The organism is Pseudomonas sp. GW821-FHT02A08, from assembly GCF_059422045.1.
Genome location: NZ_JBWKWD010000006.1, coordinates 113,874 through 170,202, shown reverse-complemented (window position 1 = coordinate 170,202; position 56,329 = coordinate 113,874). Strand labels below are relative to the sequence as shown.

52 protein-coding genes (2 of these 52 only partly in view) are annotated in these 56,329 nt (G+C 59.9%); 25 read left to right on the top strand and 27 right to left on the bottom strand.

The genetic code is table 11. The features are described from left to right. Both AC07W4_RS06950 and AC07W4_RS06945 read left to right on the top strand, forming a co-directional pair. Positions 1-369: the 3' portion of a flagellar protein MotY gene (locus tag AC07W4_RS06950; RefSeq protein WP_495031941.1), read on the top strand. Its footprint begins 537 nt before the window's first position; 369 of the gene's 906 nt are visible here — the last part of the coding sequence; the start codon falls outside the window, past its left edge; the stop codon is at positions 367-369. A gap of 129 nt (positions 370-498) precedes the next feature. Further along, positions 499-1,716 carry an argininosuccinate synthase gene (locus AC07W4_RS06945; protein ID WP_007985864.1) on the top strand — a complete coding sequence of 406 codons (1,218 nt, stop codon included), beginning with the start codon at positions 499-501 and terminating at the stop codon, positions 1,714-1,716. Between the two features lie 144 nt (positions 1,717-1,860). Here the strand turns inward: AC07W4_RS06945 and AC07W4_RS06940 are convergent, their stop codons facing one another. Then, positions 1,861-2,559 (bottom strand): hypothetical protein, encoded by a 699-nt coding sequence (locus tag AC07W4_RS06940; protein WP_495031940.1) that lies wholly within the window; start codon positions 2,557-2,559, stop codon positions 1,861-1,863. Positions 2,560-3,101: 542 nt separating this feature from the next. Between AC07W4_RS06940 and AC07W4_RS06935 the strand changes: the two genes are divergently transcribed. Beyond that, the gene (locus tag AC07W4_RS06935) at positions 3,102-3,728 is read left to right on the top strand and encodes a response regulator transcription factor (protein WP_008053528.1); all 627 of its coding nucleotides are present in this window, start codon (positions 3,102-3,104) and stop codon (positions 3,726-3,728) included. A gap of 81 nt (positions 3,729-3,809) precedes the next feature. Here the strand turns inward: AC07W4_RS06935 and AC07W4_RS06930 are convergent, their stop codons facing one another. The 8 genes from AC07W4_RS06930 to metG form a co-directional block, all read right to left on the bottom strand. Next, complete coding sequence (locus tag AC07W4_RS06930; RefSeq protein ID WP_007972325.1) at positions 3,810-3,989, bottom strand: PA3496 family putative envelope integrity protein; 180 nt, start codon at positions 3,987-3,989, stop codon at positions 3,810-3,812. A gap of 106 nt (positions 3,990-4,095) precedes the next feature. Further along, on the bottom strand, positions 4,096-4,734 hold the full coding sequence (gene nth / locus AC07W4_RS06925; protein ID WP_007985859.1) for an endonuclease III: 639 nt from the start codon (positions 4,732-4,734) through the stop codon (positions 4,096-4,098). Positions 4,735-4,759: 25 nt separating this feature from the next. Further along, positions 4,760-5,344: an Rnf-Nqr domain containing protein gene (locus AC07W4_RS06920; RefSeq protein WP_495031939.1), complete on the bottom strand. Its 585-nt coding sequence runs from the start codon at positions 5,342-5,344 to the stop codon at positions 4,760-4,762. Continuing rightward, on the bottom strand, positions 5,337-5,948 hold the full coding sequence (locus AC07W4_RS06915) for an RnfABCDGE type electron transport complex subunit G (protein WP_495031938.1): 612 nt from the start codon (positions 5,946-5,948) through the stop codon (positions 5,337-5,339). Before AC07W4_RS06915 ends, AC07W4_RS06920 begins: the two co-directional genes overlap by 8 nt. Beyond that, the gene (locus AC07W4_RS06910) at positions 5,945-6,931 is read right to left on the bottom strand and encodes an RnfABCDGE type electron transport complex subunit D (RefSeq protein ID WP_495031937.1); all 987 of its coding nucleotides are present in this window, start codon (positions 6,929-6,931) and stop codon (positions 5,945-5,947) included. The genes AC07W4_RS06915 and AC07W4_RS06910 overlap by 4 nt, the downstream gene beginning before the upstream one ends. Beyond that, entirely contained in the window at positions 6,918-7,931 is a 1,014-nt protein-coding gene (gene rsxB / locus AC07W4_RS06905; protein WP_495031936.1) for an electron transport complex subunit RsxB, read from the bottom strand. Before rsxB ends, AC07W4_RS06910 begins: the two co-directional genes overlap by 14 nt. Next, entirely contained in the window at positions 7,928-8,497 is a 570-nt protein-coding gene (locus AC07W4_RS06900) for an electron transport complex protein RnfA (RefSeq protein WP_495031935.1), read from the bottom strand. The genes rsxB and AC07W4_RS06900 overlap by 4 nt, the downstream gene beginning before the upstream one ends. A gap of 142 nt (positions 8,498-8,639) precedes the next feature. Beyond that, entirely contained in the window at positions 8,640-10,691 is a 2,052-nt protein-coding gene (metG, locus tag AC07W4_RS06895) for a methionine--tRNA ligase (RefSeq protein ID WP_008053535.1), read from the bottom strand. A gap of 328 nt (positions 10,692-11,019) precedes the next feature. On the opposite strand from metG, the gene apbC reads away from it, so the two are divergent. Beyond that, positions 11,020-12,114, top strand: coding sequence for an iron-sulfur cluster carrier protein ApbC (gene apbC, locus AC07W4_RS06890; RefSeq protein WP_353742153.1), 1,095 nt, complete (start codon positions 11,020-11,022; stop codon positions 12,112-12,114). A gap of 123 nt (positions 12,115-12,237) precedes the next feature. Here apbC and AC07W4_RS06885 read toward each other — a convergent pair whose 3' ends face one another. Then, entirely contained in the window at positions 12,238-12,996 is a 759-nt protein-coding gene (locus AC07W4_RS06885) for an SDR family oxidoreductase (protein WP_495031934.1), read from the bottom strand. 162 nt (positions 12,997-13,158) lie between these two features. On the opposite strand from AC07W4_RS06885, the gene AC07W4_RS06880 reads away from it, so the two are divergent. From AC07W4_RS06880 to groL, 4 genes are all read left to right on the top strand, one after another. Then, a complete protein-coding gene (locus tag AC07W4_RS06880; RefSeq protein WP_495031933.1) occupies positions 13,159-13,890 on the top strand; it encodes a HugZ family pyridoxamine 5'-phosphate oxidase in 732 nt (243 codons plus the stop codon). A gap of 66 nt (positions 13,891-13,956) precedes the next feature. Then, positions 13,957-14,433 carry an FxsA family protein gene (locus AC07W4_RS06875; protein ID WP_495031932.1) on the top strand — a complete coding sequence of 159 codons (477 nt, stop codon included), beginning with the start codon at positions 13,957-13,959 and terminating at the stop codon, positions 14,431-14,433. Between the two features lie 248 nt (positions 14,434-14,681). Further along, complete coding sequence (locus AC07W4_RS06870) at positions 14,682-14,975, top strand: co-chaperone GroES (protein ID WP_007985847.1); 294 nt, start codon at positions 14,682-14,684, stop codon at positions 14,973-14,975. Between the two features lie 51 nt (positions 14,976-15,026). Further along, positions 15,027-16,673 (top strand): chaperonin GroEL, encoded by a 1,647-nt coding sequence (gene groL, locus AC07W4_RS06865; RefSeq protein ID WP_008053540.1) that lies wholly within the window; start codon positions 15,027-15,029, stop codon positions 16,671-16,673. Positions 16,674-16,931: 258 nt separating this feature from the next. Here groL and AC07W4_RS06860 read toward each other — a convergent pair whose 3' ends face one another. Both AC07W4_RS06860 and AC07W4_RS06855 read right to left on the bottom strand, forming a co-directional pair. Beyond that, positions 16,932-17,675 (bottom strand): phosphatase PAP2 family protein, encoded by a 744-nt coding sequence (locus AC07W4_RS06860; protein ID WP_495031931.1) that lies wholly within the window; start codon positions 17,673-17,675, stop codon positions 16,932-16,934. Positions 17,676-17,728: 53 nt separating this feature from the next. Beyond that, positions 17,729-19,678: an LTA synthase family protein gene (locus AC07W4_RS06855; protein WP_495031930.1), complete on the bottom strand. Its 1,950-nt coding sequence runs from the start codon at positions 19,676-19,678 to the stop codon at positions 17,729-17,731. A 202-nt stretch (positions 19,679-19,880) separates the two neighbouring features. Here AC07W4_RS06855 and colR point away from each other — a divergent pair, with 202 nt between their 5' ends. From colR to AC07W4_RS06830, 5 genes are all read left to right on the top strand, one after another. Beyond that, positions 19,881-20,564 carry a two-component system response regulator ColR gene (gene colR / locus AC07W4_RS06850; RefSeq protein WP_007985839.1) on the top strand — a complete coding sequence of 228 codons (684 nt, stop codon included), beginning with the start codon at positions 19,881-19,883 and terminating at the stop codon, positions 20,562-20,564. Next, positions 20,554-21,828 carry a sensor histidine kinase gene (locus AC07W4_RS06845; RefSeq protein ID WP_495031929.1) on the top strand — a complete coding sequence of 425 codons (1,275 nt, stop codon included), beginning with the start codon at positions 20,554-20,556 and terminating at the stop codon, positions 21,826-21,828. Before colR ends, AC07W4_RS06845 begins: the two co-directional genes overlap by 11 nt. Before the next feature lie 154 nt (positions 21,829-21,982). Beyond that, positions 21,983-22,651, top strand: a complete 669-nt coding sequence (locus AC07W4_RS06840; protein WP_495031961.1) for a class I SAM-dependent methyltransferase — start codon at positions 21,983-21,985, stop codon at positions 22,649-22,651. A 4-nt stretch (positions 22,652-22,655) separates the two neighbouring features. Next, complete coding sequence (locus AC07W4_RS06835; RefSeq protein WP_495031928.1) at positions 22,656-23,369, top strand: lipopolysaccharide kinase InaA family protein; 714 nt, start codon at positions 22,656-22,658, stop codon at positions 23,367-23,369. A 2-nt stretch (positions 23,370-23,371) separates the two neighbouring features. Beyond that, a complete protein-coding gene (locus tag AC07W4_RS06830; protein WP_495031927.1) occupies positions 23,372-23,599 on the top strand; it encodes a hypothetical protein in 228 nt (75 codons plus the stop codon). A gap of 180 nt (positions 23,600-23,779) precedes the next feature. Here AC07W4_RS06830 and AC07W4_RS06825 read toward each other — a convergent pair whose 3' ends face one another. The 7 genes from AC07W4_RS06825 to AC07W4_RS06795 form a co-directional block, all read right to left on the bottom strand. Next, positions 23,780-26,806: a multidrug efflux RND transporter permease subunit gene (locus AC07W4_RS06825; protein WP_495031926.1), complete on the bottom strand. Its 3,027-nt coding sequence runs from the start codon at positions 26,804-26,806 to the stop codon at positions 23,780-23,782. Positions 26,807-26,819: 13 nt separating this feature from the next. Beyond that, positions 26,820-27,968: an efflux RND transporter periplasmic adaptor subunit gene (locus AC07W4_RS06820; RefSeq protein ID WP_495031925.1), complete on the bottom strand. Its 1,149-nt coding sequence runs from the start codon at positions 27,966-27,968 to the stop codon at positions 26,820-26,822. A gap of 201 nt (positions 27,969-28,169) precedes the next feature. Next, positions 28,170-29,270 carry a DUF1513 domain-containing protein gene (locus AC07W4_RS06815; RefSeq protein WP_495031924.1) on the bottom strand — a complete coding sequence of 367 codons (1,101 nt, stop codon included), beginning with the start codon at positions 29,268-29,270 and terminating at the stop codon, positions 28,170-28,172. A 14-nt stretch (positions 29,271-29,284) separates the two neighbouring features. After that, the gene (locus AC07W4_RS06810; RefSeq protein WP_495031923.1) at positions 29,285-30,349 is read right to left on the bottom strand and encodes an imelysin family protein; all 1,065 of its coding nucleotides are present in this window, start codon (positions 30,347-30,349) and stop codon (positions 29,285-29,287) included. Between the two features lie 27 nt (positions 30,350-30,376). After that, on the bottom strand, positions 30,377-31,804 hold the full coding sequence (locus AC07W4_RS06805) for a di-heme oxidoreductase family protein (protein WP_495031922.1): 1,428 nt from the start codon (positions 31,802-31,804) through the stop codon (positions 30,377-30,379). Between the two features lie 402 nt (positions 31,805-32,206). Further along, on the bottom strand, positions 32,207-33,556 hold the full coding sequence (locus tag AC07W4_RS06800) for an imelysin family protein (protein ID WP_495031921.1): 1,350 nt from the start codon (positions 33,554-33,556) through the stop codon (positions 32,207-32,209). Between the two features lie 298 nt (positions 33,557-33,854). Further along, on the bottom strand, positions 33,855-35,906 hold the full coding sequence (locus tag AC07W4_RS06795; protein WP_495031920.1) for a putative bifunctional diguanylate cyclase/phosphodiesterase: 2,052 nt from the start codon (positions 35,904-35,906) through the stop codon (positions 33,855-33,857). Between the two features lie 1,253 nt (positions 35,907-37,159). Between AC07W4_RS06795 and AC07W4_RS06790 the strand changes: the two genes are divergently transcribed. Next, positions 37,160-37,366 (top strand): DUF6124 family protein, encoded by a 207-nt coding sequence (locus AC07W4_RS06790; RefSeq protein WP_495031919.1) that lies wholly within the window; start codon positions 37,160-37,162, stop codon positions 37,364-37,366. Positions 37,367-37,579: 213 nt separating this feature from the next. Here AC07W4_RS06790 and AC07W4_RS06785 read toward each other — a convergent pair whose 3' ends face one another. The 3 genes from AC07W4_RS06785 to AC07W4_RS06775 form a co-directional block, all read right to left on the bottom strand. Further along, on the bottom strand, positions 37,580-38,176 hold the full coding sequence (locus tag AC07W4_RS06785; protein ID WP_008052532.1) for a superoxide dismutase: 597 nt from the start codon (positions 38,174-38,176) through the stop codon (positions 37,580-37,582). Between the two features lie 164 nt (positions 38,177-38,340). Further along, positions 38,341-38,943 (bottom strand): LysE/ArgO family amino acid transporter, encoded by a 603-nt coding sequence (locus AC07W4_RS06780; RefSeq protein ID WP_414875032.1) that lies wholly within the window; start codon positions 38,941-38,943, stop codon positions 38,341-38,343. A gap of 6 nt (positions 38,944-38,949) precedes the next feature. Continuing rightward, positions 38,950-39,351 (bottom strand): ACT domain-containing protein, encoded by a 402-nt coding sequence (locus AC07W4_RS06775; RefSeq protein WP_008052529.1) that lies wholly within the window; start codon positions 39,349-39,351, stop codon positions 38,950-38,952. Between the two features lie 96 nt (positions 39,352-39,447). Between AC07W4_RS06775 and AC07W4_RS06770 the strand changes: the two genes are divergently transcribed. The 4 genes from AC07W4_RS06770 to AC07W4_RS06755 all read left to right on the top strand — a co-directional run bounded on the left by AC07W4_RS06770 (position 39,448) and on the right by AC07W4_RS06755 (position 43,371). After that, complete coding sequence (locus tag AC07W4_RS06770) at positions 39,448-40,347, top strand: LysR family transcriptional regulator ArgP (RefSeq protein ID WP_495031918.1); 900 nt, start codon at positions 39,448-39,450, stop codon at positions 40,345-40,347. 96 nt (positions 40,348-40,443) lie between these two features. Next, positions 40,444-41,436: an NAD-dependent epimerase/dehydratase family protein gene (locus tag AC07W4_RS06765; protein ID WP_008052525.1), complete on the top strand. Its 993-nt coding sequence runs from the start codon at positions 40,444-40,446 to the stop codon at positions 41,434-41,436. 116 nt (positions 41,437-41,552) lie between these two features. Continuing rightward, the gene (locus tag AC07W4_RS06760; RefSeq protein ID WP_495031917.1) at positions 41,553-42,425 is read left to right on the top strand and encodes an ATPase; all 873 of its coding nucleotides are present in this window, start codon (positions 41,553-41,555) and stop codon (positions 42,423-42,425) included. 97 nt (positions 42,426-42,522) lie between these two features. Continuing rightward, positions 42,523-43,371 carry a cache domain-containing protein gene (locus tag AC07W4_RS06755; RefSeq protein WP_495031916.1) on the top strand — a complete coding sequence of 283 codons (849 nt, stop codon included), beginning with the start codon at positions 42,523-42,525 and terminating at the stop codon, positions 43,369-43,371. Positions 43,372-43,495: 124 nt separating this feature from the next. On the opposite strand, the gene AC07W4_RS06750 is transcribed toward AC07W4_RS06755, so the two are convergent. Then, complete coding sequence (locus AC07W4_RS06750) at positions 43,496-45,013, bottom strand: MDR family MFS transporter (protein ID WP_495031915.1); 1,518 nt, start codon at positions 45,011-45,013, stop codon at positions 43,496-43,498. Positions 45,014-45,091: 78 nt separating this feature from the next. Then, positions 45,092-46,276 carry a 4-hydroxybenzoate 3-monooxygenase gene (gene pobA / locus AC07W4_RS06745; protein WP_495031960.1) on the bottom strand — a complete coding sequence of 395 codons (1,185 nt, stop codon included), beginning with the start codon at positions 46,274-46,276 and terminating at the stop codon, positions 45,092-45,094. A gap of 190 nt (positions 46,277-46,466) precedes the next feature. On the opposite strand from pobA, the gene AC07W4_RS06740 reads away from it, so the two are divergent. Next, positions 46,467-47,363, top strand: a complete 897-nt coding sequence (locus AC07W4_RS06740) for a helix-turn-helix domain-containing protein (protein WP_495031914.1) — start codon at positions 46,467-46,469, stop codon at positions 47,361-47,363. 9 nt (positions 47,364-47,372) lie between these two features. On the opposite strand, the gene AC07W4_RS06735 is transcribed toward AC07W4_RS06740, so the two are convergent. Together AC07W4_RS06735 and AC07W4_RS06730 are read right to left on the bottom strand one after the other, a co-directional pair. After that, positions 47,373-47,594, bottom strand: a complete 222-nt coding sequence (locus AC07W4_RS06735; RefSeq protein WP_090457495.1) for a hypothetical protein — start codon at positions 47,592-47,594, stop codon at positions 47,373-47,375. Between the two features lie 160 nt (positions 47,595-47,754). Further along, positions 47,755-48,660: a LysR family transcriptional regulator gene (locus AC07W4_RS06730; RefSeq protein WP_495031913.1), complete on the bottom strand. Its 906-nt coding sequence runs from the start codon at positions 48,658-48,660 to the stop codon at positions 47,755-47,757. A gap of 216 nt (positions 48,661-48,876) precedes the next feature. Here AC07W4_RS06730 and AC07W4_RS06725 point away from each other — a divergent pair, with 216 nt between their 5' ends. Together AC07W4_RS06725 and AC07W4_RS06720 are read left to right on the top strand one after the other, a co-directional pair. Then, a complete protein-coding gene (locus AC07W4_RS06725; protein WP_495031912.1) occupies positions 48,877-49,755 on the top strand; it encodes an MBL fold metallo-hydrolase in 879 nt (292 codons plus the stop codon). Between the two features lie 46 nt (positions 49,756-49,801). Then, complete coding sequence (locus AC07W4_RS06720; RefSeq protein WP_495031911.1) at positions 49,802-50,416, top strand: NAD(P)-dependent oxidoreductase; 615 nt, start codon at positions 49,802-49,804, stop codon at positions 50,414-50,416. A gap of 107 nt (positions 50,417-50,523) precedes the next feature. Here the strand turns inward: AC07W4_RS06720 and AC07W4_RS06715 are convergent, their stop codons facing one another. Next, entirely contained in the window at positions 50,524-51,405 is an 882-nt protein-coding gene (locus AC07W4_RS06715; protein WP_495031910.1) for a LysR substrate-binding domain-containing protein, read from the bottom strand. Positions 51,406-51,633: 228 nt separating this feature from the next. Here AC07W4_RS06715 and AC07W4_RS06710 point away from each other — a divergent pair, with 228 nt between their 5' ends. The 4 genes from AC07W4_RS06710 to AC07W4_RS06695 form a co-directional block, all read left to right on the top strand. Then, a complete protein-coding gene (locus AC07W4_RS06710) occupies positions 51,634-53,271 on the top strand; it encodes a 5-guanidino-2-oxopentanoate decarboxylase (protein ID WP_495031909.1) in 1,638 nt (545 codons plus the stop codon). Then, positions 53,268-54,716 carry an aldehyde dehydrogenase family protein gene (locus AC07W4_RS06705; protein WP_495031908.1) on the top strand — a complete coding sequence of 483 codons (1,449 nt, stop codon included), beginning with the start codon at positions 53,268-53,270 and terminating at the stop codon, positions 54,714-54,716. Before AC07W4_RS06710 ends, AC07W4_RS06705 begins: the two co-directional genes overlap by 4 nt. A 297-nt stretch (positions 54,717-55,013) precedes the next feature. Further along, entirely contained in the window at positions 55,014-56,117 is a 1,104-nt protein-coding gene (locus AC07W4_RS06700; RefSeq protein WP_007978499.1) for an extracellular solute-binding protein, read from the top strand. Between the two features lie 195 nt (positions 56,118-56,312). Further along, positions 56,313-56,329: the start of an ABC transporter permease gene (locus AC07W4_RS06695; RefSeq protein ID WP_495031907.1), read on the top strand. Its footprint extends 892 nt past the window's final position; 17 of the gene's 909 nt are visible here — the first part of the coding sequence; its start codon is at positions 56,313-56,315; its stop codon lies beyond the right edge, outside the window.

Here is a 56,329-nt window from a genome sequence, read left to right as displayed (position 1 = left end):
GGCGGCGGAATCGAACTCGACAGCGCCGCAAAAGCCAAACTGCAGGTGATGCTGGAGTACATGAAGGCCGATCCGACGGTCAATCACATCGAACTCGACGGTCACTCCGACAACAGCGGCAACCGCCTGACCAACCGCGACCTGTCGCGGCGCCGAGCCTTGGCAGTGATGGAGTTCTTCAAGGCCAATGGCATCCAGGAGTCGCAAATCACCCTGCGTTTCCATGGCGAGCGTTATCCGGTGGCGCCTAACACCAACAACACCAACCGCGCGAAGAACCGTCGAGTGGCGGTACGCCTGGAGCGCGGAGCACCCGCGGAACAAGTCGCCCCGCAAGCGACAAAGGCGGCCGTTTCGGCAACTTCCTGACTATTTGGTCATCGTCGCTACCTCGACATAATCTGTCGCTTCGTCGTCATAAGCTGTCGCGCCACTGTAAATTATTCTGCATGAGCGGTAGACTTCCCGGCTTTCCGTAGAACCCCGTGGAGTGATGGCATGGCGGACGTAAACAAGGTCGTTCTGGCGTATTCCGGCGGCCTGGACACTTCGGTGATCCTCAAGTGGCTGCAGGATACTTATAACTGTGAAGTGGTGACCTTCACCGCTGACCTGGGTCAGGGCGAAGAGGTCGAACCTGCACGCGCCAAGGCTCAGGCCATGGGCGTCAAAGAGATCTACATCGACGACTTGCGCGAAGAGTTCGTGCGCGATTTCGTTTTCCCGATGTTCCGCGCCAACACCGTTTACGAAGGCGAGTACCTGCTGGGTACTTCCATCGCTCGTCCGCTGATCGCCAAGCGCCTGATCGAAATCGCCAACGAAACCGGCGCTGACGCCATTTCCCATGGCGCCACCGGCAAGGGTAACGACCAGGTTCGTTTCGAACTCGGTGCGTACGCCTTGAAGCCAGGTGTGAAAGTGATCGCTCCGTGGCGCGAGTGGGACCTGCTGTCCCGTGAAAAGCTGATGGACTACGCCGATAAGCACGCAATCCCGATCGAGCGCCACGGCAAGAAGAAGTCCCCGTACTCCATGGATGCCAACCTGCTGCACATCTCCTATGAAGGCGGCGTGCTGGAAGACACCTGGACCGAGCACGAAGAAGACATGTGGCGCTGGACCGTATCCCCGGAAAACGCTCCAGACAAGCCGCAGTACCTGGAACTGACCTACCGCAACGGCGACATCGTCGCGCTGGACGGCGTCGAAATGACTCCGGCCACCGTACTGGCGACCTTGAACCGTATCGGTGGCGAGCACGGTATCGGCCGTCTCGACATCGTCGAGAACCGTTACGTGGGCATGAAGTCCCGTGGCTGCTACGAAACCCCTGGTGGCACCATCATGCTACGCGCCCACCGTGCGATCGAATCGATCACCCTGGACCGCGAAGTGGCTCACCTCAAGGACGAGCTGATGCCCAAGTACGCCAGCCTGATCTACACCGGCTACTGGTGGAGCCCTGAGCGTCTGATGCTGCAACAGATGATCGATGCGTCCCAGGTCAACGTGAACGGCGTTGTGCGCCTGAAGCTGTACAAGGGCAATGTGATCGTCACTGGCCGCAAGTCCGACGACTCGCTGTTCGACGCCAACATCGCTACCTTCGAAGAAGATGGCGGCGCGTACAACCAGGCGGATGCAGCGGGCTTCATCAAGCTCAACGCCCTGCGCATGCGCATTGCGGCGAACAAAGGCCGGAAGCTGTTCTGAGACCTTTGAAATCGTGATGGATACCTGACCTCGTCCTCGACGGGGTCAGGTACCTGAAAACGGGGTGTGACATCAGTTACTGCGTGGTCGGGTGTTTTCGTTTGCGCTGATGACTTCCTGTTTTTATCCTTCCAATGGCCTGTTCTATGGGTTGTTGTTTGCCGGAAGCCCGGCCTGATCAATGACCGACAACCTGTGCGAGTCCGGATTGTAGGTCACATAAAAGGCGGCACTGTGCTTGCTGACCTGCTTTGAATGTACAAGCGCACTGGCTTTCAGTAATTTCTCCGAAACGGCACAAGTGACGAACAGAATCACGTACGCCGTCTTTTCCCGTGGCCTCTGGATTTTCTCCAGCAGCGCTCCAAACTCGACCTCTTTGCTCATCCAGCGTACATCAACGATGTACAGGTCTTTTACCGGTTCCGGTAACTGAAGGTGATGCTGAGCGGAGACAGTGGTTTGCAGACCGATCCCGGTTGGCGGGGCCTGTGCGCCACAAGGCGTGCGAGCGGGCTGCCAGTCATTCGCTGACGTTTCCAGAGCGGGGTTTTCAGTCGGCTTGGCGCACGCTTTTTTTTCCGCCCGCCCAACATCATCCATGACCTTCATGAAGTGCTTTCCCTTTTCAAAATCTGAGGGTGCATAAAGTGATTTATAGTTGAAGTTGAGTGTCGCGAAAAAAAGTAAAAGCAGATAGAACGGAAAACTGATCAGGAACCAGACGTAGAGTTCTTTTTCCTCCTGATCAAGGAAGGGTAGAGAGACGGCTGCCGAAGTTTCAGAAAGCGCTGCGAATATCGCGATAATTGTCATTGGGTTGGTGATTCGTTTTTTTATCATGTTCTGTACTCATGCCGGGTTGTCTGTTCTCAAGGGGTTTATGGGGTTGGTCTGATGTGGTGGTTATTGTAGTGATTTTTATTGTCTGTTGGTTTTTGACAGGTTTTTATTTGTTTACTGTATTGCTCTTCGAATTCTTGAGTGTGGGGTGTGCTTTAATGATTGCTCAAAAAATATAATTTGCTGTAAGAGTAATTGGATGCCTGGTGTGTGATATTTCTGGTGTGAATGTTGAGTGCGTAAATATCAGTTACGTTTAACGGGGAGATAGCGGCTAGTGCTTGTCGGGCGCGACCGATCAAACTGGTACTCGGAAAATTTTGGTCGTAAATCGACAGGGGGGCTGCTGGAAAGTGCGGCACACTGACGCTGATACAGTTTTTAATTCATTCTGTTCGAGGGATTTTTGTAGGAGAAATCCGTGTTGTTTGTAGGGTATGTCTCTTGGTGTGGGTGGCCGGGAGGGGCGACATGCCATGGGTGAAACGACTAGGCTATTGTGCGGGCTCTAAAAATTCGAACAGCGAAAATTGGACTTGCCCATGAATAAAGTGCTGATCGTGGATGATCACCCCGTCATTCGTCTTGCGGTACGTATGCTAATGGAACGTCATGGCTACGAAGTTATTGCGGAAACCGATAATGGTGTGGATGCACTGCAACTAGCCCGTGAACTTATGCCGGACATTGTCATTCTGGATATCGGGATTCCGAAGCTGGACGGGTTGGAAGTCATCGCGCGCTTGTCTTCGACCTCAATGCCAATGAAAGTGCTGATTTTGACTTCCCAGGCGCCGGGACATTTTTCGATGCGTTGCATGCAATCCGGTGCAGCCGGTTATGTCTGCAAACAACAAGACCTCACGGAGTTGCTCAGCGCAATAAAGGCCGTGTTGTCAGGCTACAGTTACTTTCCTAATCAAGCCTTGCATACCGTGCGTTGCAGTTTGGGGAACGCCAGTGAGGCCGATATGGTTGATCGATTGTCGGGACGGGAAATGATGGTCCTGCAACAGTTGGCTCGAGGAAAGACTAATAAAGAGATTGCCGATGGAATGTTTCTCAGCAATAAAACAGTCAGTACTTACAAGACCCGCCTGTTGCTCAAGCTGAATGCGCGGTCTCTGGTCGATCTGATCGAGCTGGCACAACGAAATGGTCTGGTGTGATGGCGTAACAGCGCGACAAGGGGCGCTTGGTGGGGGATGGCACTTAGAAAAAAAGCCTCCGTTTCGGGAGGCTTTCAGGTGTCATAAGTCAAAATCGTAATCGGCCAATTGCTTTTGCAGTCGGCGCTCCTCCAGCAGGTTGTCGATGGTGCGGCGTTTGCTCAGATTAGTTTTCGCTACTTCAACCACCGGCTCAGCGTCATCGGTTTCGGCGGTGGTGAAATCGTCTTCTACGTCCAATTGCTCTTTGCCAGTACTCATTTAGTTGCTCCAGGCTAAGAAGGCCTTTGGCGCTCCTTATATCGACAATCTCCCGGCGGGTAAAAAAGATTTTTTCAATCGACAAATCAATAAACCTAATAGCGGCTCAATCGTCGGAGGTTTTGTGCTTGTATTCGCACAAGTCCTCGATCCGGCAGCTCCCGCATCGGGGCTTGCGGGCCAGGCAAACATAGCGGCCGTGAAGGATCAGCCAGTGATGGGAGTCGAGCAGGTACTCCTTGGGCACGAATTTCATCAGTTTTTTCTCGACTTCCACCACATTCTTGCCGGGGGCAATGCCCGTCCGGTTGCTGACCCTGAAAATATGCGTGTCGACGGCCATGGTCAGCTGACGGAATGCCGTATTGAGTACCACATTGGCGGTCTTGCGGCCGACGCCGGGCAGCGCTTCCAGCTCTTCGCGGGTTTGTGGGACTTCGCCGGCGTGACGCTCGACCAGCAAGCGGCAGGTTTCGATCACGTTTTTCGCTTTGCTGTTGTATAGGCCGATGGTCTTGATGTACTCCGACAGCCCCTCTACACCCAGTGCATGGATCGCTGCCGGGGTATTGGCGACCGGGAACAGCCTGGCTGTGGCCTTGTTGACGCCGACATCGGTCGATTGCGCCGAGAGAATCACGGCAATCAGCAGTTCGAAGGGTGAGGAATAGGCCAGCTCGGTCTTTGGTTCCGGGTTGTCCTCATGCAGTCTGCGGAAGATTTCCAGACGTTTTGCGGCATTCATGGGCAGTGCGTTTCCTCGAGGGCAATCAATGTGTGGGCGTGGGGCGCCAGGCCTGCCAGGCGGCGATCAGCAGCCCGAGCAGGATGAACCCGCCAGGGACCAATGTGGCCAGGCGCAGGCCACCGTCAGCCATCAGTATCCAGCCTTGCCAGTCAGTTTGTATTGCGTCGAAAAGCCACGATAGATGGTTTCCAAGTGTTCCATTGCCGATGAGTTCGCGCAGCAGGCCCAACGCGATCATCAACGTGGCAAACAGGCCGTTGAGTCGCAGGCGTTGACGCCAATCGTTCTGAAAGAACCCGGTGTGTTCCAGTACGACGCATTGCAAGGCGATCAAGGCGCCATAGAACCCCAGATGCTGCTGCCATTGTAGCGACCAGGCTTGTGCCATGAGTTCCGCGCAAGTGGTGAGCGTGGCCGCCAACAGGATGCTGGTCAGCAAGCGGGTCGCCGGGACCAGTCGGGATCGCAAGGCGCCCATGGCCAGGCTGAAGAACTGGGTGACCACCATGAACATCAGGCACAGGCCAACCGCGGCCGTCAATGAGTGGGTGGCGCCGATCAGCGGCGTTAGCATCAAGGCGTTGCGCAGAGTCGGTGAGTTATCCATGGGCAGGGATTCCGAGCAGTTGTTGCCGGTGTTCATCGAAGTAGCGCAAGGCGTCGTGGACGGCATTGATCACCGCTCTTGAAGTGATGGTTGCGCCTGCGATCTGATCGAATTGCCCCTGATCCTTTTTCAGCGCCCAGCCGCTGTCACCGGGTTCTGTTCGAGATTTTCCGGAAAAGGCCTGGAGCCAGGTATTGGGCCAGTCGGCGATCCGTGCGCCCAGCCCTTGTGTTTCCGACTGTTTGAGGGTTTTGACGCCCAGCAACCTGCCATTGCCGTCGACAGCGATCAACAGGTCGATGGCGCCGGCGTAGCCAAGGGTTTGACTGCGCAGCAACACCGCGACGGGTTGATCGGCCCGGGTCGCCAGATAACCACCCAGCAAGGAGCTGTTGGTCAGTGCGGCTGCTTCAATCTTTATCGGGTGTTCAAGTGGTTGATTGTCGTAGCTGTCCGGCGCGATCAGGTCCAGCAGATGACGGCTGTCGATCAGGCGCTGTTGGGCTGCAATGCGTGGCGCGCTGCCAAGTTGCACGAAGTAGGTCATGCCAAGGCCCAGTGCGGCCAACAGCACCACAAGCGCGATGCTTGATGTCCGGTTCATGGCGCCTCCGGCTGTTGCCTGGCCGCCACGAACCGCTCCAGCGCCGGCACGCACAGGTTCATCAACAGCACGGCGAAGGCGATGCCGTCCGGGTAGCCACCCCAGGTACGAATCAGATAAGTCAGAAGCCCCACGCCGACGCCGAACAGCAATTTCGCGCGTGGGTTTCTGGCGCCGGACACCGGTTCGGTAATGATGAAGAACGCCCCCAGCATGGTCGCGCCAGTCAGCAGATGAAACAACGGCGAGCCATGGGAGTCGGAGCCCGAACCGTTCCAGCACAGCAGGCTGACGATGAACAGGCTGGCCAGCATTCCGACCGGTGCATGCCAACTGATCACCCTTCGTTGCAGGAGAAACATTCCACCCGCCACAAAGGCCAGGTTCAGCCATTCCACCCCTCGGCCGCCAAAGTGGCCGAATGCCGGGTTGTCGGCAAACAGTTCATCCATGGTCAGGCTTTTGTTGATCCGCAGACTGTCCAGTGCCGTGGCCTGTACCCATGCATCCGGCGCCTGGCCGACACCGAACACGTGCCGTAAACCGCTCAGCAGATCCATGCCATGGGGGGATGGCCAAAGGGTCATTGGTTGGGGAAAGGTCACCAGCACCAGGGCAAGACCGAGCATCGCCGGGTTGAAGGGATTCGAAGCGACGCCGCCATACAAGTGCTTGCCGAACACCATCGCAAAAACGGCAGCACTGAGGGGCAGCCACCATGGGCAGTAAGGCGGCAGCGCCAGAGCCAGCAATGTGGCACTGACCAGCGCGCTGCCGTCACTCAAGGTTGGCCCCGGCGGTCGCTTGCGCAAATGCACGACGACGGCCTCGACGGCCAACGCGGCAGTGGCCGCCAGAACCAGATTGATCAAAACGCCCCAGCCATACAGCCAGAACGCTGCCAGAATTCCCGGCAGCGTGGCCAACAACACCAGTTTCATCGCCTGTTGCAGGCGATCATCAACTGCGTCAAGGGCTGGCATGGGCGTCCACCAGGCGTTCGGCTTCATCGAGTGCGCGCTCCAGGGCTTCGATGTGTTCCGCCGGTGCTTCGTTGGCCTGAGCCTTCTTGAGTTCGGCGCGGCGCATGGCCAACTGAATCTTGGCCCGTTTCAGATCGGCATCATTTGACGACACGGCTGCGACCGTCGGTGCGGGAGCGGGTGGGGCGGCGCTTTCCAGTTGCGCCAGGTTTTGTTCGGCGGCTTCGAACTGTTGTTGCAGGGCGATCAACTGCGATTGCTGTTCGAAGGTCGGCGGATGCCCGAAGGCTTTCAGCGATTTGTGCAGTTGCGCGCGACTCATCGCCACATCGATTTTGGCCTTTTTCAGCACGGCATCGGCATTGGCGGTTTTCTGTGCGCGGACGCGCTCGAGGGCGGCCTGCACCGGGTCGGCTGTCGTCTCGGCAGGTTGCGCCGCTCGCTGCCTTGCCTGGCGTTCGGCGATTTTCTGTTGCTCCTCACGCTGCAAGCGAGCATTGCGTTGTTCGAAGCGTCGTCGTGCGTGATCGCGCTTGACGGTACGGGCCTGCCGCGCCTGCGGTGTGAGGGCCAGGCCCCCGACCACCGGCAATACAGTGTCCAGCGGCAGCGGGCGCATTTCGATGCAGTCCACCGGGCAGGGTGCTACGCAGAGGTCGCAACCGGTGCACTCATCGATGATCACCGTGTGCATCAGTTTGGCCGCCCCGACGATGGCATCGACCGGGCAGGCCTGAATGCACTTGGTGCAACCAATGCACTCGGCCTCGCGGATGTAGGCGATCTGCGCCGGGGCAGAGCCACGGCTGACATCCAGCTCCAGCACCGGCACCTTCAGCAGTTCGGCCAGGGCCGCGATGGTTTCGTTGCCGCCGGGCGGACACTTGTTGATCGGCTCGCCATTGGCGATGCCTTCGGCGTACGGCTTGCACCCGGGGTGGCCGCACTTGCCGCATTGGGTTTGCGGCAAGAGGGCGTCGATGTTTTGAATCAGACTCATGTTTTGATCAGTCCGCTGAATCCGAGAAAGGCCACTGCGATCAGACCGGCACCGATCAGGTCGATCGGCAAGCCGCGCAAGGGCAGGGGAACATCGTTGTCGGCCGTGCGTTCACGCAAATCAGTGAACAGGCTCAACACCAGCCAGAAGCCCAGCCCTGCACCGAGGCTCATGGTCGTGGCGTGAAAGAAACCCTTGTCTTCCTGAGCGTTCAGCAAGGTCACGCCGAGCACGCCGGCATTGCCCAGCAGCAACGGCCAGAGGCCTTCGAACGGCAGTGTCGAAAACACCTGTGCCAGCAACTTCAGCAACGGGCTGATCAGCAACACGCTCAATGGCAGAAACACAAACAGACGCAGCGGTGTCAATTGCAGTGGCACCAGCAGCCATTGATAGAGCGTGTAGCCGAGCATGCCCACGACCAGCATCAGGCAGGTCGTCGCAATACCCAAGGCATGGACCTGACGGCGCTGGCCGGCCAGCAGCGGATCGACGGCCAACGGCCAGTGCAACACGATGTTGTTGATCAGGGCGGCGCTGATAAGCGTAAGCAGGATTTCGGTCATTGTTCGTGCCGGCAGGAACAGGGCTTTTTAGCGTGGTTATCTAAAAAGAGTAGGCATTATCCGGCAAGGCGGGAGGGGGGGCCAGACATGAAAATCCCGCAGCCGCGCCAGGCACGACTGCGGGATCGATTTGCCGCAGACCTTACTTGATGCGCTGGCCCGGCTTGGCGCCGCTGTCAGGGCTGAGCAGGTAGATCTCTTCACCGCCAGGGCCGGCCGCCATCACCATGCCTTCGGAGATGCCGAACTTCATTTTCCGTGGCTTGAGGTTGGCGATCATCATGGTCAGGCGGCCATCGAGCTTGGACGGATCCGGGTAAGCGCTCTTGATCCCGGAGAACACGTTGCGTTGCTCGTCACCGATGTCCAGGGTCAGGCGCAGCAGCTTGTCGGCGCCTTCCACGTGTTCGGCCTTGACGATCAGGGCAACACGCAGGTCGACGGCGGCAAAGGTGTCGAACTCGATTTCCGGCGACAGCGGATCCCTGGCCAGTTCGCCATTGCCGGCAGGTGCGGCTGCGCCGGTGTCGGTCTGGCTGGCGGTCAGGTCTTCTTTCGAGGCGTCGGTCATGGCTTGTACCTTGACCGGGTCGATGCGGGTCATCAACGGCTTGAACTCGTTCAACTGGTGATTGCCGAGCAAGGTCGCGTGGTCGCTCCAGGTCAGCGGCGCGACGTTGAGGAACGCCTCGGCATCGGCGGCCAGCAGCGGCAGCACCGGCTTGAGGAAGATCACCAGTTGGCGGAACAGGTTGACACCGGTGGCGCAGATGGCCTGCACTTCATCCTGTTTGCCTTCCTGTTTGTTCAACGACCACGGTGCCTTGTCGGCGATCCAGGCGTTGGCGCGGTCGGCCAGGCCCATGATCTCGCGCATGGCGCGGGCGAAGTCGCGGGCTTCATAGGCGTCGGCGATGCCTGGCGCGGCGGCCAGGAAGGCGTCGGTCAGTTCAGGCGCGGCGTTGGTGTCGACCATCACGCCGGCATTACCCTTGTTGATGAAGCCGGCGCAACGGCTGGCGATGTTGACGACCTTGCCCACAAGGTCGGAGTTGACCTTCTGCACGAAGTCTTCGAGGTTCAGGTCGAGATCGTCGACGCCACGGCCCAGCTTGGCCGCGTAGTAATAGCGCAGGTATTCCGGCGACAGGTGGTCCAGGTAGGTCCGGGCCTTGATGAAGGTGCCGCGGGACTTGGACATCTTCTGGCCGTTGACGGTCAGGTAGCCGTGCACGTTGATCCCGGTCGGCTTGCGGTAGCCCGCGCCTTCGAGCATGGCTGGCCAGAACAGGGCGTGGAAGTTGACGATGTCCTTGCCGATGAAGTGGTACAGCTCGGCCGTGGAGTCCTTGCCCCAGAACGCGTCGAAGTCCAGCTCCGGCGTGCGGTTGCACAGGTTCTTGAAGCTGGCCATGTAGCCGATCGGCGCATCCAGCCACACGTAGAAGTATTTGCCCGGCTCGTCGGGGATTTCAAAACCGAAGTACGGCGCATCGCGGGAGATGTCCCACTGTTGCAGTCCGGCATCCAGCCATTCGGCGATCTTGTTGGCCACGGCATCCTGCAGGGTGCCGCTGCGGGTCCAGGTCTGCAGCATTTGCTGGAAGTCTGGCAGCTTGAAGAAGAAGTGCTGGGAATCCTTGAGCACCGGGGTGGCGCCGGAGATTGCCGACTTCGGATCCTTCAGGTCGGTCGGTGCGTAGGTCGCGCCGCATTTTTCGCAGTTGTCGCCGTACTGGTCTTCGGTGCCGCATTTCGGGCAGGTGCCCTTGATGAAGCGGTCGGCCAGGAACATTTTCTTTTCCGGGTCGAAATACTGGGTGATCGAGCGCGTGGCGATGTGCCCGGCGTCACGCAGCTTCAGGTAGATCTGACTCGACAGCTCACGGTTTTCTTCGGCGTGAGTGGAGTGGAAGTTATCGAAGTCCACCAGGAAGTCGGCAAAGTCGGCGCTGTGTTCAGCCTGGACGTTGGCGATCAGTTGTTCCGGGGTGATGCCTTCCTTTTCCGCGCGCAGCATGATCGCCGATCCGTGGGCGTCGTCGGCGCAGACATAAATGCATTGGTTGCCGCGGTGCTTCTGGAAGCGCACCCACATATCGGTCTGGATGTACTCCAGCATATGGCCAAGGTGGATCGAACCATTGGCATAGGGCAGGGCGCTGGTGACGAGGATCTTGCGTGGCTCGGACATGGGGCTCGGCTACTTGATGAAACGGAGGTCGGCCACTATAAAGCGCCGGCGCATATTTTTCACCCCCGCGACCCGTACCCACGGTCCCCGTAGCAGCTGGCGAAGCCTGCGTTCGGCTACGCAGCAGTCGCCAACCCGGACAACCCGGATTACCTGAAACACCGTGGCGCCTGGTTTTACGACTGCTACGCAGCCGAACGCAGGCTTCGCCAGCTGCTACGGGGCGTCTCGCCACAGGACATTTGTGACATTCTGAAAGCGTGCCGCCCAGGCTTTAGAACAGGTACGATACCCACCATCTTTTCCAGTCCTGTTTTCGGAGTTGCCCATGAGCGCCGTCAATCGCGCAGCGGTGGAAGCCGTCCTTCGCCAATACACCGACCCTTACCTGAACCAGGACCCGGTCAGCGCCGGGTGCGTGCGCAACATCGAGATCCAGGGCGAGCGCGTCAGCGTTCAGCTAGAACTGGGTTATGCCGCCGGTCTGTTCAAGAGTGGCTGGGCGCAGATGCTGGAAATGGCCATTCAGGGACTGGATGGCGTGGCAAGCGCCAAGGTCGAAATCACCAGTGTGATCGCTGCGCACAAGGCTCAGGCGCAGATTCCGGGCCTGGCGAACGTGAAAAACGTGGTGGCCGTGGCATCCGGCAAGGGCGGCGTGGGCAAATCCACCACGGCGGCCAACCTGGCCCTGGCCCTGGCCCGTGAAGGCGCCAAGGTCGGGATTCTCGATGCGGACATCTACGGCCCGAGCCAGGGCATCATGTTCGGCATCCCCGAGCGCACCCGTCCCGAGGTCAAGGACCAGAAGTGGTTCGTTCCGCTCAAGTCCCATGGCGTCGAAGTGATGTCCATGGCCTTCCTGACCGACGACAACACGCCGATGGTCTGGCGCGGGCCGATGGTTTCCGGCGCCCTGTTGCAACTGGTGACCCAAACCGCGTGGGGCGATCTGGATTACCTGGTCATCGACATGCCGCCAGGCACCGGTGACATCCAGCTGACCCTGGCGCAGAAAGTGCCGGTGGCCGGTGCGGTCATCGTGACCACCCCGCAGGACCTGGCATTGCTGGACGCGCGCAAGGGCGTGGAAATGTTCCGCAAGGTCAACATTCCGGTGCTGGGCGTGGTGGAAAACATGGCCGTGCACATCTGCTCCAACTGCGGACATGCCGAGCATCTGTTCGGTGAGGGCGGGGGCGTGAAGCTGGCCAACCAATATGGCGTCGAGCTGCTGGCCTCGTTGCCGCTGGCGATGGCCATCCGCGAACAGGCCGATGGCGGCAAGCCAACAGTGATCGCCGAACCGGACAGCCCGATTGCACTGGTTTACCAGGAACTGGCCCGTCACGTTGGCGCGCGGATCGTGTTGCAGGAAGCTTTGACGCCGGCGATGCCGAATATAAGCGTCAGCGACGATTAAGACCTGTAGCAGCTGCCGAGGCACGAGGCTGCGTTGCGTGTCCGCAGGACCGCCTTCGGGGCCGCTGCGCAGCCCGACGCAGCCTCGTGCCTCGGCAGCTGCTACAAGGGTTTTGGGTTGGGTTTAGAGGCGCAACCCGCCATCCATCTCCAGAATCCGGCCGGTGTAGTAGTCGTTCTCGAAGATGTAAGCCGCCGAATGGGCGATTTCCTCAGGTTTGCCCATGCGCTTGAGCGGGATCCCGGCAGTCATCTTCTCCAGCGCTTCAGGCTTCATGCCCAGGGTCATTTCGGTTTCGATGAAGCCCGGTGCAATGCCGGCGACACGAATGCCGTAGCGTGCCAGTTCCTTGGCCCAGGTCACGGTCGCCGCGGCGACACCGGCCTTGGCGGCGGAGTAGTTGGTCTGACCGACGTTGCCGGCGCGGGAAATCGACGAGATATTGATGATCGCGCCACTGTTGTTCAGTTCGACCATTTTCGCCGCGACTTCACGGGTGCACAGGAACACGCCGGTCAGGTTGACGTCGATGACGGCCTGCCACTGGGCCAGGCTCATCTTGGTCATTTCGCCATCCTTGACCTTGAGCAACAGGCCGTCGCGCAGGATCCCGGCGTTGTTGATCAAGCCATGGATCGCGCCGAAGTCTTCAGCGACCTGGGCAACCATGTGGGTGACTTGCTCTTCGTTGGCCACGTTGCACAGGTAGGCGCGGGCCTCGACACCCCGGGCCTTGCAGGCCGCGACGGCGTCGTCGAGTTTTTCCTGGTTCAGGTCCACCAGTGCGAGCTTCGCACCCTTGCCTGCGAAATACTCGGCCATGGAGCGGCCTAAACCCTGGCAACCGCCAGTGATAATGATTACTTTGTCAGTGAGTTGCATTCGCATGCCCCGGTAGCAGGTCTGAGTGGTTTCCTTTAGAGAGCCTCTCGATCTGCGCCAGACCTGGCTTGGCTGCACATGAGAACTGCCCCGATGGCATGCTGGAACTTACACCAGCAGCTCGTCCGTTTTTCTGACGGATTCTATTTAAGGAGTCATAAATTGAGCGTTGAAGCGGCTAAGCATGCACGAGAATTGCTCCTCAAGGAATACCGTGGGGTGCTCTCGACGCACTCAAAATCGATGCCCGGTTTTCCGTTCGGCTCCGTGGTTCCGTACTGCCTGGATGAGCAGGGCCGGCCGCTGATCCTGATCAGTCGCATCGCCCAGCACACGCATAATCTGCAAAAAGATCCGAAATGCTCGCTCTTTGTCGGCGAACGTGGTGCCGAAGATGTTCAGGCCGTTGGTCGACTGACTTACCTGGCCGAGGCCCGGCAGCTCGAAGACGAATCCGCCATCGAAGCCGCCTGCGAGCGTTACTACCGCTATTTCCCGGAGTCGCAGGGTTATCACAAGGCCCACGATTTCGATTTTTGGGTGCTCGAGCCTGTACGCCACCGTTACATCGGCGGTTTTGGCGCGATTCATTGGGTCAACGACCTGACCCTGGCCAACCCGTTCGCCGGCAAGGCCGAAGTGAGCATGGTCGAGCACATGAACGCCGATCACGCCAAGGCCATCGCCCATTACATCGATCTGGCCGGGTTGCCGAAAAACGTGCCGGCGCAAATGGTCGGTATCGATACCGAAGGCATGCACCTGCGTATCGGTCAAAGTCTGTACTGGTTGCCGTTTCAAGCGCCTTGTAATACGCCGACACAAGTCCGCGAAGCCTTGGTTTCTCTGGCTCACGCCGAGCATTGGCCGAAAAATGAAGTGGCCGATGCTTGAATTCACGAAACGGCGACGTCATCTAAGGTGAACTGGCAAGGCATTCTTGCGTTGAGGAACCATTTGATGCGCCCTTTTTTGTTGCTCTTTCTGCTGTTCCCGGTGTTGGAGCTGTTCGTATTCGTCAAGGTGGCAGGATCCATCGGGTTTTTCCCGGCCCTGCTGCTGATCATTCTCGGCTCGATGTTCGGCATGTTCGTGCTGCGCATCGCCGGCCTGGCCACGGCCCTGCGTGCCCGTGAAAGCCTGAGCCGCGGCGAACTGCCGGCCCAGACCATGCTCGAAGGCCTGATGCTGGCATTGGCCGGTGGCCTGCTGATTCTTCCGGGTTTCATCAGCGATGTGATCGGCCTGTTCATGCTGCTGCCGTTCAGTCGTCGCCTGCTGGCCAATAAAATGCGCCAGCGCGCCGAGGAGCAGGCGATGCGTCAGCGAGCGTTCGCCGATGACCTCCAGGCCCGTGGCGGCCCGGCGCCTCGCGAGCCGCTGGGCCGTGAGCCCAACGTGATCGAAGGCGAGTTCGAACACCGCGATACCAAGTAATTCACACGTTGACACGGCACCTTCGGGTGCCGTGTTCGTTTGCGGGGCAGTGAACTGAAAATTTTTCGCTCCCCGCCCTTGTAATAAGCTTATGCGCCCTTATGTAACGGTCACCGCAAGGTTTCTGGCGAACACGCCAGACAGACTTCCGCGGTTCGCTTGACGAACCGCACCCGGCACCGCCGGACTTTGTTAAACCCGCCGGGACTACACCGGCCGATGAAAACCACAATTAGGAGAGATCGACAATGAAGCTTCGTCCTCTGCATGACCGCGTCGTCATCCGTCGCAGCGAAGAAGAAAAGAAAACCGCTGGCGGTATCGTCCTGCCAGGTTCGGCTGCTGAAAAAGCCAACAGCGGCGAAATCCTCGCTGTAGGCACCGGCCGCGTACTGGAAAACGGTGAAGTGCGTGCACTGTCCGTGAAAGTGGGCGACAAGGTTGTGTTCGGTCCTTACTCCGGCAGCAACACTGTGAAAGTCGACGGCGAAGACCTGCTGGTAATGAGCGAGAACGAAATTCTCGCCGTTATCGAAGGCTGATACCCCCCGTTCATTTTCCCGCTACTACAAAGTATTTAAGGAATATCGATCATGGCTGCTAAAGAAGTTCTGTTTGGCGATTCCGCCCGCAAGAAAATGCTCAAAGGCGTCAACGTCCTGGCTGACGCGGTAAAAGCGACCCTGGGCCCGAAAGGCCGTAACGTGATCATCGAGAAGAGCTTCGGCGCTCCGACCATCACCAAGGACGGCGTTTCCGTCGCCAAAGAAATCGAACTCGAAGACCGTTTCGAAAACATGGGCGCGCAGCTGGTCAAAGACGTTGCCTCCCGTGCCAACGATGACGCTGGTGACGGTACTACCACCGCTACCGTTCTGGCTCAGTCGATCGTCAACGAAGGCCTGAAAGCCGTCGCTGCCGGCATGAACCCGATGGATCTGAAGCGCGGCATCGACAAGGCGACCATCGCCATCGTCAAAGAGCTGAAAAACCTGTCCAAGCCATGCGCTGACACCAAGGCCATCGCTCAGGTTGGTACCATCTCCGCCAACTCCGACAACTCCATCGGCGACATCATTGCCGAAGCCATGGAAAAAGTCGGTAAAGAAGGCGTGATCACCGTTGAAGAAGGCACTGGCCTGGAAAACGAACTGTCGGTTGTAGAAGGCATGCAGTTCGACCGTGGCTACCTGTCCCCGTACTTCGTCAACAAGCCGGAAACCATGGTTGCCGAGCTGGACAACCCGCTGGTTCTGCTGGTCGACAAAAAGATCTCGAACATCCGCGAAATGCTGCCAGTGCTGGAAGCCGTTGCCAAAGCCGGCCGTCCACTGCTGATCGTTTCCGAAGACGTTGAAGGCGAAGCCCTGGCGACTCTGGTCGTGAACAACATGCGTGGCATCGTCAAAGTCGCAGCCGTCAAGGCTCCAGGCTTCGGCGACCGCCGCAAGGCCATGCTGCAGGACATCGCCGTTCTGACCGGCGGTACCGTTATCTCCGAAGAGATCGGCCTGAGCCTGGAAGCAGCCACCCTGGAAAACCTGGGCAGCGCCAAGCGCGTGACCATCTCCAAGGAAAACACCATCATCGTTGACGGTGCTGGCGTAGCAGGCGACATCGAGTCCCGCATTGCTCAGATCCGTGCTCAGGTTGCCGAAACTTCCTCGGACTACGACCGTGAAAAACTGCAAGAGCGTCTGGCCAAGCTGTCCGGCGGCGTTGCAGTGATCAAGGTTGGCGCTGGTTCCGAAGTAGAAATGAAAGAGAAGAAAGCCCGCGTTGAAGACGCCCTGCACGCTACCCGTGCAGCCGTTGAAGAAGGCGTGGTACCTGGCGGTGGCGTTGCGCTGATCCGCGCTCTGCAAACCCTGAACGATCTGAAAGGCGACAACGCTGATCAGGACGTGGGTATCGCTGTTCTGCGCCGTGCCGTTGAAGCACCGCTGCGTCAGATCGCTGCCAACAGCGGTGACGAGCCAAGCGTTGTGGTCAACGAAGTCAAGAACGGCAAAGGTAACTTCGGTTACAACGCTGCGACTGGCGAATACGGCGACATGATCGAAATGGGCATCCTGGACCCAACCAAGGTTACCCGTTCCGCGCTGCAAGCTGCATCGTCGATCGGCGGTCTGATCCTGACCACCGAAGCTGCTGTTGCTGACGCACCGAAGAAAGACGGCGGTGCTGGCGGCGGTATGCCAGACATGGGCGGCATGGGCGGCATGGGCGGCATGATGTAAGCCAGCCTTACCCCTGTACGAAAAAACCCCGCCTGCGAAAGCAGGCGGGGTTTTTTATTGCCCGGACTTCAATGTTCACATCGATCCATTGTGGGAGCGGGCTTGGTCCGGGCGGCGTTCCGACGAAGACGGGGTGTCAGTCACCCATTAAGTTGTCTGAACCACCGCCTTCGTCGGAACGCCGCCCGGACCAAGCCCGCTCCCACAGGGAGTTGCGTAAATCCTGTGGGAGCGTGGTTTGCCCGCGAAGGCGTCAGGTCAGGCGCCGACAGGTTCTGCAGTGGCCCCGCGTTCAGCCCTCAAAGCCGGTCGATACAGGACGTAGTAATACGACCCCAAACAAATCAGCCAGCAGAAAACCGCCGTCCACACGTTGTGCGAGAAGAAGTGGGCGCCCTGCATCATCCGCCCGATGGAGAACACCGAACCGAGGGCGAAGGCGAAGACAAACGCTGCGCGAGCCATGCGCGGGCGACGGTCACGCAATACGAAAAACAGGGCAAACAGTGTGAAGCCGGTCGCCGCATGGCCACCAGGCCAGCAACGGCCGGGTTTCTCGGTAGCCGGGCGATGGCTCAACAACTCGCTGTAAGTCTCGTGACCGCCAAACTGCTCAAGGCTCCATGGGCATTGCACCGCCGTCACCGCTTTCATCGGCGTGACAAAGGAAGTCGCCAGGCCCAGGGACAACACCAGGCAACCCAGTTCCCGCTTGAACGGTTTGAGCCTGGCCATGAAGAACGAAGCGATGTAGCCGAAGATGGCAAACACCGAGAAGGCGATGACCACTTGCTTGGCGCGATCGTGCAGGATGTTTTCCAGGAAGTAACTGTGCCGTCCGATGAAGTCACCCGCGACGGGGTCGTAGAACAGCTTGGCGAGGTCCATGTCCAGTGAGGTCAGTTCGAGCAACACCAGAACGATCGCCGTAATGGCGGGAACCCCCAGGCACACCCGGAAGTTGAGCGGGCGAGGGGCAGGGCGGACAGCGGTTGATGACATGGTGGATCCTGAACAAATGAAAAACCACGGGGCATCAGCCCGGGGTGATTCGGTTAACGTTCGCCGACTTGACCAGCACCCTCCTTGGGCGCCTTCCAGCCAAGCAGCTGTTGCTTGAAGCCATAACTGGCGGTTTGGTAATAGGTGATTGCGCGGGTAATCAGCGGGTCATCGGCGGTCGACCGGGACTCGCGGCTTTCGGTCAGCGCGTCATCGTGACGACGCAATCCCTGGCGGGGGCTCAAAATCGCCAGGTCCTTGCCGTCGAACAACCCAAGGTGCTGGTAGTTACCGACCAACACCCGCGCTGGCAGCGGATTATCCTGCAACAGGTTACGTCCAAAGAATGTCGATTCATAATCCAGATTGAGCAGGCCCAGCAAGGTCGGCGCCAGATCGATCTGGCTGGCCAGTTGTGCCGTTTCCCGAGCTTCGATCAACTTGGGCGCATAGATGAACAATGGAATCTGATAGTTGTCGATCGGCAAGTCTTCCTTGCCGGCGCTGCCTGCGGTGTGGTCGGCGACAAAGATGAAGATTGTATTGTCGAACCAGGGTTTCTGGCGCGCCTGATCAAGGAATTGACCGATGGCGTAGTCAGTGTATTTCACCGCACCGTCACGGCCGTTGCCGGACTTGATGTCGATCCGGTTGTCCGGATAGGTGTAAGGGCGATGGTTGGACGTCGTCATCAGCTGCAGCAGGAATGGCTGTTGCCTGGCATAGTCGGCATCGGCCAGTTTCAGTGTCTGGTTGTAGAGATCTTCGTCTGCCATGCCCCAGGCATTCTTGAAGTGAATCTCCGACTCTTCGACGCTGCTCTGGTCCACGACGCGGTAGCCATTGCCGCTGAAGAACGCATTCATGTTGTCGAAATAACCGCGGCCGCCGTAGACAAACACACTGTCGTAACCCACGGCATTGAGTTGCTGGCCAAGGCTGGCAAAGCCGCTTTCACGACCCACGCGCTTGACGATCGAGCGACCGGGCGTCGGCGGGATCGCCAGGGTAATGGCTTCCAGGCCGCGATCGGTGCGGGTGCCGGTGGCGTAGAAATTATTGAAATACAGGCTCTGCTTGCGCAAGGCATCAAGGTTGGGGGTCAGGTTGCGGGTGTCGCCGTTGCTGCCCATGTACTTGGCGCTGAAGCTTTCAATGGTGACCAGCACGATATTGGGCTTGCGCGGGGTGCCTGGGTTATCGATTTGTCGGCGAATGTCCTGCGGGTCCTCACCTACGAAGCGGGCATTGGGTTCTGCCAGTTCGGCGCGAATCTGTTGGGCAACCACGGCCGCCGGCAGTGTGCTGTAGAACTGCGGGTAGTCCAGTTCGTTGTTACGGAATGCCGCGAAGAATTGATACGGACCATTGCTCGCCAGTTCGTTCTGATAGGCGTTGCCGCCCTGGGCGCGCGGGGCGTCCTGGCTGAGCAACTGCAGGCTCAGGCCGGCGACGATCAGCAAGCCGAGTGCATTCAGCAGGCGCCCACGCAACGGCGGCAATGGCGCATCGAGTGCGGCGTTGAACGCTTTACGCAATACAAGGCTCAGGACCACGGCCAGCACGGCGAGGATGCTCAGCAGCGTGCCGATCGGGTACGACTCAAGCAGGTTGTTCAGTACTTCGTCGGAATACACCAGGTAGTCGACGGCGATGAAGTTGAAGCGCACGCCGAACTCATCCCAGAACAGCCACTCGGCCACCGAGGTGAACAACATCGCGAACAGACTGACAGTCAGCAGACCTTGAAGAAACCAGCGATGGCCACGGGTGCGCCAAAGGGCCGGCGGGCACAGCAACAGGTAGAGCCCCATGGGCAGTGCCGCGTAGGCAATGAAACCCAGGTCGTAGAGCAGCCCGATACCGAACACCGACAGGAAGCCGCTACCGGCCTCATCCAGATGCGTGAGGAGCAGGACTGTTCGAGTCAGAAAAAATATCGCCAGCCAGATCCCGGTGACCAGCAGCAAAAAGCGCATGGGGGCTGTCTTCAAATAGTCCATTTTCTATATTCCTTGTTATCAATCGCGTGACAGTCTCCACTGGCCGCTGTTGTCAGCGTGTGAATCGATAGTGAAAAACTTGTCAATCTTACCTTTTGGTTGAGCAAATTGATTCACCCACGGCCTTCCCCTAGCCGTGAGCCACACTTGGCCTTAAGCTGCGCGGGCCACGACGGCCGTTACTGTGGACGGAGAGATACCCATGCGAATTCTATTGGTTGAAGACAACCGCGATATCCTGGCCAACCTGGCCGATTACCTGGGGCTCAAAGGCTATACCGTGGATTGCGCTCAGGATGGTCTGTCGGGCCTGCATCTGGCGGCCACCGAGCACTACGATTTGATCGTGCTCGATATCATGTTGCCCGGCATCGATGGCTACACCTTGTGCAAGCGCCTGCGCGAGGATGCTCGCCGCGAAACGCCGGTGATCATGCTCACGGCCCGCGATCAATTGGATGACCGTCTGCAAGGCTTCAAGTCCGGCGCCGATGACTACCTGATCAAACCGTTTGCCCTGTCAGAGCTGGCAGCGCGTATCGAAGCGGTCATGCGCCGTACCCAGGGCGGCGGGCGACGGACCTTGCAGGTCGGCGACCTGAGCTACGACCTGGACACCCTGGAAGTCACTCGCGAAGGCCGGTTGCTGAAACTCAACCCGGTCGGCCTGAAGTTGCTGGCCGTGCTGATGCAGAAAAGCCCTCATGTGCTGCGCCGTGAAATTCTTGAAGAGGCGCTCTGGGGCGACGACTGCCCGGACAGCGACAGCCTGCGCAGCCATGTCCACCAACTGCGCCAGGTGATCGACAAGCCTTTCGCCAAGCCATTGCTGCAAACCGTGCACGGTGTGGGGTATCGCCTGGCTGAGGGCCGTGATGGAGTTTAAGCAGAGCCTTGCTCAACGCATCATCATTGCCTTTGCGCTGATGAGCGCACTGGTGGCGGGCGCCTTTGCCATGGGCATCGTGGCGACCGTGCACCTGGTGGAGGAAAAGCTGATTTCGGCCGGTCTGGGCGGCGATTTGCAGCGTCTGTTGTTGATGGACAATGTCACGGACTGGAGCCACCGCCCCGAACCGGACCAATTGTTCTACTTCAGCAACGGGCCGGGCGATTTCAGGTTGCCCAAGGATTTGCGGCACCTGGAGCCGGGTTTCCACGAAGTGTTCCGTGAAAACCTGTCGTACCACGCCATGGTCGAAATCGTCGACGGCCGACGTTACGTGCTGTTACAGGACCAGAGCGACTTCGAAGAGCGTGAACGGGTGCTGTTTGCCGTGGTGCTGGTGGGTTTCGTGCTGAGTCTGGCACTGGCGGTGTTTCTTGGCTGGGTGCTGGCACGCAGGGTCATGGCGCCGGTGGTGCGGCTGGCCCGCCAGGTGCGCCATCGCGATCAACTGCTGGGCTTGGCTCCCCCCTTGGCGCCGGATTACGCCGCTGACGAAGTGGGCGAACTGGCCGTGGCCTTCGACGCCACCCTCGGACGCTTGCGTCAGGCCCTGAACCGAGAGCGTTTGTTCACCAGCGACGTCAGCCACGAATTGCGTACCCCCCTGATGATCCTGGCCAGTTCCTGCGAGTTGCTGCTGGAAAACCCAGGTATCGATCAGCGCGGTCGCGCTCAGGTCGAGCGTATTGCCCGGGCATGTGAAGAAATGCGTGAGCTGGTGCAAACCTTCCTGATGCTGGCCCGTGCCCAGCGCGAAGACGCCAGCATGTCGCCGCAGCAGTCCCTGGGCCAGGTGGCCGAGGACCTGGTCGGTCTGTGGCGCGAACCTATCGAAAGCAAAGGGTTGGAACTGATCTTCGAACCGGGCGTCCCCGAGGCCAAGGGTTACAACGCGACGTTCCTGCATGCGGTAATGGGGAACTTGCTGCGCAACGCCTTGCACTACACCGAACGGGGCTTCATTCGCTTGAGCCTGACGGGCACGGGATTTCTGGTCGAAGACAGCGGTGTGGGCATTCCCGAGGAAAAACGCGAGGCGATGTTCGAACCCTTCGTTCGGGGCACTGAAAAGCGCGGGGAAGGTTTGGGCCTGGGGCTTTCACTGGTGCAGCGGATCTGTGAAAACCAGGGCTGGAGCGTCAGCCTGACTACGATGGAGCCCAGTGGCTGCCGTTTTCAGGTGGAGCTGTCCCGAACTTGATCTGTTGTGTCAGGCGCCCGGCAAACCCTATCAATTCTGAAAAACCCTGTAATACTTCCGGGTTTCGCCTAACGATATTTTCACAAATGGATGACCAGTCGTCGACACCGCAAAATCTAAGGTAGTTGCTATCAGAAGTTCAGGAGACCTGATGATGGACGGCCCGATCAAACTCGATTTTTCGGAAAAGTACGACGATCAACACGCGCAACGCTATTTGCGCAAACACAAGGAAGGTCTCGGCCGTCAATTGTCCCATTGGCGTGACGAGCAAATGGCGCGTAAGGCGCTGGCCCGAGTTGGCGAACCTGGTCTGGTCCTCGATTTACCTTGTGGTGCAGGACGTTTCTGGCCCTTGTTGGCGGAAAAATCCAACCGTGTGATCATCGGTGCCGATAATTCGGAGTCCATGCTGAAGATCGCAATCCAGGCGCAACCTGTCGATGTGGTGAAACGGGTACAACCCTTGCACACATCCGCATTCGACATCGCCTTGCCGGACAACTCCGTCGACAGCATTTTTTGCATGCGATTGCTCCACCACATTGGTGAAGCCGAGCATCGCATGGCTATTTTGCGTGAATTCGAGCGGGTTTCCCGTGATAGCGTGATCCTTTCGCTGTGGGTCGATGGCAACTTCAAGGCCTGGAAACGCAAGCGTTCGGAGAAAACCCGTGGGCAGGAAGGTTACCAAAACCGCTTTGTGTTACCGGCCGCTACCGTAGAAAAGGAATTTGAGCAGGCGGGTTTCCGCATCCAGGAACAACTGGACTTTTTGCCGCTCTATGCCATGTGGCGAGTTTATGTATTACGCAAGAGGTAACAGGATGGCAGTGCAGTGTGCAGCAGAAACGGAAGTCGTTCCCCAGGACCGCTTCGATTACTTCTGGAATCAGCGCGGTGAATGGGTTGAAGAACCCAACGTCCGTCGCGGCGGGGAAAGCGGCGTTCAACGCCTGATGGGCAGTGATGGTCAATTGCTCTACGTCAAGCGCCAGACCGGGCATATCCATCGTAGCTTGCAGCACCCTTTCGGGCGGCCTACGGTAATGCGCGAGCATGCTGCGCTCATAGGCGTGACCGCGCTTGGCGTACGGGTTCCGGACATCGTTTTCTGTGGCGCACAGCGCGATCCTGTACACAAGTGGCGTGCCTTGCTGGTCACCAAGTCGCTGGACGGCTACGAGGAAATCGATCGCTGGTACGCCGGTGGCGGTCGCGAGCGTCATGGTGAAGCCATAAACGATCGAGTGCTCAAGGACCTGGCTGAAAACCTGGCTCGCATGCACAAGGGCCACTGGCAGCACGGTTGTCTTTACGACAAGCATGTTTTCGTTCGCGTGACCGGTGAGGGCGAGACGGCCAAGGTCGAGGTTGCCCTGATTGATCTGGAGAAATGCCGACAGCGTTTGACCGCCAATCGCGCGGCTGTCCATGACTTGAAGCAGTTGCGTCGCCACTCGTCGTTCAGCGATGCAGACTGGAAAAAGCTCATCTACTTTTATGAGACGGCGTTTGGCAGCGCTATCAAGGGTTTATAGCGATGAAACTCGAAATTGCACGAGGTTTGTTTCTGGTAGGAGCCTTGGCAGTTGCATCGATCGCGATGGCAACCTGGGAGCAACCACGCCCCCAGGTTCTCAGCTCGATAAACGCAGAAGAACATTGTCCGTTGCCACGGGTTGCCAAGGCATCCGTGTCCACTCGACCCGATCATGACTTGTTGCTGTTCATGTTCGGTCTTTCTCAGGGATTGAGGCCGCAGAATTGAACCGATTGAAGCCAAAATGAAAGGCCTCGCTGATGCGAGGCCTTTTTTTGCCCTGACGTCCAAACATGCACGATTCAATGTGGGAGCGGGCTTGCTCGCGAAAGCGGTGTGTCATTCAACCAGTAAGTCGACTGATCAATCGCTTTCGCGGGCAAGCCCGCTCCCACAGGTTTTTCTACATCAGGGCTTATCCGGTTTGGCCAGCACCGTGTAGACGCACGGCAACACAAACAGGGTGAACAGCGTCCCGATCGACATGCCCGTCGCGATGACCGTGCCGATGTCGAACCGGCTGACCGCACCAGCACCGCTGGCGATGATCAATGGCACCATGCCAAACACCATCGCCGCGGTGGTCATCAACACCGGACGCAGCCGGATGGCCGCCGCTTCCTCCACCGCTTCCCGTGCGGTCAGGCCCTTGTCCTTGCGTAGCTGATTGGCAAACTCGACGATCAGGATGCCGTGCTTGCTGATCAGTCCGATCAAGGTCACCAGCCCGACCTGGGTATAGATGTTCATGCTCGACCACCCCAGGAACAGCGGAATCAATGCGCCGCAGATAGACAGGGGTACGGTGACCAGGATCACCAGCGGGTCGCGGAAGCTTTCGAACTGGGCCGCCAGCACCAGGAAAATGATCGCCAGTGCCAGGGCAAAGGTGACCCACAGGGCACTGCCTTCCTGTACGTACTGCCTCGATGCGCCGGCGTAGTCGAAAGCAAAGCCGGCGGGGGCCTCTTCCCGGGCGATCTGGCGCACGAGGTCGATGGCTTCCCCCATGCTCACCAGCGGCACGCCGGACAGGATGGCCGAGTTGAGTTGCTGGAACTGGTTCAGCTGCCTCGGTCGAGCGCGGTCGGTGACGGTGATCAGGGTCGACAACGCCAACAGTTCACCCTTGGTGTTTTTCACGTAGTAATTGTTGAGCCAGTCCGGATTGTCACGGAACGGCCGCTCGACCTGGGCAATGACCTTGTAGCTGCGACCTTCAATGGTGAATCGGTTGATCTCGCCTTCACCCAGCAGGGTCGCCAGGGTTCCCCCCAGGTCCTGCATGGAAACTCCCATCTGCGCAGCCTTGGCGCGGTCGATATCCACCACTACCTCCGGCTTGTCGAAGGCCAGGTCAACGTGGACAAACGCAAACTTGCCGGATTCCTTCGCACGTTTTTTGACCCGGTCGACCACCTGCAGCAGCAATTCGTAATCGTTGGCGGAGTTGATGACGAACTGGAACGGCACGCCTTCGCCGGTGCCCGGCAGTGACGGCAAGTTGAAGCCGAAGATCTGCAGCCCCGGGATCTTTTCCAGTTTGGCCTGTACCTCGGGCAGGATCGCCATTTGCGTTCGACTGCGATCGTCCCATGGCTTGAGCAGGAAACCGCCGATGCCCGATTGCACGCCGTTGAAGCCGTTGATCTGGAACGACGAGTAGTACTCGGGAAACGCCTTGAAGATCGAGACGAATTCGTCGGTGTAGGTGTTCAGGTAGTCGAGGTTGGTTGGTTGCGGGGCGTTGGCAATCATGAAAATGATGCCCTGGTCCTCATCCGGCGCCAGTTCCGATTTGGTGAAATTGAGAAGGACCGGGATCAGGCACAACACGATCACGGCGAACACCAGCACCACCGGGCGGGTGTTGAGGGTGCCGTGAAGCAGGCTCTGGTAGCGGCGCTTGAGGCGTTCGAAAATCATGTCCAGGCGATGGGACAGACCGCTGGGATTCTCGTCGTGACGCAGCAGAAACGCACACATCATCGGCGACAGGGTCAGGGCGACGATACCGGAAATCACCACCGCGCCGGCCAGGGTCAGGGCGAACTCCTTGAACAGCGCCCCCGTCAGGCCGGTCAGGAAGCCGATCGGTGCGTACACCGCCGCCAGGGTGATGGTCATCGAAACCACCGGCATGGCGATTTCCCGGGCGCCTTCAATGGCGGCCTCGAGCGGTGTCTTGCCTTCCTCGATGTGACGGTGAATGTTTTCCACCACCACGATGGCGTCATCCACCACCAGGCCGATGGCCAAAACCATCGCCAGCAGGGTGAGCAGGTTGATCGAGTACCCCATCATCTGCATGAAGAACATGACGCCGATCATCGACAGCGGGATGGTCACCACCGGGATCACCACCGAGCGCAGGGCCCCGAGGAACAGGAACACCACCACGATCACGATCAGCACCGCTTCGAACAGGGTCTTTACCACTTCGTCGATCGAAGCCTGGATGAACAGGGTGGCGTCGTAGGCGATTTCACCTTTCAGGTTCGGCGGTAGCTGGGCCTCCAGGTCCGGCATGATCTTGCGCACTTCCTTGATCACTTCCAGCGGGTTGGCGCCGGGCGTCGCCTTGATGCCGATGTACACCGAAGGGGTGCCGCCGAACGAGCTGATGGAGTCGTAGTTTTCCGCCCCCATTTCCACACGTGCCACATCCCGCAGCAGCACACGGCTGTCGCCATCGACCTTGAGCGGAATTGTCCCGAAGGCTTCGGCGGACTTGAGTTCGGTATTGGCGTTGATGCTGGTGACTACGTATTCGCCCTTCACCTCGCCGGCGGCAGAGAGGAAGTTGTACTGGCGCACCGCGTTGGTCACATCGCTGGCACTGAGGCCGAATCCCGCCATTTTCATCGGGTCCAGCCACAGGCGCATGGCAAATACCTGGTTACCGAGGATCTCGGCTTCGGCCATGCCGGGCAAGGTCGCCAGCTTGGGCTGGATCACCCGTGACAGATAATCGGTAATCTGCGGGTTGCTCAACTCCTTGCTGAAGTAGCTGATGTACATCAGCACTGACGCATCGGCAGACTCTTTGCTCAGCACCGGGTCTTCAGCGTCCTGGGGCAGCTGGTTCTTGACCTCGTTGGCCTTGGCCAGCAGCTCGGTAAACAGACGGTCGCTGTTGGAGCCGACGCGCGCGTAGATCGAGATCACCGAGAAATTCTGGCGACTGACCGAGGTCATGTAGTCGATGCCCTCAGCGCTGGCCAGGCTTTGCTGCATCGGTTGGGTGATGTAGCCCTGGATGGTCTCGGCGTTGGCCCCGGGGTAGGCGGTGGTCACCGTGATCAGGGCGTTTTCCATTTGCGGGTACTGGCGTAGCGGCAGCTTGCTCCAGGCCTGGAAGCCCAGCAGCACGATCAACAGGCTGACCACGGTAGCGAGAACCGGACGGCGGATGAACGGGTCGGTAAAAGCCATGGGAATTCCTTGATCAGTCCGCGCGTGGCGGGCTGTTCTGCCCGGCCAGGGTCTTGTCGTCGCTGATGGCAACGCGTGAGCCGTTATCCAGTTTGAGCTGGCCGGCGGTCACCACTTTCTCGCCGCTCTGCACACCTTTGGTGATCATCACTTGCCCGTCGCGGCGTTCACCGGTCTCGACAAAACGCCGTTCGGCGATCAGCACCGGCTGGCCCTTGTCGTCCTTTACCAGGCTGCCATCCTCGGCCTTCTTTGGTGTGGCCACATACACCGAGTTGCCGTAGAGCGTGTAGGTAATCGCGCTTTCCGGTACCACGATGCGCGGCTGCGGGTCGGGCAGGAGCACCTGGAGGCTGGCGAACATGCCTGGCATCAACTTGCCATCGGGGTTGGCCAGGGTGGCGCGCACCTGCACGTTACGGGTGCTGTTCTCGACTTTAGGGTTGATTGCACTGATGGTGCCGGGGTACTCCAGGGTCGGATACGCCGCGACAATGACCTGCACCGGCTGGCCGAGCGCAATCTTCGGCACCGACTGCTCGGGCACGAAAAAGTCGACGTACAGACTACTGAGGTCTTGCAGGGTGGCGATCATGGTGCCGCTGGCCACATAGTCGCCGACGTCCACCTGACGAATGCCGATGGTGCCGCTGAACGGCGCGATGATGCGTTTTTTCTCGAGCGCGGCCTTGAGCTGATTGACCGTGGCCCTGCTTTTTTTCAGGACCGCCGAGAGTCGGTCGAACTCACCTTTGGAAATCGCCTGGCTGCCCACTAGCTGGCTGCCACGGTTGTAGTCCAGCTGGGCCAGCCCGAGGTCGGCCAAGGCGGTTTCGAGCAAGGCGCTTTCCACGGCGCTGTCGAGCCGGACAATGGGCTGACCGGCCTTGACCTTCTGCCCTGACTCGAACTGGACGTCGATGACGGTGCCATCGGTCTCCAGGCTCAGGTCCACGCCCTGCAATGCCTTGAGCGTGCCAACGGTGGGCAGACGGGCTTGCCACGGGCGCTCGGTGGCGGTGGCCACGGCAACGCTGATGGCCGGCCGGGGCACAGAGAAGCCTTGAACCATCGTGTAGATCGAGAAGGCTTTGTATGCAGCCAGGACCAGCACAATCAGTAGAACCACACCCAACATGATCAGCATGCGGCGACGCAGCATATTCCAGTTCCTTGGAGAGAATCAGGTGAGACAGCGGGGCACATTACCGGGAGTGTAGAGGGTAATCCAACTGCCGTTTTTACAGGTTATGAGGTATTAGAGGGGTGAAAGCCTGAAAAGATTCGCCGCTTCGGGTCGCGCCTGCGGGGTATACGTCATCCCGATGCAGGCGTGGCCCAGGGGGGCGATCTTTTCAATGATTCAGGCCATCAGGTGCAGATGGTTGTCCCAGAGCCCTGCGGGTAGCTCCAGTGGTTTCGCGACCAGGTTTGTCTGGCGGCAGTCGTAGTAGCGGCAGCGCCCCTGGCCCGAGGTCACGACAAAACCATCGGCCACGGCACCGACCCCGGCGCAATCGGGCAGTGGCGCGTCAAGGCGTACCTCACCGCTGTCCAGGTCCCAGATGAAAAAGCGGTTGCCCCGCGGTGCGGTCAACGCCACCAGGCGCAAGTCGCTGTGTACCGCGACGCTGGCGGTGTAGTGCCCCATGGACTGCAACTGGTGCTCGGGCACCGGGAACGCGACGAAGGGCTGACCGGGCCGCTTGATCGCCAGCAACTCCGACGACTCGTGAGCCGCGCCCATGAACTGCTGGCTGGCGACGATGGTGCCGTCGCTGGCGATGGCCAGATGACGCACGCTGTTCATCTGCTGGGCGAGGGTTTCCTTGCTCAGCAGGGTGCCGTCACGGTGCATCAGGACCAGGCTCGGTTCCATGGCGTTGAGATTCATCTCCACCCGGCTTTCGGCCTCGGTGCGAATCCCGCCGTTGGCCACCACCAGGGTTTCGCCATCGGGCATCCACGACACCTGGTGCGGACCGAGGCCGTGGGTGGAAATCTCACCGCTGTGCGCCAGCCGTTCGCCTTCGAATCTGTACACGCCGAGCAGGCCGCGACCCGGATCGGTGGTGTCGTTTTCGGTGGCGTACAGCCAGTCGCCGCTGTGGTGAATGACCGCGTGCCCGTAGAAGTGCCGGTTCGGCTGTGACACCAGGGTTTGCAGGAGTGCACCGTTGCGCAGGTCGATCAGGTAGCTCTCGGTCCCCGGACGGCGAGCGACGAACAGCGCGACCGGCAGTGTCGGGTGGTTGACGATGTCGTGGCAACGCTGGCCGACCTGGGTGGCAAACACCTGGGTACCATCCAGACGATAACCGACGGCGTAATGCTGGCCGTCGGTATCGTCCCGTGCCGAAAGCAACAACGGACTCTTGTCCTTTTGCCTGAACAGCTTCCAGCCGCCCAGCGTTACTGCACCCAGCAGCAAACTACCTAATGTCAGAACCTGGCGTCGCAGCATGGAACCGTCCCTCATCAGTCACCGTCGTTGGCGTTGAAGCCCAGTTGGATGCCCAGCGCCTTGGCCAGATCGGCCTCGTGCAGGCGGTGCACGACGTTGAGGCTGTCATACAGCTCGTTGAGTTGCTGGCGGCCGGCCTCGTCATTGAGCATGTCGGTCAACGAGCGCTGGTTGCCGGCGAACAGTTTCAGCGAGGCGGCATAGGCGGTGTCGATCTTGTCGGCCAACGGCTTCTGTTCGCTCGGCAACAGTCCGCGCAGGCCTTTGTTGTCCACACCTTCCCAGACCGTTTTGGCGGCCGCGAGGCTGGCTTCCAGGCTGGTCAGGGAGGCCTGGCTACGCCATGCATCGGCCTGGAACGGTTGCGGCACGCCCTTGCTCTGTCGGCCCATTGGCGTGCCGAGTTTTTTCTTCAGGGTGTCGATGGCGGTGACTTGCACGCGCAGCAGGTCGGCGATCGCTTCGTGGGAGTCCGCATAGCGCTGGTTCGGGAACTTGCTCATTTGCGCGAGCATGCCGTCGGTGTTGTTCCAGGTTTGCAGAATCTCTTCGGCCAATTGCTTCTGGCGTTCACCGATGGCGACCAGCAGCGGGCAGTATTTGCTCTTCTGCTCAGGGTTGGCCACGTCAGGCTTGCTGTCGAACAGAATGTATTCGTAGGCCGAGAGACCCTGTACCACAACGCTGGACTTGGTCAGGGCGGCGGCATCGATTTGCGGCTGGGCGGTGACCAGTTGCTCGACCTGACGGCCGACCAGGTTTTTCTTGTCCGGCCAGAATTGCACTTGCCACGAACGGTTGCCTTCGGCCAGCGGCCCGATCAGCAAGGGTTGCAGCTCGGCCCAGGCTTTTTGTGCATGCAGGAAGTCGGCACGGGCGGTTTCCAGGTTTTCCTTGCCTTCGCAGTAGGCGAGGGCGCTGACCGCCAATTGACGGTCGGCTTCAACCCAGCGGGTGTAGGTCGGCAGGATCACCGACTTGGCGATGGCCGCCGACGTGACCGCTTGCGGGTCCTGGGGCGAGCAGGCGCCCAGGGCGAGGGCGGCAAGGCTGGTGAACAACAGTTTGGGACGGAACATGTCGGGCTCCCGCGAGTGGAATGCGTGTTAAAGGGAATTCAGGAACGCCAGCAACGCGGCGCGTTGCTCGGCATTGAAAGACAAAACCTGTTGCTGCGCCGCTTGTGCCTCGCCGCCATGCCAGAGCACGGCTTCGAGCAGGTTGCGGGCGCGGCCGTCGTGCAGGAACTGAGTGTGGCCGCTGACCGCCTGTGTCAGGCCGATACCCCACAACGGCGGGGTGCGCCATTGGCGGCCGCTGGCCTGGAACTCGGTACGGTTGTCGGCCAGGCCGTCGCCCATGTCATGCAACAGCAGATCGCTGTACGGGCGAATCACTTGATTGGCCAGTTCAGGTTCGGCGGCGTTGGCGGCGGTGGTGTATTTCGGTGTGTGACAGGACTGGCAACCGGCCTGATAAAACAGGGTCTTGCCGGCCAGCACTTCAGGGGCGTTAACGTCACGACGGGCCGGTACGGCAAGGTTGCGGCTATAGAACAGCACCAGGCGCAGAATGTTGTCGCTGACTTCCGGCTCGCCATTCGGGCCGTTGCCATTCGGTGCCTGCTTGCAGGCCGTTTGCGCTTCCGTGCAGTCATCAAAGGGTCTCAGGCTGGTCGTGAGGCCCATATCACCCGAAAACGCGTGAACATTTTGTTGATTGAGGTTCGGTTGTCCGGCTTTCCAGCCAAATCGTCCCAATACGGTCTTTTGCCGGGCGTCATCCCAGACCCGGTTCGGTTGCCCGCTGATGCCGTTGTTCGCCTTGGCCTGTGCTTGGGCATTGGCCAGTATCGCCTCGTCGGGAATCGCTTCGAGCAGGCCCAGGCCAATCATCGGCGGCGCCACGCGGGCCGAGAAACGGGTGTCGGGGTGCATCGGGCCGTAGCCCAGCTGGGTGATGTTCAGCCTTGGTTTGCGCAGCTCGACTTCGGTGCCGTCCTTGAAGCGAACCGGCACGGCGGTGTAATCGACCCGCACTTTGCCTTCGGGGGCCACGCCGGGGACGGCCATGTCCTGGAACTGGCCGCCGTAGACGGGCTCCGGCACCACGCCGAGCTGTTCGATGACCTTGGCATACGCCGGGGCGTCGGGAATCGACAGGCGTACCAGCATCGACACGGCGTTCACATCGTCGGGAGTCGGCGGATGGCCACGGCCGTCCTTGATGTGGCAGCCCTGGCAGGCATTGGTGTTGAACAGTGGACCGAGGCCATCGCGAGCGGTCGTCGTCGACGGGGCGATCACCCAGGGGCTGCGGAAGAAGCTGTTGCCGACACTGAAATCCACGCGCCGTGACGGCGGCAGGTTCGCCGAGGGCATGGAAAACGCGTTCTGATCGGTCTTGCGCACCGTCGCACTGCCGCCGGAGCGGGCTTCACCGGGTTCGGCCCGGGTGAATTTCGGGGCGTCATCGCAGGCACTCAGGCCCAGGGCCAGAAACAGTGCGGACAAGCGAAGAGGCAGCGAGGGCATCAGATATCCTGCAAGACGAGCAAAACGAGGGCGCAAAGTCTAACAGGGGATGGGAATTTGAATAAGAGGAATTATCGTTTGCTTGATGTGGGGCAGGTAATCCGGATGACACTGGACCCTGTGGGAGCTCGGCTCGACAAAAAAGGCGACCCGAAGGTTAATGCCGATCAGTTAAGCCACAACGCAATCTGTAGCAGCTGGCGTAGCCTGCGTCCGGCTGCGCAGCAGTCGTAAAATCAGAGTTCGCGGTACCTCAGAGAGATCGTGCGAGCCGGATTTACGACTGCTGCGCAGCCGGACGCAGCCTTCGGCAGCTGCTACAAGGTCGGCGTAGCGTTTGGGTTCGCCTAACTGATCGCATTAACCCAAAGGTCGCCTTTTTACTCACTCAGCCAGCGTTGATCAGAATTCGTGATCAGCGTTGTCCGGGTTCAGGTCGTTGATGCCCAGTTTGCCAGCAGCGGCTTCGATCGAACCGGTCTGCTTGACCAGGGAAGCGATGGCGTCACGGACGATCTGGTTGCCTGCGGTGTTGCCGGCAGCGATCAACTGGTCGTAGTGCTCACCCTTGTTGGCGTGGTCGACCATGACCTGAAGCTTGGCTTCGGTGGCGGCCAGGTCGTCTTTGAGCGCGGTGTCGGCAGCCGGATCGGCCTTCGCCACCAGGGACGACAGGCTGGCGCCGGTCATTTTGGTGCCGTCGACACGAGTGTATTCACCCAGGTACACGTTACGAATGCCCTTGGCATCGTAGAAGTGCGAGTTGTGGGTGTTGTCGCTGAAGCAATCCTGTTCGTCTTCCGGGGAGTTGGCTTCCAGGGAAACCTTCATGCGCTCGCCCGCCAGTTCGCCCAGGGACAGACTGCCCATGCCGAACAGCATTTTGCGCAGGCCGGTTTCAGCCGGTTCCGCTTCCAGGGTGGCGCGGTAGTTGTCGGCCACGTTCGGCTTCCAGTTACCGACCATTTCTTCCAGGTCGCTGACCAGCAGCTGAGTCACGGACTTCAGGTAGGCACGACGACGATCGTTGTGACCGCCGGTAGCGCCTTTGCCTTCCAGGTAGTCCGAAGCCGGACGGTTGCCGGCACCAGGGCCGGTACCGTTCAGGTCCTGGCCCCAGAGCAGGAATTCGATGGCGTGGTAGCCGGTGGCGACGTTGGCCTCGGAACCGCCCAGCTCGTTCAGGCTGGCGAGTTTTGCCGGGGTGATGTCCTTGACATCGACCTTGTCTTCGCCGATCTGCACTTGAGTGTTGGCAATGATGTTGGCAGTGGCGCCAGGGTTGCCCAGAGCGTGTTCGTAGGATTTGTCGACGTAGTCGATCAGGCCTTCGTCCAGTGGCCAGGAGTTCAGCTGACCTTCCCAGTCGTCAACGATGGTGTTGCCGAAGCGGAACACTTCGCTCTGCAGGTAAGGCACGCGAGCGGCAACCCAGGCAGCCTTGGCGGCTTTCAGGGTGTCGTCGTTCGGTTTGGCGAGGAAGGCGTCTACGGCGGTTTGCAGGGTCTTCGCGGTGGATTCGGCATCGCTGTAAACGGCGAAAACGATGTCGGCGTAATGGGCGACAACGGCTTTGGCGGCGGCTTCGTCGACTTTACCGGCAGCGGCAGGCGCAGCGGCTGGAGCAGCCGGGGCAGTCGCAGTGCTGGCAGCTGGCGCGGCAGCTTTTTCTTGGTCTTTGCCTTCGCCGCAACCGGCGAGGGAAATAGCGATGGCCAACAGACTGGCGGTAGCCAGAGGCATACGAATCATGGCGAACATCCTGCTTCGATAGGGGTGGAGTCGTGCTTGCACACGCAAAACTGCGACATAATGCAAATCTTTCGCATTATGTGTAAAGGGTTGTACCTGTAAATATTTCTTATTCAGCGGGTGTTTTGCTGCAAATCAAAAGATCGCAGCCTTGTAGCAGCTGGCGAAGCCTGCGTTCGGCGGCGCAGCCGTCGTAAACCCTGACGACGCAGTTCGCCTGACACACCGAGTTGCCTGATCTCACGACGGCTGCGCCGCCGAACGCAGGCTTCGCCAGCTGCTACAAGGCTGCGTTGTTTCAGAGGATGGCCGCATTGCTGCGTTGGGCCTGCTTGAGGTAAACGCCCAGTTCCCGTGCCGGCAGTGGCTTGCTGTAGTGATAGCCCTGACCTTCGTGGCAGCCTTCGGAGATGATGTAGGCCTCTTGCTCGGCGGTTTCCACGCCTTCGGCAATCACCTGCATGCCCAGGCTCTTGCCCAGCTGGATGATGGCGCGAACGATGGTCGCATCGTCGTCGTCGTCGAGCAGGTCCTGGACGAAGCTCTTGTCGATCTTGATCTTGTCCAGGGGCAGGCTCTTGAGATAGCTCAAGGACGAATAGCCGGTTCCGAAGTCGTCGATGGCGATCAGCGCGCCGGAGCGGCGCAGGCTGAGCAAGTGCTGGGCCGCGGTGCTGATGTCTTCCATCAGGCCTGTTTCGGTGACTTCCAGCTCCAGGCTGCGCGGTGGCAGGCGGTACATCTGCAGCAGGTTGTTGACCACCCGTGGCAGTTCGGCGTGGTGCAATTGAACCGTAGACAGGTTCACCGCCATGCGCAGGTCGGAGAAGCCCTGGTCATGCCATTCGCGCAGTTGTTTGCAGGCCTGGTCCAGCACCCATTCGCCGATGGCAATGATGGTACCGTTCTGTTCGGCCAGCGGGATGAACTGGTCCGGCGGCACCATCCCGTGCTCGGGGTGTTGCCAGCGAATCAGGGCTTCGACGCCCACCACGCGGTTGTCGCGGTAGCTGATCTGCGGCTGGTAGACAAGGTAGAACTGATTGCGGATCAACGCATCGCGCAGGTCTTTTTCCAGTTCGCGGCGGCGGCGCATTTCGGTGTCGACGCTGGCGATATAGAACTGATAGCGGTTGCGTGAGCGGGTCTTGGCCAGCGTCATGGTCTGCTCGGCCTTTTGCAGCAATTTCTCGGTGCTGTCACCGTCCTCGGGAAACAGGGTGATGCCGATGGTGGCGCGCAGGCGGATTTCCTGATGGTCGAGGGCAAACGCCGCTTCCAGGTCATCGAGAATGCTTTGCGCCAGCTCGGCGGCTTCGTAGGGCTGCTCGATATCGGCCTGGACCAGGGCGAACTGGTCGCCACCGAGGCGGGCGAGGGCGCCCAGACGACCGCTGTGACCGCGCAGGCGATCGGCCAGGGCCAGCAACAACTGGTCGCCGGTCTGGTAGCTGAACTGCTCGTTGATGCCCTTGAAGTCATCGAGGCCGACACACAGCACCGCGACCCGGCGCTGCAGTTTGCCGGCGTCGATGAGGATCTTGTCCAGTTGCTGCTGCAATTGCTGGCGGTTCGGCAGCCCCGTCAGGAAATCGTACTGGGACATGCGCAACAGGCTGTTTTCCGCTTCGTGACGCAGATGGGTATTGCGTTCGATGGATTCGAGCAACTGGTTGGCGGTATTGATCCAGATGCCCAGTTCGTTATTCTCGTGCCCCTTGAGCAGCGGAATCTTGTGCTCGCTGGGACGATCCGGATTGATTTCCGTGAGGTGCTCGATGATCCGCGACAGCGGCTTGGTCAGCAGCCAGTGGTAGACCAGGTACAACACCAGTCCCATGGCGAGTGCGCGCAGGACGCCCGAGATGAAGATGATCACCGAGCTGACAATGAACCCTTGGCCGTAGTTGGCGGTATCGAGGGTGATGCTCAGGTCGCCGTAATACTCGCTGTAGGGCCCGCGTCCGACCAGTTGGGTGGTGAAGGTGCGTTCCTTGCCAAGAATCAGGTCGGTCAGCCAGCGACTGTTGGAGTGCTGCAATTCGCGGTTTTTTTGCGCGAGCATGGCTTCATTGGGATGGCCGATGGAGGCCTTGCGCACGGCTTCGTCCTGAAACAGGCCTTCGATCACCTGCATGCCCATTTCCCGGTCCAGGCTGTAGACGGCCTGGGTCGAGGGGTCGCGAAACATGTCGAGGATCCGTTCCGCATCGCTGGCGACGGCCTGGCGTGTTTTATAGGCATCGAACACAATCTGCGCGCAGCTCAAGACCACGCCGACTATCAATGCCGACAGGAGCACGACCCGGAGCAACTTCACCGACAAGCTGTTCTTGAGTTCCAGCTTCAAAGGGTTATTCCTTGTTCCGTGCGGGTAGCATCAAGTTGCCATGAGTATTGGCAATCCCGTGATGGCAGTCAAAGGGACAATCATCCTTGGGGGATTTTGCCTGCAGCTTGGCCGATTTGCAGTTGTCCTGGCGAGTTAGCCTATTAGCACTGTGTCGGTTGTCGAGTCCTTCAACTTGAGGGGCGGGGGTGGAGATATTTTCCTTTTGTTTGATGTTAGTCGTCGTGGACGGGGGAGCAAGGGCTGGAAGGATTGTTTCATCGTTGGAAAATGCCTTGGATTTTGTAGGTTGTTTTGGAACTTTAACGGAGTACATATCCATTTCTGCGGTAACGGCGGCTGGTGGTTTCGCCCTTACGGCGAGTCCCTTTTGGCAAACGCCCCAAAAGGAACCAAAAGGTCTCGCCCCTTACGTACGGCCCCTCGCTGAGGCTCGGGGTTCCTTCGCTCCGGCATTCATCCGGGTGCATCGCCTCCGGTCGGCTTCGCTTCGACCTCCTCTCGATGTGTTCGGCTTCGCCGAACGGCGCTGCGCGCCCACCCCCGGATGAACGCCTCCACTCAGCCTGCCGAGGGGGCGGGTGGATCAAGATCAAGAGCTGCAGGCGAGCTAACGCTCGGCCTGATGAGTGGTGAAGAGCGAAGGTGTACGCCGCTCTGCCTTTGCTGTGCTGTAGGAGTGAGCCTGCTCGCGATGGCGGCCTCTGACAGCCAACCAATTTCTCGCAGATACACGCAATCCCCTGTGGGAGCGGGCTTGCTCGCGAAGGCGGCCTGACAGCCGACCAATCTCCCACGCCTCTAAGCTGATCGTTCCCACGCTCCCGCGTGGGAGTGCTGCCAGGGACGCTCCGCGTTACGTTTTGGGCATTAGCGCGGTGTAGGAAAGCGCCAGAAGTTTCCCACGCAGTTTTCAGGTTGCCCGTCGGAAGCGGACTCAATAGCCTCTGACTGTCGCTGAAAACTCAGCGACCGGGTGTGAGAACCCGGCAAGTCATAGTCATCCAGTGCCAGTATCCGCATAATTGCCGCCAGCTTATCCGCTGTCTGTAAATGCGTTATGGCGGCTGTGTGCGGGCAGACTTTTGTCTGGCCGGGTGCCTATGACCGGTTTTCTCACCTCGCACATAGCTGCCACCTCTTTGCCGTGTGAGAACGGCAATGGGTGGCACCCACCGCATAGGAATATTTCAGTAGATAAGTTAATCCCCGATCCCCCCAGCAGCACAACCAAACCCTACAGCCCCCACACCATGTTCATGATCGTTCCCGACATGGACACTGAAACCCTTCTTGCCCACGCCTGTGAATCACTGGCTTCAGCCAATGTCCTGGCGAGTGATTTCGCCACCTACCTGAATGGCCCCCAGCGCAACACAGCGCTGGCCATTTCGCAGATTGTCATGTTGGCGGAGCTGGCGGTGAGTCGCGCGTTGGATAACGTCGATCCGCAGGGATAGGTATTCAGTCAGGTTGACCGCGTCATCGTTCTTCGCGAGCAAGTCGGATCGCCGCACCGCCGCTCCCACATTTGATCTGTATACGACACTATCCAGTGTGGGAGTGGCGGTGCGGCGATCCGACTTGCTCGCGAAGGGGCCCTGCCGAACGCTGAAAATCCCGGGCAATAAAAAACCCGGCTGAAAAGCCGGGTTTTTTGACTGGCGTCGAGCTTAAGCGGTGAAGGTTTTGCCTTCGAACTGCTCGGCCACGAATTTCCAGTTGACCAGGTTCCAGAACGCTTCGACATACTTTGGACGCAGGTTGCGGTAGTCGATGTAGTAAGCGTGTTCCCAGACGTCGCAGGTCAGCAGCGGGGTGTCGCCGTTGGTCAGCGGGTTGCCGGCGCCGATGGTGCTGGCCAGGCCCAGGGAGCCGTCAGCTTTCTTCACCAGCCAGCCCCAACCGGAACCGAAGGTGCCGATGGACGTCTTGCTGAACTCTTCCTTGAACTTGTCGAACGAACCGAAAGCCGCGTTGATGGCTTCAGCCAGAGCGCCGGTTGGTTGACCGCCGGCGTTTGGCGCCAGGCAGTTCCAGTAGAAAGTGTGGTTCCAGACCTGAGCGGCGTTGTTGAAGATACCGCCCGAGGAAGTCTTGACGATTTCTTCCAGGGTCTTGCCTTCGAACTCGGTGCCTGGCACCAGGTTGTTCAGGTTCACGACGTAGGTGTTGTGGTGCTTGTCGTGGTGGAACTCCAGGGTTTCCTTGGAGATGTGCGGCTGCAGGGCATCGTGTGCGTACGGCAGTGGCGGCAATTCGAAAGCCATGATGATTCTCCTAATCAGGTCAGTTGCGGTGAGCGCAAGGCCGATCACGGGCGGCCAGACAAGCGCCGGGGAGTTTGTACTCTTTGCGGCGCAGGGAGTCGGATCATAGCACCGGGGGGGCGGCATAACCACGCAACAACTGTGTGGAATAGAGGTTCCGCCAATCAGATGGCTACGATTAACTGCAGCGCTACGGCAAACATCATCACCGCCACCAACAGATCGAGAATTCGCCAGGTGCCGGGCCGGGCGAGCCACGGTGCCAGCCATGCCGCACCGAGGGCCAGAGTGAAAAACCACAACAGCGAGGCGCTGGCCGCACCGACGACATAAGCGCCGGGCTCGGTTTGTTGGGCGCCCAGGGAGCCGATCAGCAAAACGGTGTCCAGATAGACGTGCGGGTTGAGCAAGGTCACCGCCAGCGCGCTGAGCATCACCGCCCGCAGCGAGCGTACGGTCTGGCCTTCGCCCTGCTCAAGGCTCTGTTTCGAAAAGGCCCGACGCAGCGCCTGGCTGCCGTACCACAACAGGAACGCTGCGCCACCCCAGCGGGCGATGGCCAGCAGCGTCGGGTTCTGCGCCAGTACCGTCGCCAGACCGAATACACCGGCGGCCACCAAAAGGGCATCGCAGGCCACGCAGAGCGCCGCCACCGGCAGGTGATGTTCGCGCCGCAGGCTTTGCGCCAGGACAAACGCATTCTGGGTGCCGATCGCCATGATCAGGCCGAAGGCCACTAGCAGCCCGTTCACATAACTTTGCCACATGATTTTCTACTCCGCGTTGGCTGCCAGATCCCGCAGCACTTGCAGGGCACGGTCGGCGTCGGCCTGGCCGACAAACAGATGGTCGTGGTAGTAGCCGGCAATCACGTTGCAACTGATCCCGGCCTTGCCCAATGCCGTGGCGAACGCGGCGGTCAAGCCGACCGCTTCGAGGGCCGAATGTACGTTCAAGGTGATCCAGGCGGCGATGTAGTCGAAGCTGAATCCGGCTTTTTCAGCGTGGGAACGTTCGAGAATCACGGTCAGGCCTTCCTGCTCGCGGAAGCTGCCGACAATCTCCAGATCCTTGGGCAATCTGCCGTCGCGCAGGGTGCAGAACACGTATTCGCCGGCATTGAGTTGCGGGCTCATGCTGCGCAGCAGCGTTGCCAATGAAGTTTCGCCAGCCATGTGGGTGATCCTTGTTCAAGAGTTCTTGCTGGTCATTGTCCTTGTGAAGGCTGTATAAGAAAAACCAATCTTGCTGATCGCTCATTAGGAAAACTGATGTTCGACTATAAATTGCTTTCTGCCCTGGCCGCCGTGGTCGAACAGGCCGGCTTTGAACGGGCGGCCCAGGTGCTGGGCTTGTCGCAATCGGCGATTTCCCAGCGTATCAAGCTGCTGGAAGCGCGGGTTGGCCAGCCGGTGCTGGTGCGGGCAACGCCGCCAACGCCGACGGAAATCGGCCGGCGGTTGCTCAACCATGTGCAGCAGGTGCGATTGCTTGAACGGGATCTGCAAAGCCTGGTGCCGGCGCTGGATGAAGAGGGCCTGCCGGAACGCCTGCGGATCGCCCTGAACGCCGACAGCCTGGCCACCTGGTGGGCACAGGCGGTGGGCGAGTTTTGCGCGCAACAGCATCTGTTGATGGACCTGGTGGTCGAAGACCAGACCGTGGGCCTCAAGCGCATGCGCGCCGGTGAAGTGGCGGCTTGCGTCTGCGCCAGCGAGCGTCCGGTGGCGGGGGCGCGCAGCGTGTTGCTGGGGGCCATGCGTTACCGGGCACTGGCCAGCCCCGCCTTCATTGCCCGGCATTTTCCCCAGGGTGTACGCGCCGATCAGTTGGCCCGAACCCCTGCGCTGGTGTTTGGCCCGGACGATTTCCTGCAGCATCGCTACCTTGCGTCCCTCGGCGTCGAGGGCGGTTTCGAACACCATTTATGCCCGTCCTCCGAAGGTTTCATTCGTCTGACGGAAGCCGGGCTGGGCTGGGGACTGGTCCCGGAGCTGCAGGTGCGCGAGCAACTGGAAAGGGGCGTATTGCAGGAGCTGCTGCCAGATAAGCCGATCGATGTGCCGCTGTACTGGCATCATTGGCGTAATGGCGGTCAGTTGCTGGGGCTGCTCACCGATCAATTGGTCAGCGCATCGAAGCAATGGCTGGTGCCTTGGAAGCAGCCTTAAGCGTCAAGCTGCAAGCTGCAAGTGAAGCGCTTGCGGACCGTTTTTAACTTGCAGCTTGCCGCTTGAAGCTCGTGGCTGCATTTGTTGGAGCAATTCATGAAGATTCTGGTTACCGGCGCAAGCGGCTTCATCGGCGGGCGCTTTGCGCGTTTTGCCCTGGAGCAGGGCCTGGACGTGCGGGTCAACGGTCGCCGGGCCGAGAGTGTGGAGCATCTGGTACGCCGCGGAGCGGAGTTCATCCAGGGTGACTTGAGCGACCCGGAACTGGCGCGCGAGTTGTGCTCGGACGTCGAGTCCGTGGTGCATTGCGCCGGTGCCGTTGGTTTGTGGGGACGTTATCAGGACTTCCATCAGGGCAACGTCCAGGTCACCGAGAACGTGGTCGAAGCCTGCCTGAAACAACGGGTCCGGCGACTGGTGCATTTGTCGTCGCCGTCGATCTACTTCGATGGTCGCGATCATCTGGGCCTGACCGAAGAACAGGTGCCCAAGCGCTTCAAACACCCTTACGCCGCCACCAAATACCTGGCCGAGCAAAAAGTCTTCGGTGCCCAGGAGTTCGGCCTCGAAACCCTGGCCCTGCGCCCGCGTTTCGTCACCGGGGCCGGGGACATGAGCATCTTCCCGCGCCTGTTGAACATGCAGCGCAAGGGACGCCTGGCAATCATCGGCAACGGCCTGAACAAAGTTGACTTCACCAGCGTGCAAAACCTCAACGAGGCGTTGCTCAGCAGTTTGCTGGCCAGCGGTTCTGCGTTGGGCAAGGCTTACAACATCAGCAACGGCACGCCGATTCCCCTGTGGGACGTGGTCAATTACGTCATGCGCAACATGGACGTCCCACAGGTCACCCGCTACCGTTCCTACGGCCTGGCCTACAGCGTGGCGGCGCTCAACGAGGGCGTGTGCAAGTTGTGGCCGGGGCGTCCCGAACCTACGCTGTCGCGCCTGGGCATGCAGGTCATGAACAAAAATTTCACCCTGGACATCAGCCGCGCCCGGCATTATCTGGATTACGATCCCAAGGTCAGCCTCTGGACGGCGCTCGATGAGTTCTGTGGCTGGTGGAAGGCCCAGGCTATTGGCTGACGTTCGAACAACGCCCCCTGACTGAACCGGATTCGGGCTTGGGGGTCAATGGTTGCGGCTGTGGGGTTTATACTGCGCGGCATAAAGCCATTATGTGATTCACTAAGGTTGATTCAATGTCCATGCGAAACGATGCCAACGACGACTTCGATGATGTACCGAGCCTGCGTGCAGACGTTCTCGATGACGACTATGCGCCCACCGCCCGCACGGTCGTGCATTCGCGCACGGCGCCGGTGGTGAAGGTCAAGGCGGCAAGCACCGGCCCCCTGTGGGCGTTGGTCGGGGCGTTGTTCTTTGCCTTCGCGGGCCTGGCCTGGTGGAGTTTTCAGCAGATATCCCTGATGGAACAGCAACTGGTGGCGACCCAGGAAAGCTTCGCGCGAATCAGTGAGGAAGCGGCAGGGCGCCTGCAGGATATTTCCGGAAAGGTTGTTGCCAGTCAGACCAGTGTCAACACCGACAGCGAGGCCTTGAAGCTGCAAATCCGCCAGTTGGAAAGCAAGCTCCAGGACCAGAACGCCAAACAGCAAGGTGTTGCCGGCCAGGCCTCGGACCTGGACAAGCGACTGGCACAAATGACCGCGCAAACCACCGAACTGGACAAGCGCCTGGCGCAGTTGACTGCCCAGGACGCCGAACGTCAGACGGCCAATACTCAGTTGCAGGCCCAGGTCAAAGCCTTGAGCACTGAACTGGCCGCCCTGAAAAGCGCCCCGTCGGACTCGGAAAAGCTCGATGCACAGTTGAAAAGCCTGGGTGCCGATGTTGCCGCACTGAAGAAACAAGGCAACCCGAGCGCAGCCATCGAACGTCTTGAGCAAGACATGATCGTGCTCAAAAGCGAACAGGACAATCGCCCGGCGGTCACACAGGGCTCGACCAACACGGCCGAGTTCGATGCCTTCCGCAGCCAGGTCACCCGCAACATCAATACTCTTCAGGCGCAGATCCAGAACCTTCAGCAGCAACTGCGTGCCCGGCAGTAACCGACTGCTTCAGGAAAATCCGGTGGGGGCCTGAGATCCATACATCTCCCATTGCCGTCTACGCTCTTGAAACACCATCAGGAACGAGGGATGCGCAATGGGGTTTGTGTACAGGTTCACCTTGCTGTGCGGCATGTTTTTGCTGTGCCTGGGCCAGGCGCAAGCCGCCGGGACGGAAAAGGACGACAGCAAGGCGGCCATCGCCCTGCTGGAAAAAGCCCTGGCCTACTACCACCAGAATGGCGACAAGGCCCTGGCGGCGTTCAGTCGCCAGGGAGAGTTTGTCGACAAGGACCGTTATGTCTTCGTGCTCGACACCAAGGGCGTGATGCTCGCCAGTGGCGGGCCGTCGTCGGCGCTGATTGGCCGGGACGTATCGGAAGTGCTCGGGCCGGACCTGCAGAAAACCTTCAAGGATGCCCTGAAAGTGCCGGAAGGCAATGGCATTCAGCAGGCGGAATATCGCTGGCAGAACTGGAATGACGGCAAGGTCGAGCGCAAGCATGTCTACTACCAGCGCATCGGCCAGCGGATTCTGGCGGTCGGTTATTACCTGCCACGGGCCTCCGCCGAACAGGCCATGGCCTTGCTGAACAAAGCGGCAACCGATCTGGCCAGGGACGAAAAGGGCACCCTGACGGCGATCAATTCCCTCAAGGGCGGCTACCTGCAGGATGACCTGTACGTATTTGTCGTCGACCTGGACACCCAACGCTACGTGGCCCACGGCACCAACCTGCGGTTGATCAATACCGACTTCAGCAAGATCGTGGACCCGGAAGGCAAGCCGGTGGGCGAGCCGATTCTGGCGTTGATGGCCCGGCAGGATAACGGCGAATACGAATATCGCTGGAAAAACCCGGTGACCGGCAAGGTCGAGAACAAGCATGCCTATCTGAAAAAGGTCGGGCATTTTCTGGTGGCTGTGGGGTATTACAGCCCTTGATTTTAGGGTTTCAATGAAGACGCCTTCGCGAGCAAGCCCGCTCCCACATTAGACCGTGTTCTTCATCAGCACGCGGTCAACTGTGGGAGCGGGCTTGCTCGCGAATACAGGCAACGCGGTCTACCTACCGAACCTTGTCCTCGCGCCCGCGCAACAACATGTTCGGCATGGCAATCGCCGCCGCCAGTCCCAGCAACGACACCACCGCACTGACCGTCAGCAAGTGTCGGAACGTCAGCAACAATTCAGCACGCAAGGCGTTCTGCGCCTCACCCGGTGCGGCGTTCAACCCGTCCAGCAACACATTCCCCGAACTGCCTTCGGCAATCAGCGACGAACCGGCCAGGTGCGCGAAACTCGAATCCTGCAACAACGCCAACAGCAGCGCCGACATCAACGCCACGCCGACCGCGCCACCCAGCGAACGGAACAGATTGGTGGTGCTGGTGGCCACGCCGATGTCCCGCTGTTCCACCGAATTCTGCGTGCCCACCAACGATGTCGGGAACTGCATGCCCGAGGCAATCCCGCAGAGCAGCATGAACAGGCTGCTCACGATGAATGCCTGCGGCGGGCTGAACGCCATGCCAAGAATCGCAATGGGCATCAGCGCGGCGCCGGTGAGGATCATCGGTTTGTAGCGCCCGGTCACCGAGGTACGGCGGCCGGCGAAGTACGCGCCGATCGGCAAGCCCATGGCCAGCGGCAGCAGGTGCAGGGCGGCGCTGTCGGCACCGGCGCCGGTGACGCTCTGAAAGCGCAGCGGCATCAATACGATCAGCGAGATGGCCTGGAAACTGGTGAAGAAAATCGTGCACCAGCACAGGATCGCGTTGCGGTTGGCGAACAGGTGCATGGGCAACAACGGCTCCCGCGCCCGCCGCTCGTGCACGACGAACAGCCCCAGTACCAACACCGCACATGCCAGCAACGCCAGCACCTCGGCGCTGCGCCACGAATGGCCCTGGCCGACCTGGGTGATGCCCAGCAACAATGCCGTGAGCCCGATGATCATCAGCACGGTGCCCAGGTAATCGATGATCGGTTTGCGTTGCGGAATCGGCAGCCCCACCAGTGTGCGATGGGCCACCAGCCAGGCACCCAGGCCCAGCGGCAGGTTGATCAGGAACACCCAGCGCCAGGACAGGTATTCGGTCATGTAGCCGCCGAGCACCGGGCCGGCCACGCTGGCCACGGCATACATGCTGCTGAAATAGCCCTGGTAACGACCGCGCTCCCGTGGCGGCACGATGTCACCGATGATCGCCTGGCTCACCGAGATCATCCCGCCGGCCCCGATGCCCTGGAAGATCCGCGCCAGCACCAGCTGCTCCATGCTCTGGGCCATGCCGCAGAACACAGAGGCCAGGGTGAACAGGCCCATGCCGAACAGCATCAGCTTGCGCCGCCCGTACAGGTCACCCAGTTTGCCGTAGATCGGCACCGCCACGGTCATGGCCACCATGTAGCCGGAAATCACCCAGGCCAGCAGGCTGACGTCCTTGAATTGCGCGGAAATGGCCGGCATCGAAACGGCGACGATGGTCTGGTCCAGCGCCCCGAGGAAGATCGCCAGCATCAGGGCGATCAGCACGCTGCGAATGGCCGGTTTGGGCGTTTCAGGCTGGTGGAGATTGGTCACGGGAAAACCTGTGGGCAGAGTTTGTCCCGCAGGAGGCAAGGCGAGCGGGGATGCTCGCCAGTGTAAGTCGGTAGGAAGCTATTCGATAGCCTCATAAGGAAGCCCGACGTAATTTTCTGCAATGGTTTTGCGACCCGCTTCGGAGTCGATGAAATACTCCAGCTCCGATTCGGCAATGCGCTGGCTGAACGCATCGTGCTCCTCGAAACGGTGCAGCATCGAGGTCATCCACCAGGAAAATCGCTCGGCCTTCCACACCCGGCGCAGGCAGATTTCCGAGTATTTCTCGAGTAAATCAAGGCGATCTTCGCGGTAAACCTTGAGCAGGATGTTGAACAGCGTACTCACATCACTGGCCGCCAGGTTCAGGCCTTTGGCGCCGGTGGGCGGGACGATGTGCGCGGCATCGCCGACCAGGAACAGACGGCCGTACTGCATGGGTTCGACCACGAAGCTGCGTAGCGGCGCGATGCTTTTTTCGATGGACGGGCCGGTGACCAGTTTGTCCGCCAGCGCCTGCGGCAATCGCGACTTGAGTTCGTCCCAGAAGCGTTGATCCGACCAGTTGTCGACATGATCGCCGGTGGGCACTTGCAGGTAATAACGGGTGCGTGTCGGCGAGCGCATGCTGCACAACGCAAAACCGCGCTCATGGCGGGCGTAGACCAGTTCATCATGGACCGGCGGGGTATCGGCCAGAATCCCGAGCCAGCCGAAGGGATAGATCCGTTCGAAGACTTTCAGGCTGTCGGCGGGAATCGATTGCCGCGCCACTCCATGGAAGCCGTCGCAACCGGCGATGTAGTCACAATCGAGACGATACAGTTCGCCGTCTTTCTCAAAAGTGACAAACGCTTCGTCGGTTTTCATGCCGTGGGGAACGACGTTGTCTGCTTGATAAATCGTCTGTGCGCCGGCCTCCCGACGAGCGGCCATCAGGTCGCGGGTGACCTCGGTCTGGCCGTAGATCATCACCGTTTTGCCCCCCGTCAGGGCGTGTAGATCGATGTTTACCCGGCGCCCGTCAAGAGCCAGTTCGAAACCGCCATGGACCAGTCCCTCGGCGTCCATGCGCTGGCTCACGCCGGCCTTACGCAACAGCTCTACCATACCTTGTTCAAGCACACCGGCGCGGATTCGACCGAGTACATAGTCCGGGGTCTGACGTTCGAGAATGAGGGTGTCGATGCCGGCGTTGTGCAGCAGTTGGCCGAGCAACAAGCCAGAAGGGCCCGCACCAATGATGGCAACTTGAGTTTTCAGCGTTTTCATTGTTTTTATGACTCGCAAGCTTCACGCGGCCAGGGCCGGTGAATGATTTTTATGGATCGAGTGCTTGCATTTTTCCCTTGCGGGTCTGTCAATTGAAGGTGAAAACTGAGCCGATAGCTGTACATTTTGCCAATCGGTGCGATTATCGCCCGTCATCTACTCCGAGGCCTGGATTGAAGTGATGAACAAGCCTGACCTGCCTTCGATTCCGGTGTTCAAGCTCTACGGTGAAAGCCTGGATTGGCCGACCCCGGACTTGCTGCACTGTGAAACCATTTCCAAACGCAGTCGCGAACATCATTGGGAAATCAAACCTCACCGCCACGCTGATTTGTGTCAGTTGCTCTTCGTATTCAAAGGTCAGGCAGAGCTTGAAATCGAAGGCAAGCGAACGCAACTGGTGGAACCGGCCATCCAGATCCTGCCACCGCTGTCGGTGCACGGCTTTCGCTTTTCCGAGGACGTGGAAGGGTTTGTCGTGACCCTGGCCGCGCCGCTGATCGCCCACCTGCAGATGCAGTTGGGGCAATCGGTCAATGCCCTGGCCCAGTCCGAAAGCTACCCGGCAGGCAAAGACGCCGAGTACCTCAACAGCCTGTTCAGTGCCTTGCAGAACGAATACACCAGCCATCAACCGGCGCGGGAAATGCTCATGCATTCGCTGGTCAGTGTGATTGTGGTGTGGGTCAGCCGCCAGGTGATCCGGCGTCGTACCGCCATGGCGCGACCGCAGCGGGCCCGGGAGTACCTCAACGGGTTTATCCAGCTGGTGGAAGAGACCTATCGCCAGCATGTCAAGGTCGAGGATCTGGCGCACCGGCTGGGGATTTCCGTGTCCCACCTCAACGGCACCTGTCGTGAGCTGGCGGGGCAACCGGCGTTGCAGATCATGCACGAACGGCAATTGCTGGAGGCCAAGCGTTTGCTGACCTACACCAGCATGACCATTTATGAAATGTCCGACGTGTTGGGGTTTTCCGATCCGACCAACTTCACGCGCCTGTTCCGACGTCGAGTGGGGATTTCGCCAAAGGCGTTCCGCGACCGCTTGAAGGCCGATCAGGGCAACGAAACCTGATCCCCTTCGTTATCGGAGGGCGTTGAGGGTTGCGTTGTGAGGAATGCAGCGCTCGAAATTGCAGCTAGCGGCTTCGCGGGGCAGGTTGCGCAGTTGCTCGACGCGCCAGGCCGCAGCGCCATACAGCCCGAGCGTGACCGCACAGGTGATGAAGATCGCGAGGTATCTTCTTGTTCTGATGTTCATGGCGTTGACCTCTGAACGAATACCTTTCGGTATTACTTTGAGCATAGGTCAGCGCCGGTGGGTTACCAGCAATAGCGCGGTATTCAGAACACTGATGCCCCCTGTGGGAGCGGGCTTGCCCGCGAAAGCGGTATTTCATGCGCAAAATTTGCGTCGGATGTACCGACCTCTTCGCGAGCAAGCCCGCTCCCACATTTTGATCGGGTTACAGGCCGATATCCCACGCCGGTTCTTCCGGAAATCTGAGCACTAGAAAATCCAGCAAGCTGCGCAACGCCGCCGGCATGTGCTTGCGCGAGGCATACACCGCATACACGCTCATTTGCCGGGGTTCGGCCGTCGGCAGCAGACGAGTCAACTCGCCGCTGTGGATGTGTACCCCGGCCTGGTACGTGGGCAACATCGCCACCCCGGCGCCGGCGATCGTTGCGCGCAACAGCGTGCTGGCCTCGTTGGCGCTGATGTTGCCTTGCACCGGTACAGAAACCTGCTCGCCGTCCTGTTCGAAATGCCACAGGCTTTTGCCGAAGTACGAGTGGGTCAGGCAATTGTGCAGGCTCAGGTCCTCGACCCGTTGCGGCACCGGATGCTCGCGCAAGTAAGCGGGGGACGCGCAAATCACCGAGCGGCAAACCGTCAGGCGGCGGGCGATCAGGTTCGGGTCCAGGTCGTTGCTGGTGCGGATCGCCAGGTCGATGCGCTCATCCACCAGATTCACGGTGCGGTCGAGCATCTGCATGTCGATGCTGACGCCGGGGTAACGTTTGACATAAGCGGCCATGGCATCGGCCAGTTGCGCCTGGCCGAAGGAGGTGCTGACGCTGATCCGCAGCAGGCCGCGCGGTGCGTCATCCGGCTCGCTGACGGCGGCTTGCATGTCGCTGGACAGGTCGAGCATTTGCCGACATCGCGGCAGGATCTCGTTACCGGCGGCGGTCAGGCTTAATTTGCGAGTAGTGCGATGCATCAGCCGCGCGCCGACCCAGTCTTCCAGTTCCGCCAGATACCGCGAAACCACCGGCCGGGACAGCTCCAGATGATCGGCAGCGGCCGACTGGCTGCCGAGGTCGACTACCGTGACGAACACGCGCATTGCTTGAAGACGATCCATGATTTGCCCGCTTTCAGAAACAAACTATGTCCAAGCATCGCATTTTTTGTACTGAGTCAGGCAACTAAGCTCTGGGTTCATGTAGGAGCGAGCCTGCTCGCGATGGACCCCCAGGCGCCGCGTGTAACCGGCAAGTACGCGTCATCGTTTACGACCATCGCGAGCAAGCTCGCTCCTACAAAGGACCACGACAGCCATTGGAATACGGAGCAACAGATGATCGGTTTCACCACTTTAAAGCGCATTTTGCTGGCAGGCGCCGCCGTCGGTTTCGCCGCCCATGCAACCGCCTCGACCTTGACGCTGGATGTCTACAACCCCGGCGAAAAAGCCATCTTCCCGGTGACCTCGGTGCTGGTCAGCGGCGAGAAAGAAGCGATCCTGGTGGATGCGCAATTCGGCAAGTCCCAGGCCGAACAGGTGGTGGAAAAAATCCGCGCCAGCGGCAAGCAGCTGACCACCATCTACATCAGCCACGGTGACCCGGACTACTACTTCGGCCTCGATACCCTGACGGCTGCGTTCCCCAAGGCCAAGGTCCTCGCCTCGCAGCCGACCGTCGACCACATCAAGCGAACCGTCGACGGCAAACTGGCGTTCTGGGGCCCGAAAATGGGCGCCGACGTGCCGGCCAAAACCATCGTGCCGGGTGTGCTCAAGGGCGACAGCCTGATCCTCGAAGGGCAGAAGTTACAGGTGGTTGGTCTTGAGGGCCCGCAGCCGGATCGCAGCTTTGTGTGGATCCCGTCGATCAAGGCCGTGGTCGGTGGTGTCGTGGTGGCGCAAAACATCCACGTGTGGATGGCGGACACGCAAACGCCACAGTCCCATGCCGATTGGTTGGCTACGCTGCATTCCATTGAAACCCTGAAGCCGCAGACCGTGGTGCCGGGTCATTACCTCGGCGAGAGCGATCGCTCCCTGGCTGCCGTGCAGTTCACCGCCGCTTACATCAAGGCCTTCGACGAAGAAACCGCCAAGGCCAAGGATTCTGCCGAGCTGATCGCGGCGATGAAAAAGCGCTTCCCGACCCTGGGTGATGAAAGCACCCTGGAACTGAGCGCCAAGGTCGCCAAGGGCGAGATGAAGTGGTAGCCCGCCTCAACTGAAATCCAACAAGCTCAACCCACTGGAGAACGTCATGAGCAAAATCGCAATCATCGGTGCCACCGGTCGTGCCGGTAGCCAACTGCTGGAAGAAGCCCTGCGTCGTGGTCACAGCGTTACCGCCATTGCCCGCGACACGGCGAAAATCGGCCAGCGTGCCGGTGTGGTCAGCAAGAACGTCGACGCCCTCGATGCCGCTGCACTGCAAGCTGCCGTCAAGGGGCATGACGTGGTAATCAGCGCGGCGCATTTCGCCACGCTACCGGCCAGCGCGGTCGTCGGGCCGGTGAAAGGGGCCGAGGTAAAACGCTTGCTGGTAGTGGGCGGGGCCGGTTCGCTGTTGTTGCCTGACGGAACGCGGGTGATCGACAGCAAAGGTTTTCCGGACGCGTACAAAGCCGAAGCCAGCGCCGGTGCCGAGTTCCTGGGGAACCTGCAACAGGAAAAGGATCTGGACTGGACCTTCCTGTCGCCATCGGCGGAATTTGTCGAGGGCGAACGCAGCGGAAAATTCCGCATCGGCCAGGATAATTTGCTGGTGAGCAGCGAAGGGCGTAGCTGGATCACATTCGCCGATTATGCGATTGCGATGCTCGACGAAGTGGAAGCGCCGAAGCATTCGCGGCAGCGCTTTACAGTCGGGTACTGACACCGCAATCCATGTAGGAGCTGCCGCAGGCTGCGATCTTTTGATTTTGCTTTTTTAAAAACAAGATCAAAAGATCGCAGCCTGCGGCAGCTCCTACAGGTGGCGGTTCAGCGCGACTGCGCCTGCTTTACCAACCAGCCCATCAATTCACGTAACTTCGGCGAAGGTCCGGGTTTTTCGGGGAACACTAGGTAATACGCCAGTCCTGTCGTCACCTTCAATTCGAATGGCATGACCAGCCGCCCGGCGTTCAGGTCATCGCCGATCAGCGACCAGTCGCCAATCGCCACACCCGTTCCCTGGGACGCCATCGACATCGCCAGGTCCAGTGTTTCGAAATGCTGGCCCTTGCCGACATTGGTCAAATGCACATCCGCGGCTTTCAACCAGGCCTTCCAGTCCCGCTCGTCGCGGGTCGGATGCAGCAACAGGTGCTGTTGCAGATCGGACGGAGTCTGCAGGGGCATGGGGCCTTCGAGCATCGGTCTGGAACACACAGGCGTAAGTTGTTCGTCGAAGAGTTTTTGCGACATCAATGAATCGTCCGGCGGTGCGCCGTACATCACCGCTGCATCGAATTGCTCGCGATGAAAATCCACCCCATGCTTGACCGTGGTGGTCAGTTCCACCGGCACGTCCGGGCGTTCCCTTTGCCATTGCAACAGACGCGGCAGCAACCAGCGCATGACGCAGGTCGGTGCCTTGAGCTGCAGGGTTTCACGCTTCTCGCCGATCTGCTCAACGGCCTCGTCGATCAGGCCGAAAATCTGCTGGACCCGGGGTAGCCATTCCCGTCCCTCGGCTGTCAGGTCCAGGCCTCGGGCCAGGCGGATGAACAACTCATAACCCAGATGATCTTCCAGCCCGGCGATCTGCCGACTCACCGCGCCCTGGGTGATGTGCAGTTGTTCGGCGGCCCGGGTGAAATTGCAGCACTGCGCGGTAATCAGAAAGGTGTGCAGCGCCGGCAGGGGAGGCAGTCGTTTCATTGGGATCCAAGGTATGACGTGAGGACATGGCTAGTATGACTTTTTATCCATTGTTGCGGCTACCTGTCGCCCGTTCCAATGAGGCCATTCCACGGACCCTGTGGGAGCGGGCTTGCTCGCGAAAGCGGTCTTGCATTCAACATTGATGTCGGTTGATACACCGCTTTCGCGAGCAAGCCCGCTCCCACAAGGGACCTTGTGTCTCAAACGAACAAAAAGGGCAAAGACATGGCGACGTGCGGCGAAGTATTGGTCAAGTTACTCGAAAACTACGGAGTCGAGCAGGTGTTCGGCATTCCGGGGGTTCACACCGTGGAGCTGTATCGCGGGCTGGCCCGTTCGAGCATCAACCACGTCACGCCGCGTCACGAACAGGGCGCCGGCTTCATGGCCGACGGCTACGCCCGCACCAGCGGCAAACCGGGTGTGTGCTTCATCATCACCGGCCCTGGCATGACCAACATCACCACCGCCATGGGCCAGGCCTACGCCGATTCGATCCCGATGCTGGTGATCTCCAGCGTGCAATCGCGCAGCCAGTTGGGCGGCGGTCGCGGCAAGCTGCATGAGCTGCCGAACCAGGGCGCACTGTGTGCCGGTGTCGCGGCGTTCTCCCACACCCTGATGTCGGCGTCGGAATTGCCGGGCGTGCTGGCTCGCGCCTTCGCGCTGTTCCAGGCTGGCCGTCCGCGTCCGGTGCACATTGAAATTCCGCTGGATGTCCTGGTTGAAGACGCCGACGACCTGCTCAGCAGCCTGCCGGTCAACATTGACCGCGCCGGTGCTTCGCCGAACGCCGTGTCGCGCATGACTGAATTGCTGGCCGGCGCCAAGCGTCCGCTGATTCTCGCCGGTGGTGGTGCCATCGACGCAGCGTCCGAGCTGACGGAACTGGCCGAACTGCTGGACGCGCCGGTCGCCCTGACCATCAATGCCAAGGGCATGCTCGCCTCCGGCCACCCGCTGCTGATCGGTTCGACCCAGAGCCTGGTCGCCACCCGTGCGCTGGTCGCCGAGGCCGATGTGGTCCTGGCCATCGGCACCGAACTGGCCGAGACCGATTACGACGTGACCTTCGCTGGCGGCTTTGAGATTCCAGGCCAACTGCTGCGCGTTGACATCGACCCGGACCAGACCGTGCGTAACTACCCGCCGCACGTGGCCCTGGTGGCCGACTCGCGCAACGCCGCCCAGGCTTTGCTCAGCGCCCTGTCGCACAAATCCCTGGCCGAGCGCAGCAACGATTGGGGCCAGGTACGCGCCGCACGTCTGCGTGAAGACCTGGCCGCGACCTGGGACGCACCGACCCTGGCCCAGACCCGCTTCCTCGAAACCGTTCTGCAGGAATTGCCGGACGCTGTGTTCGTCGGCGATTCGACCCAGCCGGTCTACACCGGCAACCTGACGTTCAACCCGGAGCGCCCGCGTCGCTGGTTTAACTCGTCCACCGGTTACGGCACCCTCGGTTACGCCTTGCCGGCCGCGATTGGCGCCTGGCTCGGCGGCAGCGCTGAAAACGGTGCCCGCCCGCCGGTGGTGTGCCTGATCGGCGACGGTGGCCTGCAATTCACCCTGCCGGAACTGGCCAGCGCCGTCGAAGCGCGGACCCCGGTGATTGTGCTGCTGTGGAATAACCAGGGCTACGAAGAGATCAAGAAGTACATGGTCAACCGCGCCATCGAGCCGGTCGGCGTGGACATCTACACCCCGGACTTCATCGGTGTGGCCAAGGCCTTGGGTTGTGCGGCCGAAGCGGTCAGCAGTGTCGAGCAACTGCGCGGCGCATTGCGTATGGCCACCGATCGCCAGGGCCCGACCCTGATTGAAATCGACCAGGCCAAGTGGATGCAGGCGGTATCGAAATGACGCTTCCTACGACTCTGGATGGTCTGTACATCAACGGCCAATGGTCGGCCGGTAACGAACACCTGCGCGTGATCAACCCGGCGACCGAAGCCCTGTTGACCACTGTCAATGGTGGCGATGAGCGCGCCGTTGATCAAGCGGTGAGCGCGGCGACCCAGGCGTTCGCCGACTGGTCGAAAACCACGGGTGCCGAACGCGGCGCGATCCTGCGCAAAATCGCCGCGGGTGTGCAGGCCAATCGTGAAAAATTGATGCACTTGCAATCGAGCAACAACGGCAAGCCGCAATTCGAAGCAGCGATCGACGTCGATGACGTGATTGCCACGTTCGAGTACTACGCCGGTCTGGCCGAAGGGCTGGATGCGAAACAGGACAGCGCCATTGAGCTGCCGACTGACGACTTCAGCGCTCGCCTGCGCCGTGAACCTTGCGGTGTAGTCGGCTTGATCGTGCCGTGGAACTTCCCGATGGTCACCACCGCGTGGAAACTCGCCCCGGCCCTGGCCGCCGGTTGCTGTGTGGTGCTCAAGCCTTCGGAAGTGACGCCGCTGCCGGAGCTGGAACTGGCAACGATCATTGCTGAAGCCGGTTTGCCGGCGGGTGTGTTCAATCTGGTGTGCGGCACCGGCCTGGCCGTTGGCGCGCCGTTGTCGGCGGATCCGCGGATCGCGAAAATTTCCTTCACCGGCAGCAACGCGGTCGGCGTGCAGGTCATGCAGCGGGCGGCGGAAACCGTCAAAGGCGTGAGCCTGGAGTTGGGCGGCAAATCATCGCTGCTGGTGCTGGCCGATGCCGATCTCGACATGGCGGTGGAAGTGGCCTGCGGCGGTGGTTTCTTCAACGCCGGGCAGATGTGTTCCGCTACCAGTCGCGTGCTGGTTGCCGATGAGCTGGCCGACGAATTCCTGACCCGTGTGAAGGCTCGTGCCGAAGCCATTCGGGTCGCCGACCCGTTCGACCCGAACGTGGAGATGGGCGCGCTGGTCAATCAGGCGCAATACCAGCGCGTGCTCGGTCACATCGATCGCGGTTTGAGCGCCGGCGCCAAGCTGGTTTGCGGTGGCAATCGCCCGGCCGACCTGCCACGCGGATATTTTTTGCAGCCGACGGTTTTCACCGAAGTGCCCCTCGACAGTGCGTTGTGGTGTGAAGAGATTTTCGGCCCGGTGATCTGCGTGCGCAGTTTTGCCTCTGAAGCCGAGGCGATTGCCCTGGCCAACGACAGCCAGTTCGGCCTGGTCGCCAGTGTGGTGACGCGCAATGCACAGACCGCCGACCGCGTCGCCAACGCTTTGCAGGCGGGGCTTGTGTGGATCAACGCACCACAGGTGATCTTCCCGCAGACCGCCTGGGGCGGCTACAAGCAGAGCAGCATCGGCCGCGAATTGGGGCCGTGGGGCTTGCAGGCTTTCCAGGAAATCAAACACGTGATTCGGGCTGTCTGACGCTCATTCCTGTGTAGGAGCGAGCCTGCTCGCGATGGACGTCAACGATGACGTGGGGCGCCTGTATGTGCGCGGCGCCCTTGCACCCATCGCGAGCAAGCTCGCTCCTACATGAGGCATGCGCTGGCGTCATGGCTTCAATGAGTTTTTATCGATAGTCAGGTGTTTTACACGACCTCAGGATGAACTTGCTGGTTCAGCCAAGCCCCCGAAAATACGGGGGATAACGCTGGTCCAGTCGCGCGGATGCAACAGTTTCGACCTGCCTCATACCTACAAAAACAAAGGGAGTCCGTAATGGGCGAGCATGATCTGAACAGACGTCAATTTATCAAGACCGTGGGCGTAGCCTCGGTTGCAGCGGCAGCCATGAGCATGCCTTTCATCAAGGCCAATGCCAGCGACACACGCTTTGCCGGCAAGACCCTGCGTTTGCTGACCTGGTCCGACGACACCGGCCTGGCTGCACTGCGCAACATCGCCGCGACGTTCGAAGACAAGTACGGCTGCAAGGTCATCGCCGACCGCACCGGCAGTACCTCGGAAATGGTCGCCAAGCTCAAGGCCGGCGGTGATCGTCCGCAGTACGACATCATCACCCTGGCAGGCGTCGGCGCCGAAGGTCTGGCCGCCGCCAACCTGCTGGAGAAACCCGACCTCAACCGCATTCCCAACCTCGTCGATGTACCGGAGAAATACCGCACCGGCGCCAATGGCCACGGTATCGGTTACCTGCTGTGGTGCAACAGCCTGGTCTACAGCACCCGCACCCAGAAAGAAGCCCCGACCAGCTACGCCTCCCTGTGGGATGCCGACGCGGCACCGAACATCTTCCTGCCGCCGCCGAACTGGACCGAGGCCATGGACCTGATCATCATCGCCGCCAAACTGGCCGGTGGTGACGAACACAACATTGAACCTGGCTTCAAGAAACTCGCCGAGCTGAAAGATCGCGTGGTGACCCTGGGCGAGAACCCGAACCAGATCGCCGAACTGTTCCGCACCGGTTCCCTGGACATGGGTGGCCTGTACGCACCGGCCTTCTTCCCGAAACAGATCCGTGATCCGAACTACGGCCTGGGCGCCACGTTCGGCATGAAGGAAGGTTTCTACACCGACCTGATGCTGTCGGTGATGCCGAAGAACCGTCCGGGCGATACCGATATGGCCTACGCCTTCATCAACCACTCTCTGGACCCGCTGGTGCAGGGCAAGATGGCTGAAGACATCTACAACGGCCCGGTCAACGCCAAGGCGATCATCTCCGCCGAAGCACGCAAGAGCCCGTACATCCTCACGCCGGAGCAGATCGCCGAGAAGGCGATCATGCACGACAACGCCTTCCTGGCGACTGTGCATGACCAATGGATTCGTCGTTACACGGAAATCTTTTCTTCCTGATCGAGTGACGCTCGCAAGACCTTGAAGCACCACAAATCAAATGTGGGAGCGGGCTTGCTCGCGAATGCGGTGTGACATTCAACATTGATGTCGGCTGACACGGCCTCTTCGCGAGCAAGCCCGCTCCCACATTAGAAACGCTGTGCTTTCAGGTCTTGTGTTTGTCAGCTGCTTTCCATTGACGAGACCCTTGCTATGGAACACCAACCTCT

What these genes read in the sequence shown, in the direction of transcription:
- AC07W4_RS06840 (WP_495031961.1), top strand. Translation starts at nt 21,983, where the DNA reads ATGGACGGCCCGATCAAACTCGATTTTTCGGAAAAGTACGACGATCAA.
- AC07W4_RS06815 (WP_495031924.1), bottom strand. Translation starts at nt 29,270, where the DNA reads ATGCTGCGACGCCAGGTTCTGACATTAGGTAGTTTGCTGCTGGGTGCA.
- apbC (WP_353742153.1), top strand. Translation starts at nt 11,020, where the DNA reads ATGAGCGCCGTCAATCGCGCAGCGGTGGAAGCCGTCCTTCGCCAATAC.
- AC07W4_RS06820 (WP_495031925.1), bottom strand. Translation starts at nt 27,968, where the DNA reads ATGCTGCGTCGCCGCATGCTGATCATGTTGGGTGTGGTTCTACTGATT.
- nth (WP_007985859.1), bottom strand. Translation starts at nt 4,734, where the DNA reads ATGAATGCCGCAAAACGTCTGGAAATCTTCCGCAGACTGCATGAGGAC.
- AC07W4_RS06760 (WP_495031917.1), top strand. Translation starts at nt 41,553, where the DNA reads ATGTCCATGCGAAACGATGCCAACGACGACTTCGATGATGTACCGAGC.
- colR (WP_007985839.1), top strand. Translation starts at nt 19,881, where the DNA reads ATGCGAATTCTATTGGTTGAAGACAACCGCGATATCCTGGCCAACCTG.
- AC07W4_RS06845 (WP_495031929.1), top strand. Translation starts at nt 20,554, where the DNA reads ATGGAGTTTAAGCAGAGCCTTGCTCAACGCATCATCATTGCCTTTGCG.
- AC07W4_RS06885 (WP_495031934.1), bottom strand. Translation starts at nt 12,996, where the DNA reads ATGCAACTCACTGACAAAGTAATCATTATCACTGGCGGTTGCCAGGGT.
- AC07W4_RS06720 (WP_495031911.1), top strand. Translation starts at nt 49,802, where the DNA reads ATGAGCAAAATCGCAATCATCGGTGCCACCGGTCGTGCCGGTAGCCAA.
- AC07W4_RS06735 (WP_090457495.1), bottom strand. Translation starts at nt 47,594, where the DNA reads ATGCTCAAAGTAATACCGAAAGGTATTCGTTCAGAGGTCAACGCCATG.
- metG (WP_008053535.1), bottom strand. Translation starts at nt 10,691, where the DNA reads ATGTCCGAGCCACGCAAGATCCTCGTCACCAGCGCCCTGCCCTATGCC.
- AC07W4_RS06870 (WP_007985847.1), top strand. Translation starts at nt 14,682, where the DNA reads ATGAAGCTTCGTCCTCTGCATGACCGCGTCGTCATCCGTCGCAGCGAA.
- AC07W4_RS06910 (WP_495031937.1), bottom strand. Translation starts at nt 6,931, where the DNA reads ATGCCAGCCCTTGACGCAGTTGATGATCGCCTGCAACAGGCGATGAAA.
- AC07W4_RS06715 (WP_495031910.1), bottom strand. Translation starts at nt 51,405, where the DNA reads ATGAAACGACTGCCTCCCCTGCCGGCGCTGCACACCTTTCTGATTACC.
- groL (WP_008053540.1), top strand. Translation starts at nt 15,027, where the DNA reads ATGGCTGCTAAAGAAGTTCTGTTTGGCGATTCCGCCCGCAAGAAAATG.
- AC07W4_RS06785 (WP_008052532.1), bottom strand. Translation starts at nt 38,176, where the DNA reads ATGGCTTTCGAATTGCCGCCACTGCCGTACGCACACGATGCCCTGCAG.
- AC07W4_RS06810 (WP_495031923.1), bottom strand. Translation starts at nt 30,349, where the DNA reads ATGTTCCGTCCCAAACTGTTGTTCACCAGCCTTGCCGCCCTCGCCCTG.
- AC07W4_RS06765 (WP_008052525.1), top strand. Translation starts at nt 40,444, where the DNA reads ATGAAGATTCTGGTTACCGGCGCAAGCGGCTTCATCGGCGGGCGCTTT.
- AC07W4_RS06835 (WP_495031928.1), top strand. Translation starts at nt 22,656, where the DNA reads ATGGCAGTGCAGTGTGCAGCAGAAACGGAAGTCGTTCCCCAGGACCGC.
- AC07W4_RS06725 (WP_495031912.1), top strand. Translation starts at nt 48,877, where the DNA reads ATGATCGGTTTCACCACTTTAAAGCGCATTTTGCTGGCAGGCGCCGCC.
- AC07W4_RS06825 (WP_495031926.1), bottom strand. Translation starts at nt 26,806, where the DNA reads ATGGCTTTTACCGACCCGTTCATCCGCCGTCCGGTTCTCGCTACCGTG.
- AC07W4_RS06740 (WP_495031914.1), top strand. Translation starts at nt 46,467, where the DNA reads ATGAACAAGCCTGACCTGCCTTCGATTCCGGTGTTCAAGCTCTACGGT.
- AC07W4_RS06710 (WP_495031909.1), top strand. Translation starts at nt 51,634, where the DNA reads ATGGCGACGTGCGGCGAAGTATTGGTCAAGTTACTCGAAAACTACGGA.
- AC07W4_RS06915 (WP_495031938.1), bottom strand. Translation starts at nt 5,948, where the DNA reads ATGAACCGGACATCAAGCATCGCGCTTGTGGTGCTGTTGGCCGCACTG.
- AC07W4_RS06935 (WP_008053528.1), top strand. Translation starts at nt 3,102, where the DNA reads ATGAATAAAGTGCTGATCGTGGATGATCACCCCGTCATTCGTCTTGCG.
- AC07W4_RS06945 (WP_007985864.1), top strand. Translation starts at nt 499, where the DNA reads ATGGCGGACGTAAACAAGGTCGTTCTGGCGTATTCCGGCGGCCTGGAC.
- AC07W4_RS06700 (WP_007978499.1), top strand. Translation starts at nt 55,014, where the DNA reads ATGGGCGAGCATGATCTGAACAGACGTCAATTTATCAAGACCGTGGGC.
- AC07W4_RS06855 (WP_495031930.1), bottom strand. Translation starts at nt 19,678, where the DNA reads ATGGACTATTTGAAGACAGCCCCCATGCGCTTTTTGCTGCTGGTCACC.
- rsxB (WP_495031936.1), bottom strand. Translation starts at nt 7,931, where the DNA reads ATGAGTCTGATTCAAAACATCGACGCCCTCTTGCCGCAAACCCAATGC.
- AC07W4_RS06900 (WP_495031935.1), bottom strand. Translation starts at nt 8,497, where the DNA reads ATGACCGAAATCCTGCTTACGCTTATCAGCGCCGCCCTGATCAACAAC.
- AC07W4_RS06800 (WP_495031921.1), bottom strand. Translation starts at nt 33,556, where the DNA reads ATGATTCGTATGCCTCTGGCTACCGCCAGTCTGTTGGCCATCGCTATT.
- AC07W4_RS06755 (WP_495031916.1), top strand. Translation starts at nt 42,523, where the DNA reads ATGGGGTTTGTGTACAGGTTCACCTTGCTGTGCGGCATGTTTTTGCTG.
- AC07W4_RS06780 (WP_414875032.1), bottom strand. Translation starts at nt 38,943, where the DNA reads ATGTGGCAAAGTTATGTGAACGGGCTGCTAGTGGCCTTCGGCCTGATC.
- AC07W4_RS06805 (WP_495031922.1), bottom strand. Translation starts at nt 31,804, where the DNA reads ATGCCCTCGCTGCCTCTTCGCTTGTCCGCACTGTTTCTGGCCCTGGGC.
- AC07W4_RS06940 (WP_495031940.1), bottom strand. Translation starts at nt 2,559, where the DNA reads ATGATAAAAAAACGAATCACCAACCCAATGACAATTATCGCGATATTC.
- AC07W4_RS06775 (WP_008052529.1), bottom strand. Translation starts at nt 39,351, where the DNA reads ATGGCTGGCGAAACTTCATTGGCAACGCTGCTGCGCAGCATGAGCCCG.
- AC07W4_RS06920 (WP_495031939.1), bottom strand. Translation starts at nt 5,344, where the DNA reads ATGGATAACTCACCGACTCTGCGCAACGCCTTGATGCTAACGCCGCTG.
- AC07W4_RS06705 (WP_495031908.1), top strand. Translation starts at nt 53,268, where the DNA reads ATGACGCTTCCTACGACTCTGGATGGTCTGTACATCAACGGCCAATGG.
- AC07W4_RS06860 (WP_495031931.1), bottom strand. Translation starts at nt 17,675, where the DNA reads ATGTCATCAACCGCTGTCCGCCCTGCCCCTCGCCCGCTCAACTTCCGG.
- AC07W4_RS06875 (WP_495031932.1), top strand. Translation starts at nt 13,957, where the DNA reads ATGCGCCCTTTTTTGTTGCTCTTTCTGCTGTTCCCGGTGTTGGAGCTG.
- AC07W4_RS06930 (WP_007972325.1), bottom strand. Translation starts at nt 3,989, where the DNA reads ATGAGTACTGGCAAAGAGCAATTGGACGTAGAAGACGATTTCACCACC.
- AC07W4_RS06790 (WP_495031919.1), top strand. Translation starts at nt 37,160, where the DNA reads ATGTTCATGATCGTTCCCGACATGGACACTGAAACCCTTCTTGCCCAC.
- AC07W4_RS06830 (WP_495031927.1), top strand. Translation starts at nt 23,372, where the DNA reads ATGAAACTCGAAATTGCACGAGGTTTGTTTCTGGTAGGAGCCTTGGCA.
- AC07W4_RS06730 (WP_495031913.1), bottom strand. Translation starts at nt 48,660, where the DNA reads ATGGATCGTCTTCAAGCAATGCGCGTGTTCGTCACGGTAGTCGACCTC.
- AC07W4_RS06770 (WP_495031918.1), top strand. Translation starts at nt 39,448, where the DNA reads ATGTTCGACTATAAATTGCTTTCTGCCCTGGCCGCCGTGGTCGAACAG.